At 38.2% G+C, this 57,671-nt stretch carries 47 protein-coding genes and 1 pseudogene (1 of these 48 running past the window's edge); 31 read left to right on the top strand and 17 right to left on the bottom strand.

Annotation, left to right across the window (positions count from 1 at the left end):
• The 5 genes from ACNKW3_RS05270 to ACNKW3_RS05250 all read right to left on the bottom strand — a co-directional run.
• On the bottom strand, positions 1-15 hold the start of the coding sequence (locus ACNKW3_RS05270) for a glycosyltransferase (RefSeq protein ID WP_427398230.1). 1,098 nt of this gene lie to the left of the window's left edge; the window shows 15 of its 1,113 coding nt (coding positions 1-15); its start codon is at positions 13-15; its stop codon lies off the left edge, out of view.
• Positions 16-29: 14 nt separating this feature from the next.
• Positions 30-971, bottom strand: coding sequence for a glycosyltransferase (locus ACNKW3_RS05265; protein WP_427398229.1), 942 nt, complete (start codon positions 969-971; stop codon positions 30-32).
• Positions 971-3,565, bottom strand: a complete 2,595-nt coding sequence (locus ACNKW3_RS05260; protein ID WP_427398228.1) for a hypothetical protein — start codon at positions 3,563-3,565, stop codon at positions 971-973. Before ACNKW3_RS05260 ends, ACNKW3_RS05265 begins: the two co-directional genes overlap by 1 nt.
• A 4-nt stretch (positions 3,566-3,569) precedes the next feature.
• Complete coding sequence (locus ACNKW3_RS05255) at positions 3,570-4,649, bottom strand: GNAT family N-acetyltransferase (RefSeq protein WP_427398227.1); 1,080 nt, start codon at positions 4,647-4,649, stop codon at positions 3,570-3,572.
• A gap of 116 nt (positions 4,650-4,765) precedes the next feature.
• Positions 4,766-5,530: a YdcF family protein gene (locus ACNKW3_RS05250; protein WP_427398226.1), complete on the bottom strand. Its 765-nt coding sequence runs from the start codon at positions 5,528-5,530 to the stop codon at positions 4,766-4,768.
• Between the two features lie 39 nt (positions 5,531-5,569).
• On the opposite strand from ACNKW3_RS05250, the gene ACNKW3_RS05245 reads away from it, so the two are divergent.
• The 6 genes from ACNKW3_RS05245 (at position 5,570) to ACNKW3_RS05220 (ending at position 10,569) form a co-directional block, all read left to right on the top strand.
• The gene (locus tag ACNKW3_RS05245) at positions 5,570-6,385 is read left to right on the top strand and encodes a S1 family peptidase (protein WP_427398225.1); all 816 of its coding nucleotides are present in this window, start codon (positions 5,570-5,572) and stop codon (positions 6,383-6,385) included.
• A 167-nt stretch (positions 6,386-6,552) separates the two neighbouring features.
• Entirely contained in the window at positions 6,553-7,326 is a 774-nt protein-coding gene (locus tag ACNKW3_RS05240) for a hypothetical protein (RefSeq protein ID WP_427398224.1), read from the top strand.
• 36 nt (positions 7,327-7,362) lie between these two features.
• The gene (locus tag ACNKW3_RS05235) at positions 7,363-7,557 is read left to right on the top strand and encodes a hypothetical protein (RefSeq protein WP_427398223.1); all 195 of its coding nucleotides are present in this window, start codon (positions 7,363-7,365) and stop codon (positions 7,555-7,557) included.
• Between the two features lie 5 nt (positions 7,558-7,562).
• Entirely contained in the window at positions 7,563-8,432 is an 870-nt protein-coding gene (locus ACNKW3_RS05230) for an HprK-related kinase A (RefSeq protein ID WP_427398222.1), read from the top strand.
• Positions 8,429-9,544 (top strand): nucleotidyltransferase family protein, encoded by a 1,116-nt coding sequence (locus ACNKW3_RS05225; RefSeq protein ID WP_427398221.1) that lies wholly within the window; start codon positions 8,429-8,431, stop codon positions 9,542-9,544. Before ACNKW3_RS05230 ends, ACNKW3_RS05225 begins: the two co-directional genes overlap by 4 nt.
• 11 nt (positions 9,545-9,555) lie before the next feature.
• A complete protein-coding gene (locus tag ACNKW3_RS05220) occupies positions 9,556-10,569 on the top strand; it encodes an NAD-dependent epimerase (protein WP_427398220.1) in 1,014 nt (337 codons plus the stop codon).
• Positions 10,570-10,577: 8 nt separating this feature from the next.
• Here the strand turns inward: ACNKW3_RS05220 and ACNKW3_RS05215 are convergent, their stop codons facing one another.
• From ACNKW3_RS05215 to mutS, 7 genes are all read right to left on the bottom strand, one after another.
• On the bottom strand, positions 10,578-14,258 hold the full coding sequence (locus ACNKW3_RS05215) for an acyltransferase family protein (RefSeq protein WP_427398219.1): 3,681 nt from the start codon (positions 14,256-14,258) through the stop codon (positions 10,578-10,580).
• 259 nt (positions 14,259-14,517) lie between these two features.
• Entirely contained in the window at positions 14,518-17,076 is a 2,559-nt protein-coding gene (locus ACNKW3_RS05210; RefSeq protein WP_427398218.1) for a zinc-dependent metalloprotease, read from the bottom strand.
• Between the two features lie 138 nt (positions 17,077-17,214).
• A complete protein-coding gene (locus ACNKW3_RS05205; protein WP_427398217.1) occupies positions 17,215-18,957 on the bottom strand; it encodes an ABC transporter transmembrane domain-containing protein in 1,743 nt (580 codons plus the stop codon).
• A 35-nt stretch (positions 18,958-18,992) separates the two neighbouring features.
• Entirely contained in the window at positions 18,993-19,622 is a 630-nt protein-coding gene (locus ACNKW3_RS05200) for a hypothetical protein (protein ID WP_427398216.1), read from the bottom strand.
• A 276-nt stretch (positions 19,623-19,898) separates the two neighbouring features.
• Positions 19,899-21,191, bottom strand: a complete 1,293-nt coding sequence (gene eno, locus ACNKW3_RS05195) for a phosphopyruvate hydratase (protein ID WP_427398215.1) — start codon at positions 21,189-21,191, stop codon at positions 19,899-19,901.
• Positions 21,192-21,224: 33 nt separating this feature from the next.
• Entirely contained in the window at positions 21,225-22,856 is a 1,632-nt protein-coding gene (locus ACNKW3_RS05190) for a CTP synthase (RefSeq protein WP_427398214.1), read from the bottom strand.
• 138 nt (positions 22,857-22,994) lie between these two features.
• Positions 22,995-25,592, bottom strand: a complete 2,598-nt coding sequence (gene mutS / locus ACNKW3_RS05185) for a DNA mismatch repair protein MutS (protein WP_427398213.1) — start codon at positions 25,590-25,592, stop codon at positions 22,995-22,997.
• A gap of 100 nt (positions 25,593-25,692) precedes the next feature.
• On the opposite strand from mutS, the gene ACNKW3_RS05180 reads away from it, so the two are divergent.
• Both ACNKW3_RS05180 and recA read left to right on the top strand, forming a co-directional pair.
• Positions 25,693-26,199: a CinA family protein gene (locus tag ACNKW3_RS05180; RefSeq protein ID WP_427398212.1), complete on the top strand. Its 507-nt coding sequence runs from the start codon at positions 25,693-25,695 to the stop codon at positions 26,197-26,199.
• A 252-nt stretch (positions 26,200-26,451) separates the two neighbouring features.
• The gene (gene recA / locus ACNKW3_RS05175; RefSeq protein WP_427398211.1) at positions 26,452-27,489 is read left to right on the top strand and encodes a recombinase RecA; all 1,038 of its coding nucleotides are present in this window, start codon (positions 26,452-26,454) and stop codon (positions 27,487-27,489) included.
• A 123-nt stretch (positions 27,490-27,612) separates the two neighbouring features.
• Here recA and ACNKW3_RS05170 read toward each other — a convergent pair whose 3' ends face one another.
• Positions 27,613-27,936 (bottom strand): EscU/YscU/HrcU family type III secretion system export apparatus switch protein, encoded by a 324-nt coding sequence (locus ACNKW3_RS05170; RefSeq protein ID WP_427398210.1) that lies wholly within the window; start codon positions 27,934-27,936, stop codon positions 27,613-27,615.
• A 10-nt stretch (positions 27,937-27,946) separates the two neighbouring features.
• Complete coding sequence (locus tag ACNKW3_RS05165) at positions 27,947-30,220, bottom strand: hypothetical protein (RefSeq protein ID WP_427398209.1); 2,274 nt, start codon at positions 30,218-30,220, stop codon at positions 27,947-27,949.
• A gap of 192 nt (positions 30,221-30,412) precedes the next feature.
• On the opposite strand from ACNKW3_RS05165, the gene ccmA reads away from it, so the two are divergent.
• The 11 genes and pseudogenes from ccmA (at position 30,413) to pseI (ending at position 39,537) form a co-directional block, all read left to right on the top strand.
• A complete protein-coding gene (gene ccmA / locus ACNKW3_RS05160; RefSeq protein ID WP_427398208.1) occupies positions 30,413-31,039 on the top strand; it encodes a cytochrome c biogenesis heme-transporting ATPase CcmA in 627 nt (208 codons plus the stop codon).
• Positions 31,039-31,704 (top strand): heme exporter protein CcmB, encoded by a 666-nt coding sequence (gene ccmB, locus ACNKW3_RS05155; protein WP_427398591.1) that lies wholly within the window; start codon positions 31,039-31,041, stop codon positions 31,702-31,704. The genes ccmA and ccmB overlap by 1 nt, the downstream gene beginning before the upstream one ends.
• Positions 31,701-32,450, top strand: a pseudogene (locus ACNKW3_RS05150) (heme ABC transporter permease); the annotation flags it as partial. The gene ccmB and the pseudogene ACNKW3_RS05150, both read left to right, overlap by 4 nt.
• Entirely contained in the window at positions 32,430-32,777 is a 348-nt protein-coding gene (ccmD, locus tag ACNKW3_RS05145) for a heme exporter protein CcmD (protein ID WP_427398590.1), read from the top strand. The pseudogene ACNKW3_RS05150 and the gene ccmD, both read left to right, overlap by 21 nt.
• Positions 32,761-33,231, top strand: coding sequence for a cytochrome c maturation protein CcmE (gene ccmE, locus ACNKW3_RS05140; RefSeq protein ID WP_427398207.1), 471 nt, complete (start codon positions 32,761-32,763; stop codon positions 33,229-33,231). The genes ccmD and ccmE overlap by 17 nt, the downstream gene beginning before the upstream one ends.
• A complete protein-coding gene (locus ACNKW3_RS05135) occupies positions 33,232-35,259 on the top strand; it encodes a heme lyase CcmF/NrfE family subunit (RefSeq protein WP_427398206.1) in 2,028 nt (675 codons plus the stop codon). It begins immediately after the preceding gene.
• Positions 35,256-35,864, top strand: coding sequence for a DsbE family thiol:disulfide interchange protein (locus ACNKW3_RS05130; protein ID WP_427398205.1), 609 nt, complete (start codon positions 35,256-35,258; stop codon positions 35,862-35,864). The genes ACNKW3_RS05135 and ACNKW3_RS05130 overlap by 4 nt, the downstream gene beginning before the upstream one ends.
• On the top strand, positions 35,861-36,370 hold the full coding sequence (locus tag ACNKW3_RS05125) for a cytochrome c-type biogenesis protein (RefSeq protein WP_427398204.1): 510 nt from the start codon (positions 35,861-35,863) through the stop codon (positions 36,368-36,370). The genes ACNKW3_RS05130 and ACNKW3_RS05125 overlap by 4 nt, the downstream gene beginning before the upstream one ends.
• 49 nt (positions 36,371-36,419) lie before the next feature.
• Positions 36,420-37,664, top strand: coding sequence for a c-type cytochrome biogenesis protein CcmI (gene ccmI, locus ACNKW3_RS05120; protein WP_427398203.1), 1,245 nt, complete (start codon positions 36,420-36,422; stop codon positions 37,662-37,664).
• Entirely contained in the window at positions 37,664-38,464 is an 801-nt protein-coding gene (locus ACNKW3_RS05115) for an MlaA family lipoprotein (protein WP_427398202.1), read from the top strand. The genes ccmI and ACNKW3_RS05115 overlap by 1 nt, the downstream gene beginning before the upstream one ends.
• Positions 38,465-38,478: 14 nt before the next feature.
• Complete coding sequence (gene pseI / locus ACNKW3_RS05110) at positions 38,479-39,537, top strand: pseudaminic acid synthase (RefSeq protein WP_427398201.1); 1,059 nt, start codon at positions 38,479-38,481, stop codon at positions 39,535-39,537.
• A gap of 133 nt (positions 39,538-39,670) precedes the next feature.
• Here pseI and galE read toward each other — a convergent pair whose 3' ends face one another.
• The 3 genes from galE to ACNKW3_RS05095 form a co-directional block, all read right to left on the bottom strand.
• Entirely contained in the window at positions 39,671-40,687 is a 1,017-nt protein-coding gene (gene galE / locus ACNKW3_RS05105; protein ID WP_427398200.1) for a UDP-glucose 4-epimerase GalE, read from the bottom strand.
• Positions 40,684-40,986, bottom strand: coding sequence for a DUF6170 family protein (locus ACNKW3_RS05100; protein WP_427398199.1), 303 nt, complete (start codon positions 40,984-40,986; stop codon positions 40,684-40,686). Before ACNKW3_RS05100 ends, galE begins: the two co-directional genes overlap by 4 nt.
• Before the next feature lie 109 nt (positions 40,987-41,095).
• A complete protein-coding gene (locus tag ACNKW3_RS05095; RefSeq protein WP_427398198.1) occupies positions 41,096-42,610 on the bottom strand; it encodes a peptide MFS transporter in 1,515 nt (504 codons plus the stop codon).
• Positions 42,611-43,272: 662 nt separating this feature from the next.
• Here ACNKW3_RS05095 and wecA point away from each other — a divergent pair.
• The 12 genes from wecA to ACNKW3_RS05035 all read left to right on the top strand — a co-directional run bounded on the left by wecA (position 43,273) and on the right by ACNKW3_RS05035 (position 57,570).
• Positions 43,273-44,334 carry a UDP-N-acetylglucosamine--undecaprenyl-phosphate N-acetylglucosaminephosphotransferase gene (wecA, locus tag ACNKW3_RS05090; protein WP_427398197.1) on the top strand — a complete coding sequence of 354 codons (1,062 nt, stop codon included), beginning with the start codon at positions 43,273-43,275 and terminating at the stop codon, positions 44,332-44,334.
• A gap of 95 nt (positions 44,335-44,429) precedes the next feature.
• Positions 44,430-44,756 (top strand): hypothetical protein, encoded by a 327-nt coding sequence (locus tag ACNKW3_RS05085; protein ID WP_427398196.1) that lies wholly within the window; start codon positions 44,430-44,432, stop codon positions 44,754-44,756.
• Positions 44,753-46,516, top strand: coding sequence for a polysaccharide biosynthesis/export family protein (locus tag ACNKW3_RS05080; protein ID WP_427398195.1), 1,764 nt, complete (start codon positions 44,753-44,755; stop codon positions 46,514-46,516). Before ACNKW3_RS05085 ends, ACNKW3_RS05080 begins: the two co-directional genes overlap by 4 nt.
• 15 nt (positions 46,517-46,531) lie before the next feature.
• Positions 46,532-47,329 carry an ABC transporter permease gene (locus ACNKW3_RS05075; protein WP_427398194.1) on the top strand — a complete coding sequence of 266 codons (798 nt, stop codon included), beginning with the start codon at positions 46,532-46,534 and terminating at the stop codon, positions 47,327-47,329.
• Entirely contained in the window at positions 47,326-47,976 is a 651-nt protein-coding gene (locus ACNKW3_RS05070) for an ABC transporter ATP-binding protein (protein WP_427398193.1), read from the top strand. The genes ACNKW3_RS05075 and ACNKW3_RS05070 overlap by 4 nt, the downstream gene beginning before the upstream one ends.
• A complete protein-coding gene (locus ACNKW3_RS05065; RefSeq protein ID WP_427398192.1) occupies positions 47,973-49,160 on the top strand; it encodes a lipopolysaccharide biosynthesis protein in 1,188 nt (395 codons plus the stop codon). The genes ACNKW3_RS05070 and ACNKW3_RS05065 overlap by 4 nt, the downstream gene beginning before the upstream one ends.
• Positions 49,161-49,263: 103 nt before the next feature.
• On the top strand, positions 49,264-50,166 hold the full coding sequence (locus tag ACNKW3_RS05060; RefSeq protein WP_427398191.1) for a glycosyltransferase: 903 nt from the start codon (positions 49,264-49,266) through the stop codon (positions 50,164-50,166).
• Positions 50,163-51,023, top strand: coding sequence for a glycosyltransferase family 2 protein (locus tag ACNKW3_RS05055; protein ID WP_427398190.1), 861 nt, complete (start codon positions 50,163-50,165; stop codon positions 51,021-51,023). The genes ACNKW3_RS05060 and ACNKW3_RS05055 overlap by 4 nt, the downstream gene beginning before the upstream one ends.
• 234 nt (positions 51,024-51,257) lie before the next feature.
• On the top strand, positions 51,258-52,856 hold the full coding sequence (locus ACNKW3_RS05050; RefSeq protein ID WP_427398189.1) for a glycosyltransferase family 2 protein: 1,599 nt from the start codon (positions 51,258-51,260) through the stop codon (positions 52,854-52,856).
• Positions 52,857-52,929: 73 nt separating this feature from the next.
• On the top strand, positions 52,930-54,276 hold the full coding sequence (locus ACNKW3_RS05045; protein ID WP_427398188.1) for a UDP-glucose dehydrogenase family protein: 1,347 nt from the start codon (positions 52,930-52,932) through the stop codon (positions 54,274-54,276).
• A gap of 7 nt (positions 54,277-54,283) precedes the next feature.
• Positions 54,284-55,177, top strand: coding sequence for a UTP--glucose-1-phosphate uridylyltransferase GalU (gene galU / locus ACNKW3_RS05040; protein WP_427398187.1), 894 nt, complete (start codon positions 54,284-54,286; stop codon positions 55,175-55,177).
• A 47-nt stretch (positions 55,178-55,224) separates the two neighbouring features.
• Positions 55,225-57,570: a glycosyltransferase family 61 protein gene (locus tag ACNKW3_RS05035; RefSeq protein ID WP_427398186.1), complete on the top strand. Its 2,346-nt coding sequence runs from the start codon at positions 55,225-55,227 to the stop codon at positions 57,568-57,570.
• The last annotated feature ends 101 nt before the right edge of the window (positions 57,571-57,671 follow it).

Genomic DNA, 57,671 nt, shown 5'->3' with positions numbered 1-57,671 from the left:
GGCTTTTTTATCCATAAATTACCGAAGAATTAATTAAGTATTCCTTTGATCGTTCCCCAAGTCCTAGCAGGGAAATAAAGGGAGTAAAACGTGAGTATGGTTAAAAATCCCGGTTTTCCACCCGTTAATCTCCTCAGTCTGACACAGTAAGACAAAAAGACAACCAATGCTGAAAATACAAAGGTATTTGCAATTATACCTAAGTCTGCAAAATAGAATGGGATGGCGCCTAAAAGGCCAAAAGTTATAATTAATGGCGCAATAAAACTTGGCCATTCAGAAAAGGGAATTCGTCTACCTTTTATTGATTTGAAGTTAGATAAACCGCGCCAGACTTCCTTTTTCGCCATTGGGATAAATTCTTTGTCTTCTCCAAGGTGAACATACCAGGTGGCCGACGAATAATATAAAGTGCCGAGCTCCGCGACTTTTTGGGTAAAGTAATAATCTTCACAGGTAATTAAATGCTCGGGAAAACCTTCGACCTCGTAAAAGGTTTCCTTGAGCATAACTAGGTTTCGGCCGGGTAAAAACTCGACATTTTGATCTAGCACTGCATTACTGAGCTTAACTCTTAATAATTCAAGGGGAGAAGGTTTCTCACTGGCTTTTTGAGAAGCGCTGACAATTTTTCGATTTTTATCTTTGTCCAGCTCGTTTAACATTACCTTGAGCCAATCGGGTGAGAGCCCGATATCAGCATCTAAAAAGCAAAAAATTTCTCCACTTGCGGCTTGAGCCCCCATATTTCTTTGATACGAAATAGTTTTATCACTTTTTGAATGCAAAAATTGAATACTCAGCGTTTTTTCAAAGGCTTTTAGGTTAGAGGAAATTTCCTGGTTTTTTGTAACCACAATCACTTCAATAGCGGTCAAGTCAAAATCAAGCGATGTAATGGAGGCAATTGTCTGATCCAAAAGCTCTTCTCTGCCCATATGTGGAATAATGAAACTTATCTGAGTAGCCATTAAGGTTTACCTATCCATTTCTGTAATTTAGGTATACGTTTTTTCAAATGAGAAAATTCTTTAGATACGCTGTATTCCCGAAGAAATCTGAGACTTCTTTTGAAAAGGCTTTGATTGAGATCTGTATGGGTTGTTAGATGCTTTTTGCAATCCAAGGGCCTGCCGTTAGGATACTTCTCAATGAGGCTTAGACCACCGTAATTTTGCATACATAATGCGAGAATTCGGGTGTAAGATTTTTCTTCACTATGTTGTAATTTCTGTGCAATGAAGCTATTAAAGTACTGCGCTTTTTGTTTATAAACTTCTCGTCGCTCAGGGTTAGAGGTGTATAAGTAACCTATGCATAATAATTGCTCTTTTCGAAGATCTTGTGCAGTCCAGGTGTCGTTGGCAAACTCCAGTTTATCCGCTGAATTTAAATAGGGTTCCTCGTGATCAGCAATATAATCTATGTAGCGTAAAAAGCTCTCTATAATGCTGTAACAAGCGTCTCTTTTTAACGAAAAATGTTCTATGAAGTGCAGATATTTGGCAACTGATTGAAGAAAAACTGTGTAATACCATGTATTTTCAATGTCTTCAAAAGCTTCTGTTGTTGGGGCAGGTCTAAATCCTATGGTATTTAAGATGACAAATTCTGCTTGGCTTAAATAGGAATTTTTTCTGGTCAGTTCAAATGCATCTAGCAGAGCATTGACATAATTACCGGTTCCTCGATCGAGAGGATAAGTGTTAGTAATAGGGTTTCTCACAACACCTGTACCAAAGCCAAAAATTAATTTTTGGGTAAACGGGATGTTTAAATAATTGGCGTTTTTTAGCTGTAAAAATTTACCTAATAGCGTGCCATCACTCTCATAAACCTTGGTTAGCCATTCAGTCAAATTAACCACGGTTTCTAACGCGTCATTGTTCTTGGTGAGTTGATAATACAACGCCAACCCTGAGGTGTAACAATGGTGAGAACCAGGTCCACCACCGCCAGCATGATCAATGTAGATATCTTTTGCTTGATGTTTAGAATAGGTTCTATGGGTAGCTGTTTCTGCTTGGGTATAATGATCAGTGTGCCAGAACAGACCTTGGTTATAGTCAGGTTTGTCTAGTAACGTATGGTATATGTCAATGTCGACTATATGCTGAAAAAGATCCTCAGCTAATTCATACCATTGTGAATTGCTTGACAATATCCACTGTTTTAGAAAACCTAGCAAAGGGTCATATTGGTTATTGTAGTGAGAAACGAAAGGCAATGGGCCTTTGAAATTGTGCGCTTCATGATCAGCATAGAGATCACCAAAATTCCTCCATCCATACTCGTCTAGCAGTTCTCGTTTCATAAAAAAGTTATTTTGGGAAGTGAGTCCTAAATCGACGATTTCTTGGATGGGATCTCGTTGCATGCCAAGTTCATAAAAAGGCAAAATATTGGTGTTTTCAAATAAGGTTGCGTCGGTTGCTAATCTAAGCTTACGTGCTGGTTGAGTTGCTAAGTTAAATACAAGCTTGTGTGATTTCCTTTCCCCAGGCTGCAATTCTTCCAGCTGTTCAGCATCCTTTAACACATATTCCATACTTAAAGATTGATCTTCAAAGTCAATTTTAGCGGGAAATTTTTGCCAGAATTTCAATGGTGATATTTCGACTTTATCGCCGTTGACTTTACATTGAAGGGTAGGTGAAATTCTTGCTTGTTCCCTACGTTTACTGTCAACTTCAATAAGCGAACCTTTATGTTGTAGTTCAACTCTGTTATTGGCAGTTTTATGAACTGGACTTTGCCAATTTTCTCCACCACTGGAATATTGCGTAATACTCAACCCATGATTGGTATTAATCGATTGTCCTGTGATGTCATCGACCACAACCAGCTCGTCAATCGGCGTCATGCATTTAAAGCCAAAGCGAGTTATGTGTAAACTATTTTTATTGCCTAAATCCCATTGGCCGCCATCGTGATCAAGGGGGCTTTTATTTGTCACACTGAGAGACACTTGCGCTTGCTTAATAAATAAATTGTACGTGAAGGTCAGGTCTAGGCTCGCCGTTAAACCATTTGAAGTGGCAAGCTCGACATTTAGGATTTCTTTTATCTCGAACAGTTTTTCAGTGTTGGTGTAACTTAGAAATTGTTGGCGTGACAGTGTTTGAGAGCTAAGTGATTGGGAAAAACTCACGCCGCAGTGTACTTGAGTATGTTGATTAAGCGTTAATTCTAAAGCAGCGTCAAAGGCATTATCCGAAGACGTTGGCAGTAAGCTTACACAACTAGGATTTTCAGTGGCGGTTAAATCAAACGTTAGGGTGCTTTTATCCCGCACGGGTGACTTGCGTAAATATATTGCCGCTGTAGTTTGTTCAATATTCAAAATCTGCAAATGCAACCATCGGATGCTGGTGTCATTCCATCGGGATAAAACGTTCGCGCAATTCTCGTAAACATTTCCTGTATCATCAACAATTTCAATGTGTTCAACATGCGTTACAAAGGACTTAGGAAGTGGCACACTACAAATGCCTAGTTGGCATTCTTGTAAGGATGCTTGAGGTAAAATCAACAACGAATTCTCGCAGATTTGGTTCGCTGACACTTTATTATTTCCCTATATTTGCAATGAGTGCGTGTCTAATCTTATTTGCCGTATACAACATTCTATTCACCAAGGAATTTTTTACTAGTTCAACGGAGTACATTTTATAACTGGCATTAGATAGCGAAGTTTTATATCTGGCTTCCCCACCTAAAAAGTCGTACTTGTCATACCCCTGCGATAAAAAATAGTCAGCGGCTAAATTATGCATCACAAGTCCTGGATTAAATTTATTATCCGAATCAAAATAATCAATGGCAGACAGATAAAAGTTGCATGTAGTGGTAGAATTCAAAAAATATAGATACCCCAAAATAGGGTATTGAGCATTGTCTAATCTAAATTCCAATATTTCAGGTTTTATTTGATCACTAGTTTGAGAACAGATTGACTGATGGAATTTACAGAAAATAGGGTTCGTAAATCCACTTTCTATCCCTTTTGGTTGCCACTGCTTGATATGCATTGGTGCAACTTTGTCTTGTAATATCTGTGCACAGTTTTCTTTATGTCTAATTAGGGTGATAGAGCCAAATTTTTGCTCAATGTATTTCAAAGCGCGACGTATACTTGCTCTTGTGTTCTTACTTAACGCTTGAATGTGAGTGCTACTTTCACTACGAAGTTTTGCCAAATCGATAAAATTCACTGGCTCTTCAATTTTTGACCATTGAAATAGCTGCTCATTATACCAAGCATCAGATGTTGACATAGACACTGTTAGTTTAAAAAAACGCGACTGTTGTAATAGCCAAGCAAGAAAGTGCTGTCTACATTCTACTAAACTGTCTTCTTCAGCAAGAATATCGTTGTTTTCAATCCACATTTGATCGTTTTCAGTTAATCCTTGCTGATTTAAAAAATATGTTGTGCCCCAAAAGCCTTTTTTATTCCCTATAAATGCGATGCCTTTGACTATATCGGCATCTTTAAAAATAACGCACTCAGGCTGATTGCTAATGCAGTTAAGCCAAGATTCAAACCATGATCGAGACAAGAATATATTGTCACTAGATCCTTGTATCGTCTTAATCAAGTTAGCAACTTCAGATGCATTGTAACTTGTTAAGGCAGTGATATTCATGACTTATGAAGATTCCGAGACATAATAAAAAAGATTAAAATTATTAGATAGTTATCGACAGTTTCTGGCTTTTCAAAAGCAAAATTTTTCATTTTTACGCTATCCATGCTTACAACCTAATCGGTTTGTTTAAAAATATGTTGCATTAACATTTTCAATAGTGCCGCGTATTCATACAGAGCTTCAGCACTTTTTTCAAGATTATAATAGGCTGTTAAAAACCAACCTTGATCACCTAATTCCAATGGTGTTTGTCCAACTGAGCTAAAGCTATACTGATAATCTGTATTATGTTTGAGTAAATAGTCAAGACGCTTGATGTGGGAAGCGTTTGAAATAACAGTCAATTTTATAGATGAGTCGATGTGTGTGGTTAGTGAAACAATTTCCTCCAGTGAGTTCGTACCTTCATCAATGCTTATAATTTTTTCTTTAGGGACCCCAAGAGAAATTAAAAATTGTTTGGCAAAGTATGCGTAGCTTTTATCTGTGGTACCTAAAAAATAGCCCCCAGTGACAACAATGGAGCATCCTTTAGCTTTAAAGAGTGAATAAGCATGGACTAAACGTTGCAAAGAATTCGGACTAAAGTTGCTAGCTTGCGGATAATCTGGGTAGTTGGCATAGTATCCCCCAAGCACAAATATCATTTCTTGTTTAGAATTGTGATTGTTAGTTACTTGATGATTTTCACTGTATCTTTGCAAAGGAACCATTAGTATATGGCTAAACCAAGTTTGCGAACAAAGTGATAGCCAAACAAAAGCGATAGTAAAAAGCCAGATAGGTTTTTTACCCACAGGCGTCTTATTTAATTTATTTTTTAAATAGATGATTAGACCCGCAGCAAGTAGCAGTAAGACCTGATTTACAGGATCCATCAATTGAATTATAAGACTTTTAAACATGAGAAAATGAAAATGGGAACATATAACCTGATTCTTCACTATTTATCCCAAACATTCAATAAAGGCTTCAACACAGCAATATTGCTCTTTGTATGTCTTTTTTTTCAAACAGATGCAACGGCATCTTTAGTTGAAAAAGTAAAACAAACCTCATCATCAGTGGTCGCCATAGGGCTATCGACGCCAATTGAAAGTGATAAGCCGGTATTGCTCGGAACTGGCTTCGTCGTTGGAAACGGTAAATATGTCGTCACTAACTATCACGTTGTTTCCAAAGAGCTGGAGACGCAAATTGTACAGCGATATGTCGCCATGAGTGGCAGTGGGCAAATTATTGGCGTTCACCCGCTTGAAATTCTAGGCATCGATCCTGTGCATGATCTCGCTATCTTGAAAATTACTGATAATTCAAAGTTACCCAGTCTGGAACTAAATAATAACGACTTATTGGATGCCGGGACTGATGTTTATTTTACAGGATTTCCAATAGGCGCCGTTCTAGGGCTTTATCCAGCAAGTCACAGAGGCATGATTGCGGCAATTGCTCCTGATGTGAATCCGGCTAGAAATGCTAATGAACTTACATTGAAGATGCTCAAGCGTCTCAAACAGCCCTTTATGATCTATCAGTTAGACGCGACTGCATATCCAGGCAATAGTGGAAGTCCGGTTTTTAATGTCGATACCAATACGGTCATTGGCATCATAAATAAAGTCTTTGTTAGCGGTGGAAAAGAAGCCGCACTTTCGAATCCTTCGGGTATAAGTTATGCTATTCCCGTGAGGCATTTAAGGAAACTAGCACTTGATAACGGTTTACGCTTATAATGTGTCAATAAATTTGTCACTCGTAAATTTTGTATCTAAGAAAACCCATAAAATACAAGGTTTTAGCGTATTGGATCAGAAATTGCATTGTTAATGGAAGAATATTCCGATGGATTGATCTCGTATGTTGTTTCAGCCAAAGTGGGTAATTAAATTGGTAGGTAAAAATGGAAAATAAAAATGTAAGCTCTGACAATCAAAACCAGTCAGCAGAAGGTCGTCGTCGATTCCTGAAAAAAGCAGGTGTGGGTGTAGCCATTGCAAGTTTACCTGCTAAATCAGTTTGGGCCACCAGTGGTTTAAATGGCTCTGTCGTTGCTTCTAATAACGCTTCAGCCAACACTAGTACAGCTGATTATCACCTCAAACACCCTGATCATTGGCTAGGTATGAATAAGCCTGAACTTGATCACAAATATTTTGATTGCACGGGTGGATATGCCAATATAGATTGGTGTAATTATAAAGTGCCTAATGACGCGAAAAAACATATTAAAATTCGTCATGTATTGGGTGATGTGCATTCAATAGTACATGACCTTTCTTATGTCCCTGGTGTAGTAATAAAGTACAAAAAGAATGGCTATTGGCGCGGACTAGATAGAAGCAATTTTTATTTGATTGGCTCTTCTTTAAGCCTTTATAATGTTAAAGCGGTATTCACCAACAGTTACAATGCATCTAGGTTAGTTTCTGATATCGTAAAAGATTTTACTGGCCACGATAACATGAACAAATACATTGCCAGCGCATTTTTGAATGCTTGTTATCATAATACTCATGGTATCGTTTTCCCGATCTGTGGTTACGAAAACGGTAGACAACTGGCCTATGTAAATCCAAAAGCTTTTGCTAAAGATATGCATGACAGACGGAGTTCCAGATTGAAAGCGCAATTGGAAACCTTGCACTTTAATCCTAGCAACTATCACAACGTCTAGTAGTAAGTGAAGCTTAAATTAAAACAAGGGATGCTAATGCATCCCTTTTCTGATAATTCAGGTGTCACATTTTTTAACACTGTGAACATGGATATTACCACTTCTTTTATTGACACTGACGCATTTATGGCTATTTTAGATGGCACTAGGCTTGCCGATGATGATCAAATGCAACATATAGAAACCTTGATCGACAAAGGTATACTCACCAAAGCAAAAGATGACCTATAAGTAAAATGCAGGAGTTCCAACTCAATACGTCCCCCTTTGTTTTTCAAATTTCTACCAATGTTCCCATGGTGGTTGAAAATGCAAAACGTATTTATAAGAGCCACTTTCTAACAGAAAAAGATTTTCGTGCTTCTGTCGATTATCATTTATCTCTTACTTACACTGGTGGTATTCGACGATTAACAAAATCACAAGTTACCTTTAAATGTGATGACAGAGAACCGTTCAAACCCTTGCCAGCCAATCAAGCCTTTGCAATGTTAGAATGGGGAATGAATTGGACGGTGGCTTTACATGAATTTCAGCATGTCATAATTCACTCTGCTGTTTTGGCAAAAGACGGTAAGGCCATTTTGTTTCCCGCGCCTCCTGGTTCAGGTAAAAGTACCCTAACTGCTTATTTGGCAAACCACGGTTGGCGACTACTGTCTGATGAAATGGCGCTTATTACACCATACGAGCTTAATGTAACACCTTTTGTAAGAGCTATATGCTTGAAGAACGCGTCTATCAATCTATGTAAGCAATGGTTTCCCGACCTGGCGTATTCTGATACAGCTTTTGCAACTCACAAAGGTGATGTTGCACATATGGCGCCTTCAGACAATTCTCTAGCATGCGCTCGAGAGCAAGCCAGAGTTGTTGGTGTTGTGTTTCCTAATTATGACAAAAGCCTGTTTTTGGATATTTATGAATTAGATAAAGCGAACGCTTTTATGCAGTTCGCTAACAATGCATTTAATTTCAATTTACTTGGCACTCTTGGGTTTGATACAGCTACTGCTTTAATCGAAAATGCCTTTCTTTATGAAATCCACTACAACAATGTTGAAGAAGTAGAGCGTTTTTTGTCTGAGAGGATAACAAACACATGATAGCGCCGGAATTGATTAAAGATTGTATATTAAGGCCTTCAATTGTAACTAGTTTATCGCAAAAGCAGTTGAGTGACTTAGTGATAGTATTAAGACAGCAAAAATTGCTAGCGACCTTTGCTGTTTTGGCGCAAGAACAGCAAGTATTTGAAGATTTACCAGAACAAACAAAACGGCATTTGTTAAATGCATTAGTCGTGGTTTCTCGGCAAAATGAACAAGTCACCGTTGAAGCTTTGCGAATCAAAGATATTTTATCTGAAACCTCTGAATTTGTCGTTTTCTTAAAAGGTGCAGCTTATAGCTTGGCCAAGCTCCCATTATCAAAAGGACGAATATATTCTGATATTGATGTACTGGTCGAAGAAAAAAACATAAAACAATGTGAGCAAGCGTTAGTTTTGGATGGGTGGGCTTACACTGAGATTAGTGACTATGATGACATGTATTATCGAAAGTGGGCCCACGAAATACCACCAATGCAGCACATCACACGTGGTACTAGTATAGATGTTCATCATAATATTATCCCAGTGGTATCCAAAGACAGCCCAAAGGTCGCAAAATTAGTTCCTTACATTCAAACTCGAGCGGACGGTATTCAGGTATTAAACCCTGAGATGCAGTTTGTTCACAGTGCGGTGCATTTATTCAGAAATGAAGAGTACAAAACAGCTCTTCGCGATCTGTTTGATTTATATTTTATGCTGGTGTCACAAGAACAAAGCTTTATAGAGGATGTTCTTGAAGTGGCTAAAGATGTTGGCTTTTTATATGAAACTGGCTTAGCATTATATTTTATTAATCATACGTTAGGTTTTAATTGCTCAGATGTTTTAATAACCCATGCGCTTGGGGAAAAAAGCAAATTTAGAGTGTGGTTAGATATCAGTATTTTTTCACGAATTTTCGTACCAACTCACCCTCTAATACAACATAGCAAACACGCGACAGCGCACTTTTTCGCTATGTTGAGAGGGCATTTTATTAAAATGCCCATAGGACTATTGATTTACCATATTTCAATGAAGTCTTTTAGGGGCATAGTGACGAAAATTATGGGTGAACACTTTTTTACACCAGAAGATTCAAAGTCACAAGGACTAAAATAAGGGAATTTTACATGAAATTTTTAGTAACAGGTGCGTCTGGATTTATTGGCGCTAGCACAGTCCGAAGGCTTTTATCTGATAATTATCAGGTAGTAGGAATTGATAATAACAATGACTATTATGAAGTTTCGCTAAAACTGGATAGACTAAAATGGGTCAACTCCCATTCAAATGCATCTAACTTCAGTTTTATAGAAATGAACATTGCAGACAGAGCTGCGATGGAAGCACTTTTTGCCGAACATCAGTTTACCCATGTTATTCATTTAGCCGCTCAAGCTGGAGTTCGTTATTCAATAGAAAATCCACATGCTTATATTGAATCGAATATTGTTGGGTTTATGAATATTTTAGAGGGATGCCGACATCATAAGGTTACTCATTTATGTTATGCATCAAGTAGTTCGGTGTATGGCGCAAATGAAAAAATGCCTTTTTCAGTGGAAGACAATGTGGATCATCCATTGTCTTTGTATGCAGCGAGTAAAAAATCAAATGAGCTAATGGCTCACACATATTCGCATTTGTATCAATTGCCGACCACAGGATTAAGATTTTTTACCGTTTACGGTCCGTGGGGCAGACCTGACATGGCACCATTTAAATTCACTAAAGCAATTTCTCAAGATAAGCCCATTGACGTTTATAATTATGGTAATCATAGGCGAGACTTTACTTATATTGACGATATTGTTGAGGGGGTTGTGCAATCGACTTTACATGTTGCACAAGGCAATCCTGAATGGGACGGGTTACAGCCTCAATCTAGTTCAAGCAAGGCACCATGGCGAGTTTACAATATAGGTGCGCAAACGCCGGTTCATTTACTTACTTTTATTGAATCTATTGAAAAAGCCTTGGGCAAACAAGCTATTAAGAATATGCTTCCAATGCAGCCTGGTGACGTTGAAGCAACTTACGCTGATGTGGAAGCCTTGGTACATGATGTAGGTTATCGCCCTTCCACCGATTTAGACACAGGTATCAAAGCCTTTGTCGATTGGTATGTCGACTATTACGGCTAATAAAAAATCTATTCAAACTCGATAAAAATCGGGTTTGAATAGGCGCTTAAGTCATGTTCTTCCGGTGTTTCTCTGACTAATCTGGTTCTTACGTAACATTGTTGCACTTTTTTATTAACAGGTAAGAATAGCAGAGATCTGGATTTTTCAGGTGGCACGTAGTCAGATGATAATGCAACACCTGATGGGCCACAATTAGTAATAATATCGGCGCGCATAAAATCGTCTTTGTATTGCTCATTTCGTACAAAGGATAAGTTGACTGAAAGTAATTCACTTTCTCCCTTTATTTTAATGGTTCCACCGGGGAAGATTTGTTCGTTTGAGTTGGAGGCGGTGATAGAAAAATCATAAGTTTTTAATAGCTTACCATGATCTGCCCAAAAGGTGCCTTTGTCCAAAGCGGTTATTATCCCTTTATAATTAAATTCAGGCGCTCTGATATGAATTCGTGAGAATTCACAAGGGGCATAATCCATATTGAAATCATGAAAATCAGAGGACGCAATAGCCCCCCAAATTCGTTGTCCTTTTTCTAATAATTTGTCCCAAAAACCGCCAACTTCTTCTACTCCAGGATCCCAGCGATCTTTGGTTTTAAAAACACCAAAATAGCTTCCGATATCATCTCTATTTTGATGTCCAGGCGCTCCAGAAATAGAGGAAATTAGCCTTCCATTTTTATTCCAGATACTTAAATCACTCATATTTTCATCTAAAGATTCATCTTTGCGTGTTGGGTGATTATAAATAGCTACTGCTTCTCCCTTTTCCAAATTTACGGCTTCAAGTACAGATACATCCCAATCTTGTTTTGATAGATCGTTTTGTGACAATAAGTTTGCCATTACTTTAGAAAGCACTCTTTCCTCAGAGGCCGGTGTAACAAGTATATTAACGTGTTCTCTACCAAAGTATGACGGCATACCAACTTCAACGCCATTGAAAATGAGCATGCCTTTATATTGTTCTCTTAAATCTCTGATCTGAGCAAATTTATCCAGAGACATAATGCTTTTATTGCCGCCGTGGTCAGTGATGCTCATTGCGTCACAGCCTTTCAAATATCCCTGTTCAACTAATGCATCTACACTAAGACTTCCATCAGAATAAGTGGTGTGGGCATGGTGATCGAATATTATCTCATTCGTTTTATTGCCCGCCCATGAGGGTTGATCTATTTGAATCTTTGTTTCTGGTTCCCTACTAAAATAAAAAAGAGCGACCGCGATTAAGCAGCATAAACATATGGAATAAATAGCGTACTTCTTGGAACTAAACACTAACATATTGCTACCTTTCTTCTTTGTACTAGTAAGCTTGACTGCATTTTCGGCCTTGGGAGGCACTTTTTCCCTGATGCGCGTTGATTTATATTTTCGCATTATTGGGCGTTCTATAAAATAATAAGATATTCCTGCAACAAACAATGTCAAAACAAAAGTTGCCAGACCATAAACTACGGCATAATCACTTAACGATATATTTAACATGTTAAAGGCTAGGAAACCTGCTTTTTGAATCGGGTAATGAAAAATATAAATACCGTACGAAACCACACCGATAAACTTTATCATGGACGATTCTAGTAGGAATTTCGCCGTTTTACTCAATGGTGCAGACAAAAGTACAGTTGCTAAGAGTAGAGGAATATAAGGAAAGTTATATCTTCCATATGTCACTTGCAGACTATCATCAAGAGGTGTTGCTAAAATGATGAAAGATGCAATTAAGGCACTCCAAAAAAGTAAATCAAATAAGATAGTTGAAGATACATTTTTAACTTTAAGAAATATGCTTGCAGTAAAAACACCTAATAAAAAGTGGGGCAGGTGAGCAAGGGTTGAATATTTTAATGCACCTGAAAAATTAGCATGACTTTCAAATCCAAATGGCCAAATTAAAGAAAAAGTAATTGGCCAGTCAGTGTAAGATTCCAGCTTATGCATCAGCCAAATATGAAGCAAGAATAAGCCGATAGCTAATAAAAAGATGCTGGTTTGTTTAAAAATGGTCGATAGAGGCTTTATGGCTAAGAAAAATAAAGGTAAAAGCAGGTAAAACTGGAATTCAACTGCTAGCGTCCAAAATGGAGGGTTTAAACTCATAACTTGATAATCTTTAAGATTATGCAGAAAGAACAAATGAGAGATAATATTGTTGAAATTTGCATCTGCTCCGGAAAAGCCCTTTAAGGCTAACAAAGCAAATAGGCAGATGTAATAAATAGGAATTATTCTAAGTGCTCGATTGGCAAAATACTCTTTAATGTTGGGCAACTGGTTTGATTCAGCCTTGCCCCAAAAGGGCATCGATAATAGAAAACCACTGAGAATAAAAAACAAAGCAACGCCTGTGTTTCCGTTTATCATTAAACGTTCAAAATCAAACATGCCAGCACTGCCAGATACCTTAGTAAATTGCTGAAAATGTACGATAAAAACAGAGACGGCAGCTATTGCTCGTAAACCGTCTAGAGAGGCTATGTAGCCAATGGAAGACTTGCTTAGCACTTTTTCTGACTGAATGGAGTGAGCTTTAACTTCTTCTATTTGTTCTGCTGAGCTCTGCTGGTGAGGCTTGTGTAGATTTACTTGATGCAAAATAAACCCTGCAAATAAGGCAAGCAGGGCATCGGTAGATTCGGGCACTGAATAGATAAAAAAGGTCTGGGTATACTCGAGTAAAAAAATAAAAACTGAGGTAAAAATGCTAGCCACCATTAGTTTGTTAGTGGCTTTATATAAGCTCCAGATGAATAACGTCATGAACAGGAGCTTTTTACTTACCGCTAAAATATTAAGTAAAATATTGCCGCCCATGGCGCCTGTAAAGGGAATCCAATTAAAGGCTGATTGAGTCTCTCTAAATGTGAAAGGGTAAAGACCATTGCCTAAAATTACCAAGAACATCAGGACTGACAGGGTTTTAAAGCCAACTTTCTGTTTTAAAATTGGCCACAAAGAGAGCGCTAACAGCGCCCCCACCATTTTAGATAAATTGATATCGCTGGAAATGATAATGAATTTAAGTCCAAGAACTATGCAGGTTAAGACAATAAATTTACTGTAAATATTGTGTTTTTTAGTCGCAATGGAAAGGCAGAAAAAGACAAAGGTCCAAAGCACAAAGTTCTCAAATACCCAATAAAAATCAACGTCAGGATTTGCGATTAGCTGCTTAATGTTATCTTTTAAAACTTGGAAATCGACAGTAGGTGCAAAAGGAGAAAGTTGAAGTAGAATTATAGCTATGGCAAATACCAGTGCTAATTTATTGTTGACTTGATTACCTTCTAGTAAACGAGTGTTAGAAAAGCTGCTAATTGCATATACACAAGCACCAAAAGCAAACCCCACTAAATTCCAAATGGCATCGCCGCCCCAAGGTGCTCTATCAATAAACCATAGTTGAAATATTTGAATGACATAAGCAAATATGAAGCAAAGTACAGTTGGAATTAGAAAGTGCGGGAATTTATTAAACCTAGGGTAGCTACTACAAAACAGAAACCCGAATGGAACAAAAAGCACTATGTTGGCAATAATATCTGAGAAATTAGTGCGAAATATTGAGAAATTGAGTAAAAGGCTAAGCCGTTCTTGGGAGAAATTACTTAACTCAAAAGTAAACGGATACAACGAACCATATGCAATCAGAAAACAAACTAAATAAAAAATCTTCTTCATAGTATTCTAAAACCGAGCAGCTATTAAATTTCGACGAAAACTAGGTTTTGAGCTATTTAGAACGAAAGCTTCAGACCTACATCTTATTTAATATCCCCTGCTAAACTAGGTACATCCTATTTCCCTCGAGAATATAGTCTAATACTCACTGTATTTGACTTTGAATGCAAGTACTGGCTGATTAGAAAATGCGTAAACAGGCTCGAAATAAAAAAGGAAACCCGAGGGTTTCCTTTGATTAGGTTGCTAGTGTGGCTGTTTAGGCTTCAAAAGCGCGATCTATCTTATCCACAATAAATGCTTTGTGGATTTCAGAGGCGTTGTCACCTCGACTATTGTCCGCCATATCTTTAATACGCTTTAATTCATGAGTGGCAACAGCTTGCATTATATTGTCATAGCTACTTGCTTTTTCTAAACCAGCAGCTGCAATTAAGCGTTCCACATATTCCACTTGCAGATTTTGACGATAGCTATTAACGCTACCTTTAATATCTGAGCTGAAAATGCCATTGGTTAAATCCTGCATCACTTCATTTAAAGGATATTCGTTGCCGAAAGTGGCTGTATCGGTAATGCGTTTTGCAACATTTGGATGCATTAAGTGATCAAGCACTGAGCGTTGAACATTTAACAACATATCATGCACACGCGGAGATTCATCACGTCCCCAACCACTAAAGCCACGACGTTGGCGTTGTAAATAAGCGTAAAGGTTTTCCATCTCCTCAACTGCATCCGGGGCAAATAACTGTTTGCTTAGTAATTGCATAGCGCGTTTCTGATCTTTCTTTGGTACAGGTGTTAAAGGCTGTGTATAACCTTCTTGACCAACAAAAGCACGATTTAAATAAACGCCACCTATATAGCGACTTACAACGCTAGCTTGACGGGCAAATTCATTGAAAATTACATTGGTCCCTACCACCAAATCATTGTGTGAGCGACCATCTACCAATAATTTATCTTTTAACTTGCCTGCTACGTCTTCAACCAGTTCTATCCTATCGCTTGCATACTCGATAGCATCACTGGACATATCAAAAATATTGATTCTTGGATCTACATGACGTCCAGGGGCTCTCATGTCGTCTGCATCGTTACCAAAGGCTAATTCAGGTTCAGCAGAACGGGATAAAATTGCATTTAGACGTGCCTCTTCAGCTTCAGGGTCTTCTAAAGCCACTGAATAACCATATTCAATTACCCAATCATCATAAGGTCCTGGTTTTTCAGTGTAAAAATCACCTTGCTCCATGCCTACAGGCGCATAGTTAACCGCAGGGTAATCCATTACTGAACCAGCCAAAATACCATTAGTTACCTCTATATCATGGGCTTCTTTAGGGCCATGCAGTTGGGTAGCCATCATATTATGATTCAAACCGAGTGTGTGGCCTATTTCATGTAGAATTAAATAATGCATGGATTGACGTAACAAACGATCTTTTTCAATATCGCCTATACCTTGTGACAGACCAGCATAATTACCAAACAATTGGCCCATTTGTAGCTCATGACCAAGGGAACAATAATTTACTTGCTCAGCAGTCAAACCTGACTGAGGAAGGTGTTTTCCGAGCGGGTTAGCGCCATCGGTAAACATTTCACCCGCTATCCAACGGCCTTGTAAGAATGTGTATTCGAGCATTACATCTGCTGCGAGAATTTGTCCCGTGAGTGGGTGAGCAACACTTGGTCCATAACCACCAAACGGAGGTTGTGGTGAAGACGTCCAGCGTAGAACATTGTATCGAACATCATCAGCAGACCAATCAGCGTCGTCAGGCTGCACTTTTACCTGAATTGCGTTACTAAATCCTGCTTTTTCAAAAGATGAGTTCCAAGCTAAAGCAGCTTCGGTAATTGTGTCTCGCCATTCCACTGGCGTGGTGTTTTCAATCCACCAAACAATAGGTTCAACTGGATCAGAAATGGCTGCATTTGGATCTTTCTTTTCTAGGTGCCAGCGATTAATAACATCACGGAAATTTACGGTTTGGTCGGTTGTAAGGTCATCAAATTGTTGAGTGAAATAACCAACACGAGGATCGTCCTTACGGGCCTGGAAGTTATTTTCTGGTACTTTCACAAAAGCATGCTGAATGCTAAGGGTAGTATAACGTTGGTCCGCAATTTCACTGCCCCCAAACACTTTTGGAGTAGAGTTTTCATAAACGTAATCTACAACTATGTGCGTATTTTCAGGGAAATTGTTGATGTCAGTAATACGTGACTTGTCGGCTGAGAATTTGCCTGGATCAAAACGATTTTTATCAATTTCAGGATTGCCTGAAGGCATCGGAGATACTCTATGCAAGTCTTCGTTTTTTACTAAGCTTTGCAATGAAAAGGCTATTTTACCTTCTTCATCATGTTTGATTTCGGTGGAAACTAGAATCGCTTCACTGGTATTAGCATCGGCGGCGCGGCTAATTGCACTTTCTGGATCAAAGTAAAATCTTGGAGTAGTAGAAACCACATCAATTCTGTTAAAACGGCGTCTAAACTCAATCAGTTTAGTTTCACGGTATTGACCTCTGAAAGTACCTGCGGCGACTACACCGTCTGTAGCACTGGCAATATAAAGAAATGGCTTATTTAAATCTGATTCTTCAATCACTATAAGCCCAGCGCCATCTTTGTTATCGCGGTAGATGTCGAGAAAGCCTTCAAAGGCTTCTTGTTTCTCCAAAATTTCAGATAAAGTGGGGTCTTTATCCTCTTCTTCTTTTTTTGCTTCTTCTTCTGCCCAGACACTGGCCTGAAAACTGACCAAAGTAGCTGCAAGCAACAACTTGCTTAAGCTGTTTTTCATGGATGCTTCCTTTTATTTTATTAGCGTAAAATGGATTACATTGTTACTACGGAATATTCTGTCAATATCCATACTACTACTATCAAAAAAAAGTTTGCATCTTAAGTTTCAGAGAAAATGTTTCAGAATGTTACGGCTTTATTCTACGACCATTTGGAGATCTACGAATTCTTTGTATTCGGGGTTAGTTTGATATAAATCTTTATGTACACCAGAAGCAATTATTTTGCCTTTGTCCATTACATAAATTTTATCAGCATTGGCTACGGTCGACAGTCTATGTGCAATAATTAAGGTGGTTTTTTCCTTCATTAATGAGTCTAGGGCCTGTTTGATAACTTTTTCACTTTTAGCGTCGAGGGCGCTTGTGGCTTCATCCAGAAGTAAAATTGGGCGGTTGGCGGCTATGGCTCTGGCGATTGCTATTCGTTGTTTTTGGCCGCCTGAGAGCTTAACCCCTCGTTCACCCAATTGGCTATCGTATTGAAGGGGTAATTCTTGAATAAAATCATCTGCAAAAGCAAGCTTAGCTGCGTTGATAATATCTTCTCGATCTAAGGTTGGATCACCAAAGCTTATATTTTCGGCGACACTTCCAGCAAAAATTACGGGGTCTTGTGATACAAAGGCAAATTGGCTTCTAAGATCGTGCAGGCTATAATCAGAATGAGGTTTCCCATTTAGTTTTATTTGTCCTTGGCTAATATCATAAAACCTTAAGATTAAATCAAATAGGGTTGATTTACCGGCGCCACTTGGTCCTACAAAAGCGACCTTTTGCCCATAATTAATTTCACAGCTTAATTGACGAATAACGTTTTCTTCTTCGTAGGCAAAACTAATATTTTCCAGCGCTAATATGGGGTCAGATATGCTTTCTAGTGTTTTGTTCCCAGAACTTTTAATATGTGATTCTTGAGATAAAAGCTGAATAATTCTTTCGCTTGCTCCTGCTGCTTTTTGTATTTCTCCAATGACTTCACTGATGGTGGCTATTCCGCCGCCTGCCATAACAGCATAAAACATAAAGGCGATTAATTGACCGCTGGATATTTCGTCAGCCAAAACGGCTCGCATACCTATCCAAGCGACAAATACGATAGCGCACATACTGACTATCATAACTGTGGTGATAAGCAATGCTCGGTACTTAATTCGACCACTGGCACTTTGCATAACTAAATTAACTTGATCTGCAAATCTGGTTTTAGCTTGTGATTGAGCGTTAAACGCTTGCACAGTTTTTATTTCATGTAAATTTTCGTCTACCAAACTGCCCATTTCAGCCACTTTATCTTGGCTGTCTTTACTAAATTCTCTTACTTTAGGTCCAATAATTTTAACCGGAATTAAAATTAGCGGAATTGCTAGGAACACATACAAGGTAAGCATTGGGCTAGTAAATAACATTAATACCAGAGCGCCAATAAAGGTTACAGCCGATCGCAAGGCCATAGAGATGCCAGTTCCAACGACAGATTGCAGTAAGGTGGTGTCACTGGTAAAGCGAGATATAATTTCTCCAGTCCTTTCTTGTTCGTAAAAACTGGGAGACAAGGTGATTAGATGATTAAACAAAGATTTGCGAATGTCAGCAGATACTCTTTCACCTAACCAAACCATGTAATAAAAACGTACGAAAGTGGCGAAGCTCCCTATGATGACAATGACCAACACCGCAATAAATGCTTGATTAATAACATTTAAGTCATTATTTGCGAAACCATTGTCGACCACATATTTGATGCCTTGACCTAATACCAACCAGGTTGAAGCACTGATTCCCAAGGCAATCACTGCAAATAGAACTTGTCGTTTGTAAGGTGAAAGAAAACCGGCTAACCAGCGTACAACAGATACGTCTTTTTGTGGTTCACTCAACGCTTAATCCTTGGCTTGTGATGAAAGTTGAATGCTCATTTAAATGTTTTCCAGTCAATGTCTGTGGAAAGTAATAATTCCCTTAAGGACAAGGCTCTGGGAATTGCTTTACCTTTTGGGGTCCAGCGGTGGCCTCCACAAGCTGCCACCATTACAGGTTTACCAGGTTTGAGCAACTTGTATTTGGTTTGCTTAGGAATAATGTCGAAGTATTCACCGGTTTTGGAAAACCAGCCAAATTGATTTAAATGAATGCGATCAGACGCGATTCTATCAATACTGTCTAATTCAATATGTTCTTCACCGAGATGCTCTACATAAACTGCAACCACTTGGCCGTAGCGCGCATGTTCAGAAAACCAACGCAAGACTTTATCTGTGTCCTGAGTGGCAATAGGGCATTTTCCTGCTTGCTTCGCCTGCCATGTGCCGTTGTGAACATCGACATCCATAGGGGAGTTACCGTCCAATAGATGCATAGCTGCGTTTTTTATGTGGAAGGTTAATCCTTTGAGCTTACGTTTCAATAAACGGGGGTCTGAAATATTACTGTTGGCGAGACGGATCAGTTCTCTTTCATACAAGGCATTACTCAATTCGGCAAAATTAGGATATTTAGCCGTTAGATTGAAAATACTGGTTTGTTCAAGTAATTCAGGAGACACAGGTTAGATAGTAGTTATTTTTATTCGGCGGAAATCATATCACAAAAAAATCGCACTGATAATAATGGCACAGAAAAATGGAGCCGTAGTTCATAAATAATGGAGCAGAAAAAATGGAGCCGTAGTTCATAAATAATGGAGCCGTAGTTCATTATCACCTTAAACCTAGTATAAATAACTTACATCTGGTTGGTGGGTGATAATGAACTACGGCTCCATTATTTATGAACTACGGCTCCATTATTAAACTACGGCGCCACTGTTGCGTTATTGTTATTACTGACCTTTTATTTCAGAACGGCCTTTGTATGGTGCTTTTTCGCCTAGCTCGCCTTCAATTCTTAATAATTGATTGTACTTGGCTACACGGTCAGAACGACATAGAGAGCCTGTTTTGATTTGACCTGCAGCTGTTCCAACGGCTAAATCAGCAATGGTTGCATCTTCTGTTTCACCACTGCGATGTGAAATAACAGCAGTAAAACCAGCGTCTTTCGCCATCTTAATAGCATTTAAGGTTTCAGTAAGAGATCCGATTTGGTTGAATTTGATCAAAATCGAATTACCTACACCGTTATCGATACCACGCTTCAAAATCTTGGTATTAGTCACGAATAAATCATCGCCCACTAATTGGATTTTGTTACCTAGTTTTTCAGTCAGATATGCCCAACCATCCCAATCGCTTTCGTCTAAACCATCTTCAATTGAAACAATAGGATATTGATTGGTTAGTTCTGCAAGATAATCACTGAAGCCGTTTGAGTCGAAAGATTTGTCTTCGCCGCTTAATACGTATTGACCGTCTTTATAGAACTCAGAAGATGCACAATCCAGCGCTAGGGTTACGTCATCATTCATTTTGTAACCGGCGTTTTCAACAGCTTCAACGATTACCGCAAGTGCTTCTGCATTTGAACTGAGGTTAGGTGCAAAACCACCTTCGTCACCTACTGCTGTATTTAAGCCTTTTGCAGATAATACTTTTTTCAACGAATGGAATATTTCTGCACCCATTCTTAAGGCTTCATGGAAGTTTTTCGCGCCTACTGGCTGTACCATAAATTCTTGGATATCGACATTATTATCCGCGTGTTCGCCACCGTTGATAATGTTCATCATAGGTACAGGCATGGAATATTGACCTGAAGTGCCGTTTAAGTCAGCAATATGCGCATACAGGGGTTTTCCAGCGCTAATAGCTTGGGCTTTAGCGACTGCTAATGAAACTGCCAATATTGCGTTTGCACCTAATACTTCTTTATTTTCTGTGCCGTCTAAATCGATCATGATTTGGTCGATTTCAGCTTGTTCGTTTGCGTCCTTACCTTCAATTGCGCTGGCAATTTTATCATTAATTGCAGCAACCGCTTTAAGAACACCTTTACCAAGATAGCGACTTTTATCTCCGTCTCTTAACTCTAATGCTTCGCGTGACCCGGTTGAAGCACCAGAGGGAGCTGCCGCTCTTCCCATAGCGCCACATTCTAAGTAAACATCAGCTTCTACTGTTGGGTTACCACGTGAATCTAGAATTTCTCTTCCTACAACTTGGCGAATCTTAGCCATTAATAAGTCCTCTTGTTTAATGCTTAATGCGATTTAATGATGCTTCTTTCTGTACTCGTTGGCGGCGGCAATAAACCCTTTAAATAAAGGATGGCCATCTCTTGGGGTTGAATTAAATTCTGGGTGAAATTGACCCGCAATAAACCAAGGATGATCTTCTAATTCAATTACTTCTACCAAACGCTTGTCTGTCGATAAGCCGCTTATTTTAAGTCCTGCATCTTCTACTTGTTGGCGTAGATTATTGTTTACTTCGTATCTATGGCGATGACGTTCGTAAATTTCGGTGGAGCCATACATATTGGCAACTTTTGTATCTTTGATCAAATGGCAAAGTTGACTACCAAGTCTCATAGTACCACCTAAATCATCTGAAACATCTCTGATCTCTGTAGAGCCCGTTGAATCTAACCACTCTGTTATTAGGCCTACAACAGGGAAGGGGGTTTCTGGATTAAATTCGGTACTATTTGCGTTATCCATGCCGGCAACATTTCGTGCAAATTCGATGTAGGCAACCTGCATACCCAAACAAATACCTAAATAGGGCACATCGTTTTCTCTGGCATATTTAGCGGCAGCAATTTTGCCTTCAATTCCGCGTTCACCAAATCCTCCAGGCACCAGTATGGCATCTAAATCTTTTAATAAAGTAACGCCCTTGCTTTCGATATCTTGCGAGTCAATATAATGAATGTTAACGGTTAGTCTATTTTTAAGACCCGCATGTTTTAATGCTTCGTTTACAGATTTATATGCGTCCGGCAACTCAACATATTTACCCACCATACCCACATTAACTTCACCTACTGGGTTGGACTCCGCATACAATACTTGTTCCCATTCGCTTAAATCAGCTTCTGGACAATCTAAGCCGAAGCGATCAACCACTAGTTGATCCATACCTTGAGCTTTCAACGCTGCTGGGATCTTGTAGATACTATCTGCGTCTCGTAATGAAATTACAGCCTTTTCATTTACGTTAGTAAACAAGGCAATTTTAGATCTTTCATTGGAAGGTAGCGGGCATTCTGAACGACAGACTAAAATGTCAGGTTGAATACCTACTGATCTCAGTTCTTTTACTGAATGCTGCGTTGGTTTTGTCTTGACTTCCCCCGACGCTGCCAAAAATGGTACAAGGGTTAGGTGCATGAACATAGTTCTCTCACGACCTATTTCGGTGCCTAATTGTCTAATTGCTTCAATAAATGGCTGTGATTCAATGTCACCAACAGTGCCACCGATTTCGACGATGGCAATTTCGTTACCTTCTGCGCCAGCAATGACTCGACGTTTAATTTCATTGGTGATGTGCGGAATAACCTGAATAGTTGCCCCTAGGTAATCGCCACGTCGTTCTCTGCGCAGTACTTCTTCATACACAGCACCTGTGGTGAAGTTGTTGCGCTGGGTCATGCGGGTACGAATAAAACGTTCGTAATGGCCTAAATCTAAATCCGTTTCTGCACCATCGTCTGTTACAAAGACTTCGCCGTGTTGAATAGGGCTCATAGTACCGGGATCTACATTAATGTAGGGGTCCAATTTGAGCATAGTTACCTTGAGGCCGCGGGCTTCAAGAATAGCTGCCAATGAGGCTGCAGCAATACCTTTTCCAAGTGATGAAACAACACCACCAGTGACGAAGATATAGTTTGTCATGTTAGGCCTAAAGTTTCCGAATTTTATTGTGAAAGCATAAATTTGAAGAACGAAATTTATACAAATTTAAAGCACAAGAATGCACTCATTCGATGGGCCGATAGTATAACGTTTTTTGTTTAGTTTAGTAAATTATAATTATTGTTTATTGCGTAATTGTTCTCGCCACTGGTATAGCAATGCTTGAGATTCTCTCGGGCTAAGTTCATCTAGATCTACTTGCGAAAGTTTTTGTTCTAGCCAATGCGGCGCTTCGATTTCAATCTGCATTTGCTGCGGCGCATCGACTTGCTCTAACGGGTGATTTTGTTGCTGCGGCGTCGCTGTTTCAAGCAATGCAAGTTTAGCTTTGGCAATGGTTAAAACATGATTTGGAACACCGGCGAGTTTAGCCACTTGAAGACCATAACTTTTATTAGCAGCACCTTGTTGCACTTGATGCATAAACTTAATGTCGTCATTATGTTCAATGGCATTTAAATGTACATTGCTGATATTTGAATATTTCTCAGTAAGCGAAGTAAGCTCAAAGTAATGGGTCGCAAATAAGGTAAAACAGTTAATTTTTTCAGCTAAGTAAGTTGCGCAGGCCCAAGCCAATGATAGTCCATCATAGGTGCTAGTTCCCCGACCAATTTCGTCCATTAGCACTAAACTATTGGCAGTAGCATTATTTAAGATATTGGCAGTATCTGTCATTTCTACCATAAAGGTAGAACGGCCTGACGCTAGATCATCCGATGCACCTATACGTGTAAAAATTCTATCGATAGGTCCGATACGCGCAGCTTCTGCCGGAACACAGCTACCCAAATATGTTAGCAACACAATTAAAGCAGTTTGACGCATATAAGTGGATTTTCCCCCCATGTTAGGGCCAGTTATCATTAGCATCTTGGTGCTGTCATTAATCAACAGAGGATTGGCAATGAAAGGCGACTCCATCACTTCTTCAACTACTGGGTGTCTACCTGCTGAATATTCAATAAGGTTTTCTTCAACAAGTTGTGGCCTAACCCAAGCTAGACTATCGGCTCGTTCTGCAAAATTTGCCATGACGTCTAGTTTTGCCAGATAATGCGCTGACTGCATCAGCGCTTTAAGGTGAGGAATAAATTGATCAAAAAGCTCGTCATACAAGCGTTTTTCTAGAGCCAAAGCACGACTTTGACTGTTTAATACTTTATCTTCATGCTCTTTAAGCTCAGGAATAATGTACCTTTCATTATTCTTTAATGTTTGGCGGCGTATATAGTCCGCAGGCACAAGTTCGCTGTTAGCTCGACTTACTTCAATATAAAAGCCATGTACTTTGTTATAATTTACTTTAAGGGTACTGATACCGGTGCGAATGCGTTCTCGATTTTCTAGTTGAGTTAAGAAATCAGTTGCACCTTGGGCAAGATCTCTAAGTTCATCTAGTTCAGTACTATATTCTGCTTTTATTACCCCGCCGTCTCGAATAACTACTGGCGGGTTTTCTGCAATTGCGCGCTCGAGTAATTCCGACAGTTCAGGATATTGCGTTATATGTTGAATATAGGATGATAGAGATTGACTAGCATTTTCATCTTCAGTATTTTGTATAACCTCTAACACAGAAAGAATATCTGGCAACACAGCCAACGCACTGCTAAGTCTCGAGAAGTCTCTTGGTCTGGCACTTCTAAGGGCAATGCGCGATAGCACGCGTTCCATATCTCCAACTTGTTTTAAAAGTTGTCGTAACTCATTGAAATCAGCGTTTTGAATAGCCTGCACTGATGTTTGACGTGACTTTATTTCTTCTGGCTCTCTCTCAGGCGCATGCATCATGCGTTGCAATAAACGTGATCCCATGGGGGTAACAGTTTTATCCAGCACACTGAGTAAGGTGTTTTCTAGTCCGCCAGATAAATTTCGTGTTAATTCTAAATTTTTCTGAGTTGCGGCATCCATTTGTAAACTGTGTTGAGGATTATCTTGGATTAGTTTATTGACATGTACCAGTTGAGTGCGCTGTGTTTCATTTACATATAATAATAAACAACCCGCACAACCAATTGACAACAAACTTTCATCAACGCCAAATCCGTCAAGGGTATTTGTTCCAAACTGTTGATTTAGCTTGTTGACGGCCGTTTGTTGGTCAAATTCCCATACCGGTCGTCGTCTGGAGCCTTTTAACACAGTCACTAATTGTGGAAACTGAAAATCTTCTGGATAGAGAATTTCTGCCACGTTAATTTTGGATAAATTGGCTAACAGGGCTTCTTCGCTGTGGCAATCAATGACGGTAAAACGTCCGCTGGCTAAATCTAAACTTGCACAGCCAAAACTCCCCTTATATTCATTAACAGCGACCAAAACGGCTTCTTTCTTTTCTTCTAACAAGGCCTCGTCGGTGATAGTGCCGGGCGTTACTATACGCACAACCTTGCGCTCTACTGGCCCTTTACTAGTGGCTGGATCTCCAATTTGCTCACAAATAGCAACGGATTCGCCCATTTTTACCAGTTTAGCGAGATAATTTTCAGCAGCATGATAGGGGACACCTGCCATAGGAATGGGTTCGCCGCCAGATTTTCCCCGAGCCGTTAGGGAAATATTCAATAATTCAGCGGCTTTTTTTGCATCAGAATAAAATAATTCATAAAAATCACCCATACGATAAAACAGCAAAATGTCAGGGTGTTCAGCTTTAATCTTTAAATATTGCGCCATCATAGGCGTGTGTTTTGTCGCAGTGTCAGGCATTGATTTTTATTATTCTTCTGTATTAATGGCGTTTAAATTTTGTGTGATCTAATGTACTTGCTTTATTATATTCTAAAGTAAAAATGCAGTGATGATAACAATGCTAAACAATCAACTAGAAAAAAAATTGCAGTTGTCTGAAGACTTGGGCCGACGTTTGATAGAAAAAAATGCTTTCGTCACTACCATAGAAAGCTGCACGGGTGGTGGTTTAGCCTACGCCATTACTGAAGTTCCTGGGTCAAGTGCTTATATTAAGCAAAGTTGGGTGACTTATTCCAATGAGGCTAAAATGTCACTGGTCGGGGTAAAAGCCAAGACCTTAGATCGTTATGGTGCGGTGTCCAAAGATACAGTAGTTGAAATGGCTAATGGTGGTTTATTGCGCTCAGCTGCCGACTATGCTGTTGCTATTAGTGGTATTGCAGGACCAACAGGCGGAAGCGCTCACAAGCCAGTAGGGTTAGTTTGGTTTGCTATAGCAACTAAATCTACCACAGTCAGTTTTAATCGTAAGTTCAGTGGCGATCGCCATTTAGTGCGCGAGCAAGCCATAGTGTTAGCCATTGAAAAACTGATCGATTGTATAGTTCAAGAACCGAATTAAACCTGTGATAATAAGGTTATTGTATATAGGTGTTAGGCTTTTTCGTGCTTAAATTAGGGCTCAGAAAAATTTAATTTACATGTAAATTCATACAGTTATTAAAAAATTCAAAAAAAGTCATTGAAACTGTATGGCTATACAGTATACTTCCGATATAAATGATTAGATGCTTAGTCGTTTGAATATAATTAAATGGTAATTTTTACCTGTAGTGTTATTGATAAAACACTCAAATTACGCAAGGATAAAATTGTGAAAGATAATAAAAATCAAGCTCTTAATGCGGCGCTAAGTCAAATTGAAAAGCAATTTGGTAAAGGTTCTATTATGCGTCTGGGTGATAATCAGGCGATGGATATAGAGTCAATATCAACAGGTAGCTTAAGTATTGATATTGCATTAGGAATCGGTGGTTTACCTTGCGGTCGAGTGGTTGAAATATATGGACCTGAATCCTCGGGTAAAACTACCTTGACTCTTCAGGTGATCGCCGAAGCTCAGAAAAAAGGGAAAACCTGTGCTTTCGTGGATGCGGAGCATGCATTAGACCCAGTTTATGCTGAGAAGTTAGGCGTAAACATCGAAGATTTACTGGTATCTCAGCCTGACACAGGTGAACAAGCACTTGAAATTTGTGACATGTTAGTCAGGTCTGGTGCTGTAGATGTTGTAATCGTTGACTCAGTAGCAGCACTTACACCTAAAGCAGAAATTGAAGGTGACATGGGAGATTCTCATGTTGGTCTACAAGCGAGATTAATGTCCCAAGCATTACGTAAGTTAACGGCAAACATTAAGCGTTCGAACACTTTATGTATTTTCATTAACCAAATTCGTATGAAAATTGGTGTTATGTTTGGTAACCCTGAGACTACAACGGGTGGTAATGCTCTTAAATTCTATTCCTCTGTTCGTTTGGATATTCGCCGTATAGGTGCAATTAAAGAAGGTGACGAGGTAGTTGGCAACGAAACTCGGGTTAAAGTCGTAAAAAATAAAGTTGCGCCTCCGTTTAAACAAGCTGAATTCCAAATTATGTATGGTTCTGGCATAAGTAAGGAAGCTGAGTTAATTGATCTCGGTGTAAGCCAGAAGTATGTTGAAAAAGCAGGTGCTTGGTACAGTTATAATGGCAACCGAATTGGTCAGGGTAAAGCCAATGTTGTGAAATATCTTAAAGAAAACCCTGAAATTGCCAACGAATTGGAAGGCAGAATTAGAGAAGCGTTATTGATGCCTAAAAAGCCAGCTGAAAAATCAGATACTGAAGTTTTAGCAGAATCAGAGTAATCACAAGTTTCATTGAAAGTTGTTAGCGCACACTTTCCCAACACTTAGCCCGCTTCACGCGGGCTTTTTTTCAATTCAAATTTAATCAGTAGCGAAAGGCCGTAATTGGCAATATTGATGAAGCTAGACGTTGAAATCGACCTTGTTATGCAGGTTACGCCAATTCTCGGGAAACTTACCTTGTAGTAAATAACTAAACGCGATCAATTCAGCTATAACTAGATAAAGAGCTTCAGGAATTTCTTGACCTAGATCCAGCTGTGACAATACCTGCATAAGCTCCTCGTCTTCATGAACCAAAATACCATGAGCTTGAGCGATGGCTAGTATTTCATCAGCAATTTGACCTTCGCCTTTTGCGATGACTTTTGGGCTAGATTTTGCTCCATCGTATTTCAAACCCACTGCTTTGGACTTATGTAATGAATGTTTGTCGTAGGTATCCATTATCGATCTCTTAAGCAAAGGCGTTCATAGTGCTTAGATGAGTTTGCATAATACTTGGAGGTATTTTCGCAGTGTAACAATTAGCGTTATTTATCTGCAATCCAAGTGATTCAAGCCGTTTGCTAAGCAATGGTAAAAATTTTTGAGCTTTTCGGGTTAATTGTTCTGAACTAGCATAGAGTGATAATTCTATCTTGTTTTTGATTACTTTGGTTTTGGCTAAAATTTCACCTTGCTTGCCTATATCCAATTTCATATCAAGCAGCCAGTGTGTTTGTAACCTTTGATTAGAGCTTTCTTCTTTACTTTGTTCTCGACGAATTTTTATTTCTAAATCTTTGTTTTCTGGAGAGATCAAATTAGGCAGAGTAAAGTACAAACTATCTTGACCTTGCAGACTATTCTCTGCGCTACGTAATGCGTTAAATTGTCGTTGATTAATGCTATTTGAAATCGCTCGGAAAAAGGTTGCTGATCCATCTAATTTTTCCAAGTCATGAGCAGCTTTAGTGACCGATTGAGGGGAAGCTTTGTCGTTATTTTTGCTTAACTTGGAAGACAACATATTAGCCAATTGAAAATATCCCTCTGATTGAGGTGATATTTTCCCTAACAAACGAATAGTTAATAAACTCACAAGTCCGTCTATGGCTGAATTTTGTGATTGGTTCATTAGTGCTTTCATGCTTAATAGTTGCGGCGAAAGGGCACTAGACAGCGTTTGCTGAAGAAGTTGTCGACTATTGTGTTCTTGTTCAGTTGTTTGATAGTCAAACTCGCTAAAGACCTCTGACTGGTTCATCAGGTTTTCAACTATTTTTCTAATTCCTTGCTCGGTTATTTGAGAACCCGCTGGGGGCGAGCTTTGCTCCTGTTTTCCTACAGGCATGATTTCAGTAGTCAGTTTTTGATTTTTTGCCATTAGCAATTGAGAGACTAGATCAGAGGATTCTTTTGGTAATTTTGCCAAGATTTGTGCAATGCCAGGATAAATACTAGTTGAATTTCCTCGTTCAGAGGGTAATAAACTTAGATTTTGGGTGATTTGTTTTTGAAACTTGTCGATTAACAAGGATACACCCCCATTCCCTAGTTTATCTAAGAGCGACGTCTTATAGGTTGATTTATTTATACTCTCAGTGTTTTGTGAAGAATTGGGCTCAGGAGGTATACTATACTGCTTTGACGTACCCTCATTTTTGCGAGGCGTAGAATCGGCTGAGCTATTAGCATCCCCTGTGCCATGTAAACTCTCAACAGGAGTCATAACGGTAACAGGACGAGGGACCAAGGTTAGATGAACGGTTTTGCCGTTTGGCGCAGCATACTTGGCAACCGCGAGTAGATTGTCCGTTTTTTGGGTAATATCTAGCGTTTGAATCTGTTTTGGTAAAACTTGCTCTAAAAGAGCCTTGTTGGGCTTTATTATAAGTATATCTGGGCTCGTCACCTGATTACTTGGATTAAATAAATTATCTTTAAGTAAATGATTTAGATTTACTTGGTTGGCGTTTGTCAGTTTTTGATTCAGGGTTTTTAGTTCATTAAAAGCTAACGGGCTAGCATCTATTTTTAACTGGCTAATAACTACATTGTTTGATTGTGTAGGATTAACGGCAAGTTTCATTTGTACCACTTGTTCAGGCTTTATATTCTGCAGCTTGGACAGGTTCACTGGCAAAGTTACTGGGAGCGTTCTCCCATTGTCATGCATCTCTACTTGAATATTATTTATGCCAACTTTATTGACGAGTCCTTGAATACTTACTTGCACGTTATTTAACGCGGAACTAGCCAGTTTAAGCAGTGTTTGCGCTAACTGTTTTTGTTCTAAAGGACTTTTAATTATTTTATCGAGAATTGGATAAGTCACAATTTTTGATATGTCATGAGGTGAAATATTAGGCCATTGTGAAGCTAATTCTCTCATTACTTGAGGAGGGATTGCTTGATTTTGCTTCAGTGACGCATTTTGCAATAGCCCAGAAGTTGAAACGACTAATTTTGCCAGCTCCCCTTTCACGCCTGTCAATACCAAGCGATCGCCTTTATTTAATTGACCATCAGCAATCAACTGTTCAACCGGTATCTGTAATTTTTGTTTACTAGAATCTACCTGTAAGGTTACTTTTCCCTGACCTACATTAAGAATTGTAAGCGACAACGTCATGGATTCTTTTGCCGCGTGGTGTGCATGTTCACTGACCACAAGCTTTTGGCCGCCTTGAATCGCATCTTGCAAGGCGTTTAGAGGGCTGACATGTGATATGGAATTTTGATTCATTCTCTGTTATCGGCATTCTTTAAAAAAATACAAGTTTCACTCGTCGAGGTAGTGAATAAATCATAGACGCGAATTTCATCTTGACATTAATCAATGAATAATTGTTTTGATTGACATTTTTTCTGTTTGAACTTGGCGTTGTCCATGTTGTTTGTGCTATTATTTCGCGGTTTTTTAAATAGCGGATTTAACTTGAAAATTCTTGAATTAAGCGGTGTTAGTTGTGAAAAACAAGACCGTGAATTATTTCACAATATAAACTTGACTCTGACCGGCGGTGAATTGCTTTTTTTGAAAGGTGAAAACGGAGCAGGTAAAACCAGTTTAATTAGGATTATCACAGGGTTATCAAGGCCAACCTCCGGAGATGTATTAATCCAACAAGAAAACATTCACAAATACCCAGATGCGGCAAAAAAACTGGTGTACTGTGGACATAAATTAGGCTTAAACGCCAATCTTTCAGCGCTAGAAAACTTAGGGTTTTGGTGTCAATTACATGGCAAACCTGTAGACAATGCTGAGCTGCAAATTGTATTGGAAAACCTCGGATTAGAAGGGTTAGAAGATTTGCCCGTCAAACATCTTTCTGCAGGACAGCAAAGAAGAGCATCCTTGGCCAAATTATGGCTATCAACCAATGCATCTTTATGGGTTTTAGATGAACCTTTTACGGCATTGGACGTTAATACTGTGAAGTTGTTATGTCATCAAGTTGACTCATTTGTAAACGCCGGCGGAGCAGTTGTCATGACCTCGCACCAACAAGTAGAACTCACTTGTAAAACATCTGAATTTTATCTGGAGTATCATTGGTGATCAGACGTTTAGTCGCAGTATCTAATAGAGAGTTTTCTCTAGCATTTAGACAAGCTTCTGAATTGATGCAGCCATTGATGTTTTTTATTATTGTGATAAGCCTTTTCCCTTTGGCAGTGGGGCCAGGTCCGGATATTTTGCAACGCATATCCGCCGGCGTTGTTTGGGTGGCTGCAATTTTGTCATTGCTGATGGGATTGGAACGCCTGTTCAGGGACGATTTTATCGACGGTAGCATGGAGCAATACATGTTAACCGATCTTCCTTTATATCTAATTGTCTTGATCAAAGTATTGACTCATTGGCTAATTTCCATGATTCCATTGTTGTTGTTGAGTCCAATGCTCGCGTTATTTTTGAATATGACCTTTGAAATGTATTGGGTATTAATCTTAACCCTATTATTAGGTACACCTACAATTAGTTTAATTGGAGCAATAGGTGTTGCATTGACGGTCAGTCTGCAACGCAGTGGCGTTTTGTTGCCCTTGTTGTTATTACCACTTTTTATTCCGTTACTTATTTTTGCCACTTCAGCAGTAGATTCAGTTTCTCTGCAATTACCTTATTCATTTCAACTTGGTATTATGGGCGCAATATTACTGTTTAGTATTGCATTAGCGCCTTGGGCAATCGCATATTCATTAAGGGTGAGTCAGCATTGAACTTTGTTAAATGGTTAAATCAATTTGCAAAACCAGAGCGTACCTATGGACTTTGCAATCAGCTGTTACCTTGGTTTTTTACCTTGGCGGTAATTGTTTTGCCAGTGGGAATTATCTGGGGATTAGGTTTCGCACCTACTGATTACCAACAAAACGAAGTGTACAGAATTATCTATATCCATGTACCTACGGCCTCGTTGTCTATGACAACTTATGTTGCTATGGCAGTAGCCGGTTTTGTAGCGCTTGTTTGGCAATGGCGCACAGCCTTGACGGTCATTATCGCTATAGCACCAGTGGGAGCAGTAATCACGCTTATTTCCCTGTTCACTGGCGCCATTTGGGGAAAACCTACTTGGGGTACTTACTGGATATGGGATGCAAGATTAACCTCTCAGTTGATATTGCTTTTTTTATATATGGGTGTTTTGGCCCTTTACGTATCCTTTGAAGACAAGTTGCAAGGTGGGAAAGCAGCGGCTGTGATGTCAATTGTTGGGGTTATCAACATACCTATCATTAAATATTCAGTAGAATGGTGGAATACGCTGCATCAAACTGCAACCATTAGTAAACTAGACAAACCTTCTATGCCAAATGAAATGCTTTTCCCCTTACTCGTTTGCATTGTAGGAATGGCGGGTTTTATTGGTTGTTGTGTGCTAATGCGATTACGTAATGAATTAATCAAGCGTGAAGCTCACCGCCCTTGGATTGGTGAATTAATGAATGACTCCCAACATCAACTACACAGACTCCCAAATAAAGGTTTGTTAGGGATATTATCTGCAATATTTGTGATTTGGGCTGGTTATATGATGGTGAATCAAGGTTTCCAATTCTCCAGCATCTCTTCTTTTTGGGATATGGCAGGCAGGGGTTATTTTGTTTGGCTATCTTTTGCGCTTAGTTTTTTATGTATGATGCTGTTGTTAAGCCATACCTTGTTTATGAACAAAATGGTTAAAATTCAAGTCAAACAGCAGCAGGCAAGAGCGGAACGTATTTTGGCAGCAAGGGCCAAGCGAAATCAAAAGAATTCAGAGGTTATTAGTAATGAATCCAAGGCGTAAACAGCGACTTTTAGCTGTATCAGGGGCATTGACACTTATTGCAGTAGCTGTGGGCGTTATGCTTTATAGCTTTTCAAATAACATTGATGTGTTTTATACACCTTCAGAAATTCACAACGGCAAAGACCAAACTGGGGTAAAACCTCAAATAGGTCAGCGAATTCGAATTGGTGGCTTAGTGGTACCAGGAAGTGTTTCTCGTGATCAAGATACTTTATCAGTAAAATTTGATTTGGTAGATACAGGCCCAACAATAACGGTCGAATATCAAGGAATATTGCCAGACTTGTTTCGTGAAGGCCAAGGGATAATAGCCACAGGCACTTTACAATCTCCCACCATGATAAGTGCACAAGAGGTGTTAGCGAAACATGACGAGGAGTATATGCCGCCAGATCTCGCTGAAAAGTTGGAAAAAATGGATCATCTAAAAACAAAGTCGGGAGCTTACTAAATGATTGGTGAACTAGGCACTGTCACATTAGTATTAGCGCTGATTTTATCTATTTTGTTGGCAATTTATCCACTTTGGGGCGCTCAGACCAATAACTCTGGCCTGATGGCGCTCGGTAGACCTATTGCAACTGGATTATTCTTATTCACCTTAGCAGCATATGCAGCGCTTACTTATGGATTTATTACGGACGACTTTTCCTTGAGTGTAGTGGCGCAAAATTCCAATAGTCAGTTGCCTATTTATTATAAAGTGACAGCTGTTTGGGGCAATCACGAAGGATCCTTCTTACTCTGGGTGCTTATATTTTCAATTTGGACGCTCGCGGTTGCCTTGTTCTCTAAAGGCATACCTGAAGCTATGTTAGCGCGAGTTTTAGCTGTTCTAGGCATGGTAAGTATTTCATTTTATTTGTTTATGTTAATTACCTCGAATCCATTTGAAAGTATGCTGCCATTCTTTCCTGTAGACGGTAGAGATCTGAATCCGCTTTTACAAGATTTTGGCATGATTATACATCCCCCAATGTTATACATGGGATACGTAGGTTTTTCAGTTGCCTTCGCTTTTGCCATAGCAGCTCTACTTGGCGGTCAATTAGATTCAACGTGGGCACGGTGGTCTCGCCCATGGACCATAGCGGCTTGGAGCTTTTTAACCCTTGGAATGGCTTTAGGTAGTTGGTGGGCATATTATGAATTAGGCTGGGGAGGCTGGTGGTTCTGGGATCCTGTAGAGAACGCTTCTTTTATGCCTTGGTTAGTAGGTACGGCATTGATGCATTCTTTAGCGGTAACTGAAAAACGTAAAGTGTTTAAATCCTGGACAGTGTTACTGGCAATCGCAGCGTTTTCGTTGAGTTTGTTGGGCACATTTTTAGTCAGATCTGGTGTCTTGGTTTCTGTGCATTCATTCGCGTCAGATCCTTCTAGAGGTTTGTTTATTCTTGGATTGTTAATTGTCGTAATTGGTGGTTCCTTATTACTGTATGCAATACGTGCTTCTCAATTAAAATCCGTAGGAAGATATGAGATTTTTTCCCGTGAAATGATGCTAATGGGTAACAATGTTTTGCTTTGCGCCGCGACTATAGTGGTTCTAATAGGTACCTTGTTTCCTCTTATTCACAAACAAATTGGATTAGGGAGCATCTCCGTTGGTGCACCATTCTTTAATCAAATGTTTACCTTATTGGTGGTGCCATTTGTGTTCTTTTTAGGGGTAGGTCCCCTTACTCGTTGGAAACGCCAGAAACCTAGAGATTTACGTAACCAAATGATCCTGGCCTTTGTGCTAGCCATGTGTGGTGGATTGGCGGTTAATTTTAGTTACGACCAACAGTCTTATTTAGGATTTTTGGGGATGGCAATGAGCTTTTGGGTTTTGGTCACAACTATAATGGAAGTAAGACAACGAGTAAGCGCCCAAACGGATGAAGAAAGTACCCTTGCTTCACTGAAAAAGCTCACTCCAAGCCACTGGGGAATGGTGTTGGGCCATGTGGGATTCGCGGTTTCCCTGATTGGTATCACTTTAGTAAGCAATTACGAATTAGAACGAGATTTAAAAGTTGATCCGGGTGATAAGGTCACCATAGCGGATTATGAAATCCATTTTTCTGGTGTAAAAGCAATTCAAGGCCCTAATTATGATGCTGATAGAGGCATATTTGATGTCTATAAAAATGGACAATTCGTCGATCATTTAGAGCCTGAAAAACGCTTATATAGGGTGCAGCAGATGCCCATGACCGAGGCTGGTATTCATACAACGCTGACCCGTGATTTATTCATTGCTATGGGGGAACCTCTAGATAATGGTGCTTGGGCGATTCGCTTATACTACAAGCCTTTTGTCGTGTGGATCTGGGGCGGAGCCTTTATTATGAGTATCGGCGGTGTTTTATCTATGTCTGATAAACGTTATCGCATTAAGAAAATGGCAAAATTTAAACAAACCTTTGCTAAAACAGAGAAAGTGGCGCCAGCATCGGAGATGGACGTAAAACCTCAGGAGTCTGCGCAATGAAAAAGCTAGCATGGTTTTTAGTGCCTTTGGTTTTGTTTCTTATGTTGTCGGTTTTTTTGTTTCTAGGCTTATTCTCTGATCCGACACAAAGAGAATCGGCGATGCTTGAAAATAAGTTTCCTGATTTTCAACTGCCTGATTTGATGCAAGAAAATATAATTTACGACAATAGTGTGTTTCAAGGACAGATGACACTGGTGAATGTATGGGGTGTTTGGTGCGTTACCTGCGCTATTGAATTGCCTTATCTGACAGAATTAAGTCAGCAAGGGTATCGCTTTGTTGGCCTGTATTATGATCAGGATTTAGATCCTGATTTTGGAACGAAAACCGTGAATAGAGTGCGCACTGAGGTAACAGAGACCTTGGGAAGATTTGGCAACCCTTTCGAATTTAATATCTTTGATGTGTATAGAGATACCAGTTTAGATCTTGGGGTAACTGGCGCGCCCGAGACCTTCTTGGTGGATCATAAAGGCGTTATTCGTGTACACCATTTAGGCGATATTAACCCAAGGGTTTGGCGAAATAAATTTATGCCTGAAATCGAAAAAATTAACGTTGAAAGAGGAATTTCTGATACTCAAAAAGGACTTGAGCAATGAATAAGCGCTTATTTTTATGTTTCGGCATCTTACTGGTATTAACCTTTAATGTTCAAGTGCTAGCCCAAGAAGAGACTGTAGTTACAAATGAGCAAGAGGCGCTACGCACTGTGCCTAAAGATTATGCTGAAAATTATGCATTTGACGATCCTGAAAAACGCAAAAGCTTCCTTGAATTAACTAAAAATTTAAGATGTCCCAAGTGTCAAAATCAAAATATTGCCGATTCAAATGCAATGATTGCCCATGATATGCGTAGAAAAGTGTATCAAATGCTTAAAGATGGAAAAAGTGAAGAGCAAGTTATAGCCTTCATGAAAGGGCGGTATAATGATTTTGTGTATTACAAACCACCCGTGAATGCATTCACCATTTGGCTTTGGGTACTTCCCGTACTTTTTGTTGTACTCATGTTAGGTATATTTTTAATGCGTCGAAAAACCGTTGACGATGAAAATTCTGACGAAAAAATTGCCCAGGCTGAAGCATTACTCAAAGACGAATAAGCAGAACGGCAACTATTAGCAACATAAAATATCTCCAAGAGGATTTTGAGTGACCTACTTTTATTTAATAGCAATTTTCTTAATAATGATTGCTGCCCTGTTTGTAATTTTGCCGTATTTCTTCCGGTCTAATTTCAAAAGTTATCAGGTAACCAATTCTAAAATACTCAAGCAAAGGCTAGTTGAATTGGAACAAGAAGTGTCTCAAGGCGTCATTTCGGAAAAAGATAAAGATGCAGCTATTAAAGAGCTTAAATTGGCGCTTTACAATGAGACTTACGAAACAAAAGAAAGCAAAGTTGATGGATTGTCGGTTCCTTTTAGCAAAGTAATGTTGGCGGCAATACCTGCCATTGTTTTAGGTGGATTGGTTTATTTTCTTTCGTCCCATTATTCAGGTTTAAAAGAGTATTCGGACGTCATTAACAGCACTGATGCGCTGTTGGACAAGATACAAACCAATCCGCAGGATGTAACGCCAAATGACTACGCAAAATATGCAGTTATTATTCGCAAACGATTGAGGGAATTTCCCGAAGACGAAAAAGGTTGGCAGTTGTTAGGGCAGGTTTATTTAGCCATTGGGCGAGTGGAAGAGTCTATTGCGGCATACGAGAAAGCGATAGATTTAACCCCAGGGGATGATGAGCTGCGTTTTAAATATGTGAACGCATTAATAACATCGGGCACAGACAATAGCCTAGGCAACGCTATGTCTCAGATTAACTACCTCATCACCCGAGATGCCGGCAACAGAGATTACAGATTAATGAAAACCGTTGTCGCGACTCAACTTGGAGATACGCAAACAGCGGGTGAAAATTTTGCCATGATAAAAGATCAGCTTTCTCCGCAGAGTAATTTTTATCAATCCTTGGTGGCTCAACTGAGAAATATAGGGGTCAGTGAAGAGTTTTTGGGAAGTGCAGTAGCGGTTACGGGCACTAGTATTGCGGTGACTGTCAATTTGTTAGATGAATTGAAATCTAATTTACCAGAGAATGGGTATTTAATAGTGTTTGCCCAAGATGCAAATGGAGAGTCTAGAGCGCCTTTGGCAGTGAAACGCTTGTCATTAAGCGAATTTCCCTTAGAGTTGAACTTATCACTGAGTGACGCAATGATACCTTCGTTAAACTTAGATACAGTTGATCAAGTAAAGCTCACGGCGCGAGTCTCCAAAGATCAAGATGTAATGCCGAGTGAAGGTGAATTAGAAGGTACGGTTAATCCAGTATTGTTAAATAAAGGGGAAAGTGTATCTGTGTCTATTGTAATTAATCAGGAAATATAGTGAAAATTAGTAAAATACTTGTCATTAGTGCTGCAATTTTTCTTACTGCTTGTGCAAGTCAGCAAGAACAACAGATGGAAGAAGCTGCACGAAATACAACTCCAACAGAAGCTTCTCAAGTGTCGGATCCTTTTGAGCCTTTTAACCGAGCAATGTGGGACTTCAATTATGAAGTTTTAGACAAGTATTTGTTAAAACCTGCTACACAAGGTTATATTGCCATCGCGCCTCAACCGGTTCGTACAGGTCTTTTAAATGCCTCTGAAAACTTAGAGGAGCCAGCAAATACCATTAATAACTTATTACAAGGTAAACCTGGAGATTCGGCATCTTCTCTCGGACGTTTTTTAATTAATTCTACTATAGGTGTATTGGGCATTTTTGATGTTGCAGAAAGCATGGGGCTTGAAAAACAAGAGGAAGATTTTGGCCAAGTACTAGGTGTTTGGGGAATTGGAACCGGCCCTTATTTAATGTTACCTGCGTTGGGGCCTAGTGATGTTAGAAGCTTAACCGGTAGAGTAGCAGATAGTTACTACTGGCCGTCAACGGTTTTAGAAGACCCTATTGTGATTGGTGCGGCTGTCATTAGTTTATTAGAGACTCGCGCGTCATTGCTAGAGCAAGAAGAAAACCTGAACCGGTCTTTAGACCAATATTTATTTGTTAGAGACGCCTATTTCCAACGTTTGGCATATGAAGTCAGTGATGGTGCAATTCAGCAACGTTCAGAAGAAGAGTTGCAGCAGGAAGAAGAGGATTTTTCTGACTTTGAAGATATGTTAGAAGGTCTAGAATAAGCGTCGAGGTGCCTGTGGCGAAATCTATTAAAATTGATGGCCGTGTAATTGGTGAAAACTCGCCTCCCTATATTATTGCCGAATTATCAGCGAATCATAATGGCGATATAGAACGGGCATTTAAAATTCTGGAAATGGCAAAAAGAAGTGGTGCTGATGCCATTAAATTGCAGACTTATACTCAAGATACCATTACGATCCAAAGTGACCGCCCCGAATTCCTAATAAAAGGTGGCCTTTGGGACGGAAAAACGCTCTATGACCTATATGCCCAAGCGCATATGCCTTGGGACTGGCATAAACCATTATTCGATAAAGCAAAAGAATTAGATATTACAATTTTCAGTTCGCCATTTGATAATACCGCGGTTGATTTGCTCGAAGATTTAAATGCCCCTGCTTATAAAATTGCTTCTTTTGAAGCCATTGATTTGCCTTTAATTAAATACGTAGCACAAACCCATAAGCCGATGATCATAAGCACGGGAATGGCGGATGCAGAGGAGATTGCAGAAGCTATCGAAACAGCACGCTCAAATGGCTGTGAAGATTTAGTTGTGTTGCATTGTGTTAGTGGATATCCAGCGCCTGCTCAAGACTATAACTTACGCACTTTACAAGATATGGCGCGTAAATATGATGTATTAGTAGGGCTTTCGGATCATACCATTGAGAATGTCACTGCAATATCCGCGGTTAGTTTAGGCGCTTGCCTAGTTGAAAAACATGTCACCCTCGACCGTCAAGGTGGCGGGCCTGATGATTCTTTTTCTTTAGAGGAACCAGAATTAGCTCAATTATGTAGGGACTCGAAGATTGCATGGCAAGCTCTAGGTCAGGTCAATTATGAACGTAAAGAAAGCGAAAAAGGTAATGCGATTTTCAGACGCTCATTGTATGTCGTAAAAGATATCGCCCAAGGTGAGCTTATTAGCAGCTTAAATGTCAAAAGTATCCGCCCTGGATACGGGCTAGCACCGAAGTATCTAGAGCAAGTGATAGGCAAACCAGTTAAACAAGCACTAAAGAAAGGCACTGCTCTAAGCTTCGATCATCTAAAAATGGAGTTGTAAAAAAATGGAGCCGTAGTTCATTATCACCTGCTCACCTGATGAAATGTTAGAAACGTTGGGTAGAGGTGATAATGAACTACGGCTCCATTTTTTCCGCCCATTTTTAGAATGAACTACGGCTCCATTATTGCTTTTAGTTAAACCCTGTAGGGTTATTTGACTGCCAGCGCCAAGAATCTTCGCACATGTCTTGCAAACCTTTCTCCGCTTTCCAATCAAGTTCTTGGGCGGCTAGTGTTGGGTCTGCGTAGCAGGAGGCTACATCCCCGTTACGGCGAGGGGCAATTTTATAATTAATTTTTTGACCGCTAGCGGCTTCAAATGCTTTGATCATATCTAATACACTATAACCTTGACCCGTGCCTAAGTTACAAGTGAATAAACCTGCATTTTGCTCAATTTTTGCTAGCGCTTTTAAATGGCCATTTGCTAAGTCTTCAACATGGATATAATCGCGTACACCAGTGCCGTCCGGAGTGTCGTAATCGTCTCCAAAAACACTCAAACATTCCAATTTTCCTGTTGCAACTTGGGTAATATAAGGCATTAGGTTGTTTGGTATTCCATTTGGATCTTCCCCAATTTTTCCTGACGGATGCGCGCCAACCGGATTGAAATAACGTAATAACACGATATTCCATTCGCTATCAGCCTTATACACATCTTCTAGAATCAATTCGACCATTAATTTAGATTGTCCATAAGGATTTGTCGGCTTACCTGTAGGCAATTTTTCATGTAATGGCAATTCAATTGGATCGCCATAAACCGTTGCGGAAGAACTAAATACTATGTTTTTGCATCCATGAGATTGCATGACCTTACATAGATTCAATGTTCCATAAACGTTGTTTTCGTAATATAAGATTGGCTTAGCAACCGACTCTCCAACTGCTTTAAGGCCAGCAAAATGAATGACAGCATCAATTGAGTGTTGTTTAAAAATGGCACTCAACGCACCTTCATCGCGAATATCACCCTCGATGAATTCAGGTTTTTTACCCGTTATTTCTTCTACTCGACGTAAACTTTCCAGTGATGAATTAGATAAATTATCTAAAACAATCACATTGTAGTTTTCTTCCAACAACTGCAAAACCGTGTGACTACCAATATAGCCGCTTCCTCCGGTCACTAAAATTGATTTCATTCATCGTCCTTTTTGATTTGTTTAGGGAGATATTTTACGCTCAGTGAGTATTGTAACGGTTTCACAAATAATGGATAGAGTAATAGTATTAACGCTGCCCATACCAAACTCCACCAATTTTGTGCTGTCTGTAATACCAAATAAAACACTGGCACAATAACAAAGAGCTTCAGGATATTTAATAAGGTTTTTTCTGGAATTGGCATTCTTCTAGAGGCTGCTTCTAACAATGCCATGCGTTCGGTTAATGACAAGTCTTCTAGTCCAGGAATGTTTTTTGTAGAGGTGTAAATCTTCACCTAAGTGCTCCAGTTCACCGTGGATGCTACCACATAGAAATGTCTGTTTTGTTACGTGACTAATTTAAAAAAGTGGGAATATAAAGAGATATTCCCACTAAAAAAACTACTACTCTCTACCTGCGGTTTCTTCCCACTTGCGAGATTTAAAGGATATTAAGTATAAAATTATACCTGCTGTAGTACCAAATAGACCAACTTGTAAATAAATAGAAGGTTCAACTTTGCCTTCTCCGGCATTGACCAATCCTGCTAATAGGCCCGCGGCTAAACTACCAATAGAATAAGTTAAGATAAATACGCCCATTAATTGCCCAGCGAAACGGCGTGGGGATAGTTTACTTACCGCACTCAATGCTACAGGGCTTAAGCAAAGTTCGCCAACTGTATGTAAAAAGTAGGTGGTTACCAACCACATAGGTGCAACTTTCATCGAATCAGCCGCTAACATCGCAGCGAAGAACATGACGAAGAAGCCAGATGCCATTATGATTAAGCCGATAGCGCATTTTACACTATAACTTGGCTGAATCATGCGCTTTCCTAAATTAACCCATAGGGCAGCAAAGAATGGAGATAACACGATAATAAAAATAGGGTTTAACGATTGAAACCACTGCGTTGGGATTTCAAAATCGCCTAACATACGGTCTGTATTATTCTCTGCAAAGAAATTGAATGATGAACCTGCTTGCTCAAAGCCGGCCCAAAAGCAAATAGAGGCAATACAAATTAGAAATAATGCGCCAACGTTGCGCTTCTCTGTTGGATTTAACTTACCTTTAAGAAAGATAACAACGAAATAAATTAAGAAGATTGAAAATACTATAGTCGCAATTGAACCAGTAATTGCTAGGGGATCAATCACTAAAGAGCCCATCATTGCCATGACAGTAACAATAGCAAGTACTAATAAAAGAGAAAAAATAACGGACCAGCTTAAAGTAACGGCTTTGCTAGACATCTTCACGGTAGGTTTATCGAAAACGGCTTCAATATTTTTACTTGTAAGACGGTATTGAATAAGACCTAACCCCATACCCACAGCTGCAGCACCAAAAGCAGCGTGGTAACCATATTTTACCTGCATAAGACCACAAACAAATCCACCGATGGCTGAACCTATATTAATTCCCAAATAATAGATGGTGTAACCACTGTCACGACGTTGATCTTCATCTTTGTATAACTGACCAACCATGGCGCCAATGTTTGGTTTTAATAAACCTGTGCCCAGTACAACTAAAATAAGCCCTAAGAAAAAGGTATTTGTACCTGGAATAGCAAGGGATATATGACCGAACATGATGATAATGCCGCCATACCAAACCGCTTTTTGTCCACCGATAAGTCTGTCGGCAATCCAGCCACCTAATAAGCCGGTAAAGTAAACCGAGCCAGTGTAAAGGCCATATATTGCGTTGGCAGACTGTTCAGTTAAACCAAATCCACCTTCTTGTACTGCAAGTACCATGAATACCACAAGTAAGCCGCGCATACCGTAATAACTCATGCGCTCCCACATTTCGGTGAAGGCTAGGGTAGATAAACCAAGTGGATGACCAAAGAACCGTCTGTCGTTTGTCCGGTCAATATGACCGCTATTAAGTTGTTCAGAATTCATTTTACAACCTTGTTGTTATTGTTATTTTAAAAAGTCATTATGCCCTTTAAATGTTAAAAGTTGCAAGGGTGGATGAAATTGTAGCGTTAATCTAAATATGGATATCAAAATAGATTATGAACGATAAACATAACTTGTTGTATTATTTTGAAACACATAAAGTCTTTATAGCTATTTAAACCTAATTACTACTGTTAACTTACAACTTATAATTCAATTTGTTAGAAGTAATTCAAGATTTAAGTTGCTCTATGACATGTATGAACTAAAATAAAAGGTGTATATATAGCCTTTAAGTGCTTAAGAAGTGGTAATTGCTATGGAGTTACATTTTTTTACAATTTGCTAGATTAATTTTGCTAGTATTGATGAAGAATTACTTTAAAATTCATAAGAATTTTTGCAATTTAGGGGACAAATATACACATTTTGGTCATAATGATGTACTTAATACTTTTTGCTAGTATTTGTTACTAAATTACTGCTAAAATTAGGCTAGAAACTCGCGCCACATTTTGAAATTTCACTATCTCGAAAAATTAAAATAAAACAATAATTATAATAATATACAGACTAAAGCATATTGCAGTTTCTTCACAGGATTTAGGTTTGAATCAAAAAATCGACATTTTAGTTACATTATTCCAAGGATTAAGGAATTTATGATGCCGTATCTCCAAGTTGCACCTCTTGTAACAACCTTTGTTTTGGCGTTAGGTTTATTAATCTTGATGAGTCCATTTGCCCATCAACTTGGGTTAGTTGACACTCCTTCTTCAAAAAGAGGGCACAAGGAGAAAGTGCCTTTGACCGGAGGATTGGCAATATTTATATCTGTACTAGTTGCAAGTATTCTCAATGGTGTTTGGTATGAGAGCAGTGCCGTGTTTTTCTTTGCTTCCTCTATAATTGTATTGTTAGGGACTCTTGACGATAAGTTTGATTTGAGTGCTAAGGGACGAATGGTATGTCAATTTGGCGTAGCGGGCATTATGGTAATAGTGGCGCAAAATACCATAACGGATTTAGGTGATATTGTTTCTATTGGTAATATTAAACTAGATTTATCAAGCGCATTTTTTACTATGATTTGTGTGGTTGGGGTAGTAAATGCCTTTAATATGATTGATGGAATAGATGGGTTAGCCGGCGGAATGTCTTTAATAGTGCTGATTTCCGTAGTATTTTTATTGGTTGTTTCAAATAACGGACACCTTATTATGACGCCGTTAATGCTGGTGGCAGCGTTAGTCCCGTTTTTAGCCTTTAATTTGAGCATGAAAGGGTTTAAAGGTAATAAGATTTTCATGGGCGACAGTGGAAGCATGTTTGTCGGACTTACAATCGTTTGGTTATTAGTCGATTATACGCAAGGCGAAACTAGTGCTATTAGACCTATTACGGCAGTCTGGATAATCGGTCTTCCTTTGCTTGACATGGCTGCAATAATGTATCGAAGAGCAAAAAAAGGTCAATCGGTTTTAAAATCTGATCGCCAGCATTTACATAACATTTTTATGCGAGCTGGATTATCCGCTAGGCGTTCGTTATCCGCCATCTTATTGATTGGTCTCAGTTTCGCCATTGTTGGAATTCTTGGTGAAATTTATCAAGTTCCAGAGACATTCATGTTTTCATTATTCATTATTGTACTGCTAATATATAGTTACATCTTGCAAAATATCTGGAAGATTTTACGAACAATAAGAAGTATTTTGAGATAACTCCTTCAAAACTGTGGTAGATTCCCTCTACAGTTATGTAAAGTATGCTAAAATTTCTAATTTTAATATCTATGAAAATAATAAAAATCATCATTTTGATTCAAATATTGTATTTGTCTGCTTGTTCTAACATTACCCAACCAGTTGCTGCGGGGCCCTTGGTAAATTCATTGAACTCATCTAAAGAACAGAAGACAGATGCGCGTAATATAGAGATTTTAAATACAGCTCAACTAGGAGATGATGTTAAGTTACATGATGATAATTATAGAGTAACTCAAAAGTACTTCTCAGCTGCCGGTTCAAACTGTTTATTACTCATATCGTCTACTAAAACTGCTGTTTATTGCTACAAAGAACCTGAGCAATGGTACAAAGTTGGTGAAAGTGTGGTTGATAGATTGGAGATGTTAGGGATATGAGGTTTTCAATCTTTTTAGTGAAAATTACACTTTTTTATTTTGTTTTTATCGCTAATTCAAGTCATTCTCAAGAAGTGAATCGCCAGCAAGTGGAACAGAATTCTAGTTCTCAAGTACAGAATGCTCAGAACGAAAATGAGCAGAATATTGACTTGTCGCAATTTGTGCAAGGGGGAGCTCCAAGCATTGGAAGAGATCAAAATAATGGATTTTCTCTTTCTCAAGGTCAACCTCAAGTAGGAATAAATTCATTATTTGGGCATAAACTATTTGCAACTGGACAAGCAGCTACTAGAAATGATGGACTTAATGAAAATTACCTTGTCGCACCGGGTGATAAAATTGCAATTCAATTGTGGGGAGCTGTAGCACGTTCTCAAGTGTTTACAGTTGATAACGCTGGTAATATATTCATACCCGAAGTTGGGCCAGTTTTGGTTAAAGATGTTCCGGCTGGTCGGCTTAACACATACGTCACTTCACAGATAAAATCGATTTATCCTAATAATGTTAATGTTTACGTAAATTTACTTACTGCTACACCCGTAAGTGTGTATGTAACTGGTTCTGTAACAAAACCAGGCCAGTACGCGGGGTTGGCATCAGATTCAATTTTATTCTTCTTGAGTTCAGCAGAAGGCGTGGATCCACAAAGTGGAAGTTTTAGAGATATTCGAATACTCAGGAATAATGAAGTTATTCAAAAATATGATCTATATGCTTTCCTTATTAACGGAACCTTAGATTCGTTCTCTTTCCAAGATGATGACGTGATTATCGTTGGTGAACAAAAGTCCATTGTAAAAACTGAAGGTGAAGCTCGGCTTCCCTTGTTTTTTGAGTTAACAAATCAAGAACTCAATGGACAATCATTAATCAAATATGCTCGTCCTTTACCCAATGCTAGCCATGTTGCGGTAACAGGAACTAGAGAAAATGGACCTATATCGATCTATGTAACATTGGAGGAATTTTTAACCTTCGAATTGCAAGATGGAGATGTAGTTCTGTTCAATGAAGATATCCGTAATGATGTTATTAGTGTTCAAGTTGTAGGAAGTCATGAAGGACCTTCCTTTTTTACGCTTAAAAGAGGTAGTCGGCTTATAGATTTCTTACATAGAGTCAAAATTGATCCCGAAGACTCAAACTATGGCAACGTATATATTCAACGCGAAAGTGTAAGATTAAAGCAGAAGCAACTGTTAGAGGAATCTTTGCAGCGTTTGGAACGTAGTGTCTTTACAGCACCAGCTTCTAGTAATGGAGAAGCGACGATTAGGACCCAGGAAGCTAGCCTTGTCGCTCAATTTATTGAGAGGGCTCGGGCCGTTGAGCCGCTCGGAAAAGTTATTGTATCTGAGGACGGAAAAGTGGCAAACATTCGTTTAGAACAAAGTGATGTAATTGTTCTGCCGAAAAATACTGATTTAATACAAATATCAGGAGAAGTACTAATTCCTCAAGCAATTGTATACAACCAAAATGCATCTATAGGTGATTATGTAGCTTGGGCAGGAGGGTTTACTGAAAGAGCTGATGATGAACGGATTGTCATTGTTCAAGCCAATGGATTAAGTACTGTTGCAGGATTATCTAATACAAGCCAATGGTTTTCAGAACAGCAGGCTTATCGAATTCAACCAGGTGATCAAATCTTAATCTTACCGCGTGTAGATGACAAAATTATTCAATCCATTAAAGATATTACCCAAATATTATATCAAATAGCTATCACTGCTAATGTGGCTGTTAATTAATATTGGAGGAACTTGATGTCTTCAGTAATTGTCATTAAAAGGAATAACCTTCGAGTTTGGGGAGATGTAATATTTGCCTTATTTCTTCGCGAAGTGAGGGTTGGGTTCAATGATAAGTTAGGCATCAGTTGGGCTTTGATTGAACCTATTGTATTTATATTTTTCTTGTCCTATTTTAGAAGTACAGTAGCTGGTTCAGGTTCAAATACACATACGCTTCCGACATTTTTGTTTATGGCTGTTGGCGTATTGTACGTTCAATCATTTTTAAAAGTTGTTCAAGGTGCGTCATTATCTATTAAGAAAAACAAGGCCTTATTTGCTTTTAGACAAGTTCAGCCAATAAGTGCAGTTATTGCTGCTTCCTTATTTGAATTAATCGTTAAAGTTTTTACTGTTATAGGCGTTTCAATCTTAATGTTCTACATGGCAATTGAACTAAGAGTTGACAATCCTATCTTATTTATAATGTGTTTTTTCAGTTTAGTTATATTTGGTACCACGGTAGGGTTACTTTTTGGTATAGCCGAACTTTTTATTCCTGAAGTTGAAAAAATTAGAACTTTGTTAACTAGACCGTTATTTTTTATATCAGGTATCTTTTTTTCCCTTCAAGATATACCTAAAGAATATTGGTATTTGTTGGACTGGAATCCAATTTTACATGCAATTGAGTTATCAAGATATTCGTTGTACGAATCTTATGGTAGTCATGGGGTAAATCTGAACTATTTATTGTTTATTACTTTTACTATGTTATTTTTCTCAATAGCTACCTATTTTGTTTCTTGGAAACAGGCAATTAGTCGATGATAGAGTTAAAAAACTTAACTAAATATTATCCAAATCGGCATGGGAATAACTATATCTTTAAGAATGTCAACTTTTCGATACCAACAGAAAGTAACGTTGGGTTACTTGGAGCAAATGGTGCAGGGAAGTCTACTTTATTTCGATTACTGGCTGGCAGTGAATACCCAAATAAAGGAAGAATAGCAACAACTAAATCTTTGTCATGGCCTGTTGCATTAGGCACAGGTATTCATCCTAGAATGACAGGTAGAGAAAATACTCGTTTTATTGGTAGAATCAACGGAGTAAAGGATTTAAGACTTTATGAAAAGCGAGTACTAGAGTTTTCTGAGCTTGGTAAACAGTTTGATTCGCCCGTTCAGAACTATTCTACAGGTATGAGGCCAAGATTAGCTTTTGCATGCTCAATTGGAATAGATTTTGACGTTTATCTCATAGATGAAGTCACTACAGTTGGTGATGCCTCTTTTAAACAAAAGGCAAAAGATACATTGATTGAGAAAAGTAAACAATCTAGCGTAATTATGGTGAGCCATGATATGGATGATATACGTTTATTCTGTAACAGCGTCATCGTTATTGAAAGAGGAAAACTTAGTTTCTATGAAAATATTGAAGAAGGTATAGAGAAGTATCAAAATTTATGAGTACACTACCAAAAAAAGAAAATTCCAACTCAAATAAGATCCTCATTGCCTTTTCGCGTTTTAGAGCTTTTTTAGGAAAGCATACATTTTTAGCGTTAGTTGTTTTCCCTTTTGTCATGTATTCTTTTTATCAAATAGCTATCTCGTCAGATAGGTATGAAAGTATTGCATTAGTTTTTGTAAAAGAACCTGATTCTTCTAGCACTTTAGATCCTGCTATGGCGGTTTTAACAGGCTTCGGTGGCTCAGCACCGAGTTTAGACACCGAATTAATAGCAAAATTTATTCATTCTAATGACATGTTGACGTATTTAGAGTCAGAGACGAAGTTATCTGAACATTATTCAAATTCTGAGTATGATTTTTTCAGTCGTTTAGAAAATAATAGTACTGTTGAAACCCTATTAGATTATTACAGAAATCATGTAAGTGTTGAAATCGATGAAAAATCCCAAGTGATAACCTTAAGTGTTCAAGCTTTTACAGCTGAATTTGCTCGCTTGTTGGCAGCCAAAATAGTAGAGCGTTCCGAATGGTATATTAATGAGATAAGTCATAGACTTGCTGAAAATCAGTTGAAATTCATTCGAGAAGAAAATGAGAAGATTGATAAAAGGCTGAAGTTAGCTAAGGCAAACCTACTCAATTTTCAGCAACAGTACGGGTTATTAGATCCTGAGGCAGAAGGTATGGCAATCCAACAAATTGCCTACGGAATTGAATCTCAAATTGCTGAAAAAAGAACACAACTAAGACTTTTGAAAACCAGTATGAGTGAAAATGCTCCTTCGGTAATTCAAGCTCAGTCAGAGCTTGATAGCTTATTAGAGCAATTAGAAACGGAGAGATCTAGACTCAGTGAATATGAGTCAAACAATGATGTAAGTATTTATCAAAAGAATGGGTCTAGTGTAAGTGAAGTTATGGCAAAATTTACGGATTTTAAGATTGATCTTGAGCTAGCTTTAGCTGCCTATACTTCATCTCAAGTATCGTTAGAAAAAGCTAGAATAGAAGCTTATAGACAAATTAAATTTTTAATGACAGTACAACAAGCAACCTATCCAGAAAAATCTAGTTATCCAAAAGTATTTTATAATGTTAGCCTCTTTTTATTACTCAATATAATGTTTTACTTTTTAGGTAAAATTGTAATTGCAACTATTAAGGAATTGCACCAATAAACAAGAATCTATGAAGAGAATTAATTATATAAATACTTTTTTTATGGATTTTGTTATTCTTCGGCGCTTTGTATTTGAGTAAAATAATTGGAAATAAAACAACTTGAGAACTGGTTTTAAGACATTAAAAGAATATACATTTGAAGAGGATAGTAAGCCAGAGGCTTTAATAGGGATGGCTATCCATAACAGGGATAACTTCCTTTGGATTTTACAAGCTATTGACAGCATTGTAGAGCAAAGTTACACAAAGTTTGTATTTGTAATCATCTTCGATGGCCCAATTGATGAAACATTAAGACAAAGTTTAATTGAAAAAATTGATTTACATTCTAAAATTCAACTAATTGAAAATGAAAATAATTCGGGTTTAAGCACTTGCATGAACTATATATTTGACCAAGTTTTTCATTTATATCCATGGGTAAAATATTTTTTTAGAATGGATGCAGATGACATTTCTATGGGGGATAGAATTGAGAAACAAGTTAGATTTTTTGAACAACACCCAAATATAGACATACTTGGTACATCTTTAGTTGAAATAAACGAATCAGGGAAAATTGTTGGCAAGAGGATTATGCCAAAGTCTCACTTGAAAATTGTCTCTATTTTGCCCAGACGCTGCCCTATTAATCATCCAACCGTTGGATTTCGTGCCTCAATAATCAGAGCAGGCTTTCGTTATAAAGAAAACTATATGAATACGCAAGATTATTTTTTTTGGGTAGATCTGTGCGCTGCAGGTTATAAATTCGCAAATTTAAAAGAAGTTTTATTACAGTTCAGAAGAGTTAATGATTTCTATAAAAGACGCGGATTTTCTAAATCAATTAATGAGTTCTCGGCACGTCGGTATGCCATGAAAAGGTTGAAAAAACTGAATTTTGTTAATTTGACTCACGCATTGATCATATTATTTATTCGTATGTTGCCTTCGAAAATAATCAAAATCATGTATAAATTAGATAGGTTTATCATTAAAAAACGGTCGAAACGGTTTTGATTGGAGCTGTTATAGTCTTATACAACCCCGAACTGAGCGAAACTTGCAAACTAGTTGAAACAATCCAGAGGCAAGTTGATGGGCTTGTTATTGTTGATAATTCGAAAGAAAATCATGAAAGTGCTTTTGACTTATCAAAAGCTTCATACCTACATTATGCTGATAATATAGGTGTCGCTTGCGCCCATAATCGTGGACTTAGTAAATTACTACAAGATGGGTTCACATTTGCTGTTCTATTAGACCAAGATAGTACAATTCCAGAAGATTTCGTGTTTCGAATTTCTTCGTTATTGATAGCTTCTGAAAAACAAAAAATACCACTAGTGGCAATTGGTCCAAGAGTGGTCTGCTCTTTTACGAATAAGCAATTACGTCCAAAATTGCAACGCGAAGTTTATTCTCTTGATGAATTATTAGTGGTAACTCAAATTATATCTTCAGGAATGATGATAAGACTTGATAAGCTTGAAATAATAGGCATGAAAGACGAATCACTTTTCATTGATGGGGTTGATCATGAATGGTGTTGGCGGGCGAAACAACACGGGTATAATGTTGGCATTGCTGAGCGAGTGTTGATGCAACACAAGTTAGGTGATGCCAGAAAGAAATTTGTAGGTATAACCTATAAGGTTGGATCTCCTGTAAGACTTTATTATCAATTTAGAAATATTCTATTATTGTGTAGAAGAGACTATGTGCCCTTATATTGGAAATTACGCAATTTAGGTTTTATGCCGCTTAGGTTTTTTATTAATGTGTTTTTTGAAGATCAAAAAATTAAACGTTTCAAATTCATGGTAAAAGGTGTATTTGATGGTGTTTTAAACAACAGCAGTTCAAAAAAAGAGTAATCTTTGCTGTAAAATGAATAAAAATATGTTCACTAACTCTAAAACTCAACAAGTACGCACCCTATGCTAAGACGATGTAAAAAGGTCATAGTAATTGCTTTAAAATATTTTATTGGAATTCTACCTCAATCTACACGAAACTGGTTAAAACAGAACGAAGCACTAACACACTTCTACACTCGAACCCTGCAAAAAGCTGGCCTATTTTATGGGTTTCCGTCAAAAGAAAAGTTAATGCAATATTATCAAAATATTCTATATCATCAGAGTGTTGAAATTGAAACCATGCTTGATGTTAACGAACAAAAATTTGATCAATTGGATATCTTGATATTTCCAAGTTCTGCAACTGATATTAATAATACCCTAGCATCAATAATTGAGTTTCAAAATTCTTCAATTGTTCGAAGAGTCTATTTTATTGACCAAAATGAGAATAATTTTGGTTTATCAAACGTCTACACTATTAAAAATTTTCAAAGCTACTTCTCGGAAAATTCTAAAGACTTAAAACGTCCTTTATTATTGATAAATGCAGGAGATCAATTGTACGAAAAAAGTGTGCAAGTTTTTCTTCGCACTGAACAGTCAATAGATATTGCCTACTGCGATACAGATCAAGTAGAAAAACATACTCGTTCAAATCCTAGTTTGTTTCCAGATTGGAACCCAGATCTTCAACTAACAACAGCCTATATAAACAGCGGAGTATTGCTAAATAAAGTCGAGATATTTAAGGATTTGATAGTAGAAAAAAGCATAGAATCAATTGCCGAGTTAATGGCAATTGCTTGGTTAAAAATGCCAAATATTAAAGTTCAGCATATTAGCTATGTCCTGGTTAACCATAAGCAAGAAAATAAATTACTTAAACAAATACTATCTAAGATTGGAAGGTATTTAACTGAAATCGGTGCAAATGTAAGTTACGAAAAAGATGCAGCAGTAAATAACATTTCTTGGCCGGTTAATGGGCAAAAACTTGTCAGCATTATTATACCAACTAAGAACCATCATGAATTAGTTGAAAATTGTATAAACTCTATCTTAACTAAAACATCATACAAAAATTACGAAATTTTATTAGTCGATAATAATTCTGATGATCCTCAGAGTATAAAAAGCTTTGAACGATTAGCACAAAATGAAAGTGTCACATTATTACAGTATCCTTATCCCTTTAATTTTTCAGCAATTAATAATTTTGCCGTTAATCATGCTAGAGGTGACGTAATTGCTTTTATTAATAATGATGTAGAGATCATTCAGTCGAATTGGTTAGATTTGATGCTAGGGCAATCATTGAGATCTGATATCGGTTGTGTTGGTGCTAAATTATTATATGGTGATGGTCGTGTTCAACATGCTGGGGTTGTTCTTGGTTATGGCGGAGGTGCAGGGCATGCCCACAAATATTTTCCCCGATATCATGCGGGCTATCTCAAAAGACTAGTTGCATCCCATAACTTTTTAGCAGTGACAGCCGCCTGCTTATTAGTTGAAAAGTCGATTTTTAATGAAGCGGGTGGATTTAATGAAAAAGACTTGGCGATTGCATTCAACGACGTTGATTTTTGCCTCAAAGTGAACCAACTTGGATTTAGGAATCTGTATTGTGCTGATGTTGAGTTTTATCATCATGAGTCAGTGTCAAGAGGATTGGATGTAACAAAGGAAAAGAGGGCTCGTTTTTTGCATGAATTAGCATTTTTGCAAGAACAGTGGAAAGACCATATTCAACATGATTTAAGTTATCATAGGTTTTTGACGTTAAAACGTGAAAACTTTTCTTTGAAATCAACAGAAGAGTTGAACACCCCACAAATTAATTGAAATTTAAATTATTATTATCATGCATTTGCAACTGCTGATATAGAATAAACACAGGTTTTAGTAAGGATATTTGATGAAAGTAACTGTATTTGGAATAGGGTATGTAGGGCTTGTGCAAGCTGCAGTTTTGGCTGAAGTAGGACACGAAGTTTATTGTGTAGATGTAGATGAGAAAAAAGTAGAAAATCTTAAGAAAGGTCAAATTCCTATTTATGAGCCCGGATTAACGCCTTTAGTTACTTCCAACTTTGAAGCAGGACGCATTGTTTACACGACAAATGCAGAAGAGGCAATTCAGCATGGGGAACTTATATTTATCGCTGTAGGGACGCCTCCAGATGAAGATGGTTCAGCTGATTTAAAATATGTTTTAGCTGTTGCTAGCTCAATAGCTGAACATATGCAAAGTAAGAAAATTATTATCAATAAATCAACAGTCCCAGTTGGTACTGCGGATAAAGTAAAAGCGAAAGTTGAAGAAGTTCAAAGTAAGTTAGGGAAAAGTGTAGAATTCGACGTTGTTTCAAATCCAGAGTTTTTGAAAGAAGGAGCTGCGGTTAATGATTGTATGCGACCTGATCGAATTATTTTAGGAACCGTAAGTAAGAGTTCGGAAAAGAAACTTAGAGAACTCTACGCACCTTTTAATCGAAATCACGACAAGATTATTGTGATGGATGTTAAAAGTGCGGAACTTACAAAATATGCGGCAAACTGTATGTTAGCCACAAAAATTAGCTTTATGAATGAGATTGCGAATTTAGCCGAACAATTTGGTGCAGATGTAGAAAATGTGCGTCGAGGAATAGGGTCAGATCCGAGAATAGGGTATCAATTTATCTATCCAGGATGTGGTTATGGTGGATCTTGTTTCCCTAAAGATGTGCAAGCGCTCATTCGTAGTGCAAATGGAGTTGGTTATCAAGCAAAACTTCTAGAGTCTGTTGAATCGGTAAACTATAGTCAAAAAGAAAAGCTATTTGGGTACATGAGCAATCACTACTGTGGGAGTCTACAAGGAAAAACGGTTGCTCTTTGGGGGTTATCTTTTAAACCTAATACAGACGATATGCGAGAAGCTTCTAGCCGCGTCTTAATGGAAAAACTCTGGGCTGCTGGCGCTAAGGTACAGGCTTATGATCCTGAAGCAATGGAAGAAACACAGCGAATCTATGGGAATAGGGATGACCTTGCATTAATGGGGACAAAAGAAGCAACGCTGAAAGGAGCCGATTGCTTAGCTATATGTACCGAGTGGCAAGCGTTTCGAGCGCCAGATTTTGAATATTTAAAAGATAATTTGAACGACTCTGTGATTTTTGATGGACGAAATTTATATGAGCCTGAGCGAATGTTGGAATATGGATTGCAATACTACGCAATAGGTCGAGGATTATCAGTAAAAAGAAACGAAGGATGAAAAAAAAATGAGTCAAGTAAAAAAAGCCGTTATACCCGTAGCGGGCTTGGGGACGAGAATGTTACCTGCGACTAAAGCTATTCCAAAGGAAATGCTTCCGGTTGTTGATAGGCCTTTAATTCAATATGTTGTTCAAGAGTGTGTTGAAGCGGGGCTTAAAGAGATTATATTGGTGACTCATGCTAGTAAAAATAGTATAGAAAACCATTTTGATACGTCGTTTGAGTTGGAAGCTACTCTAGAGAAGCGGGTAAAACGTCAATTATTAGAAGAAGTCCAGCAAATTTGTCCAAAAGATGTGACAATCATGCATGTTAGACAAGGGGTGGCAAGTGGTCTAGGGCATGCCATCTTGTGTGCGTTGCCGCTTGTAGGTGATAGTCCATTTGCCGTAGTGTTACCTGACGTTATTATCGACAGTTTTAAATCTAACCCAAAAAAGGATAACTTAGCTGATATGGTTGCTAGATTTAACACTACTCGTGTTAGTCAAGTAATGGTTGAACAAGTACCTCAAGAAGATATAACCAAATTTGGTGTTGTAGATTTGGAAGGGAAGGCTCTTGTACCGGGCGAATCAGCAAAAATTTATAAAATGGTTGAAAAGCCCGCGCTAGAAGAAGCTCCATCTGATTTAGCCGTTGTTGGTCGTTATGTGCTTTCAGAAAAAATTTGGGATTTATTGAAAAAGACGCCTCCTGGCGCTGGCGGAGAAATTCAGCTCACCGACGCAATTGACACTCTTATGGAACATGAGCAAGTTGATGCTTATTATATGAAAGGTAAAAGTCATGATTGCGGTTCCAAATTGGGCTATATGCTAGCCAACGTGGAGTACGCGTTAAGACATCCTGACCTTGGTAAAGAATTTAAACAGCACGTGAAAGAACTTCTTAAATAGTTTTTTAACAAGGCTAAATCTAAAAAAGGCATGTTAATTCAGTTAACATGCCTTTTATAATATTGAGTGTTGATGAATTGAACAAAAGAATTGTGATACATGTAGGGCCTCCTAAGACAGGTAGTTCTGCTATTCAGTTTTTCTTTAATGAGAATAGAAATTTATTGGAAAAAAATGGTGTTTTATATCCCAAACACCCATTTGATAAAAATAAAATTAGTTCGGGAAATGCTAGAGCCATTTGTAAAAACGATTCAAATGGCAGATTAGAATTAGACATTAGAAAATTAAACAAAGTAGTTAAAAACTTCCGAACAAATGATGCATTTCATACTCTGTTTCTGAGTTCTGAATCCTTTTTTAGAATCATGGATTCAATAATTGAATTTATTCCCGAAGTGGAAATTATCGGATTTATACGAAATCCTGTAGAGTTCCAGCTTTCTATTTATAATCAATCTGTTAAGCGGCATTCCAATACTGAAAAACTTAACGTTAGGAAAATTTTAGACTTTTCACAATGGGACAAATTTTTACAACTCAAAGAGAGGAAAGGGAACTTTAAATTATTTACTTTTTTATACAAAAGTTATAATGAGCCTGGCAATATAGTAGAAGATGTCTTATCAGTATTGAAATTAAATGGCAAAATTAAGCTTGAGAAACAACAAATAAATATTTCTTATTCGTTTGAATCCCTAGAAATAAAACGTTATTTAAATGGATTTGATATTACGGCAATACAGCAAGAACTTGATCAATTTTTACAGCGAAAAAGTGAACATTCTACTGATTATAGACTTTTATCGGACGAAGATTTGGCCTCATATACAGACCAGATACAACGAGGTTATACCAAATACGACTGCCTTTTAAGTGAAACAGAATGGAAGTTGATTAGCAAAATGGGGGAATCTCTATATTCTAAGACCTACAAAAAACAAGGATTAAAAGAAGGCCAAGTTAAATCAATATTAGAGTCTATTTATAATGAGAAACCTTTTCTTTTTTTTAGAATAGTGAATATCATTCGGCAAAATTCTAGCTATAGCCCCTTGTATTCTCAACTAACAGAACTACAGAAAATGCTATTGCCCGTAATTTATTTTGGGGACTGGTGTAGAGCTATGGTGGTAAACTTCAAGAGACGGAATAAGCTCGATAAAAGGCCTGCATCAATAGACGGAGCGGTTAAACTTTTTAATATTACGCTGGTGCCCCAAGCGAAAGGTTCAAATCCCGGACGGGTAGTTGGTGGATTAAAAGGAAAGAATATACCTGATTTTGCCTATCAATTAAGGTGTGAAAATACGCGTTCTAAAAGTTTAACGCCCCAAATTGTATCTGATATTGAATTTATTAATTCTTTTCCTGAATGTCAGAATGCAAAAGAAGGTGTATTTTTTTACGGTGGTCCGATCTTTAATAATTTCGGACACTATTTAGCCGAATCTATTCATCGCTTATCTTCGTTTCATGAGTTAAAAGAACAAGTCCCGAATGCCAAAGTTATTTTTCAACCACAGCGATATATTCAATTTTTAAAAATAAGAAAGCACACTTTGCCTCCTCATTTCTACGAGACACTCGACTATTTGGGGATTAAGAAAAAGGATGTGTTAATACAAAAGCATCCATTTAAGGTAAAGCAACTCTATGTAAGTAGGCAACAAAGTTTTTTTAGGTCGCGTCAGCCAATATCTAAAGAGTATAAAGACTTTCTTCTGTCATGTGAGCGACGCGCAAATTTAAACAATATACCAAAAAGCGATGAAAAAATTTATGTGAGTAGAGTTAATTACTTACTTAGAGGTGCGTATGCAGGAGAGCTCTATTTGGAGCAAATGTTCAAACGCTTAGGATTCAAAATAGTTTACCCTGAAAATTTAGCGTTAATAGAGCAGCTTGCTATATATAAACAAGCAAAAGAAATTGTTTTTGCGGAAGGTGCAGCGCTAAATGTATTAGAGTTATTGGGCAATATTTCAGCTAAAATCTCAGTATTTCAAAGGAGAGTGTATACAAAAGACGTCTTTTTCTCGATCTTGCAAGCCAGATGCAATGAATTTGATTTCCTTTCAGATGTGCATGAATTACCGTCACTATTTGTGCCTAAGAAGCAAGTCCGAGCAGCCCATGGTTCGGCAATTTCAATTTTAGACGGCGATAAGTTAAGTGAACTATTTAAATCCCGTTATAATTTTGAGAGTTTTGATGTTACCAGCTATCACAAAGCCGTTGTAACCGATTTAGTAAAATACCATAGGGCGTATTCTGAAAATTTAAAAAATAATAATTTGAAAGGTATAGAGGAAGCGTTTATTGCAAAGCTAAAACTTTATTTGAAAGAAGGGGTTATAGTAGATGCCGATAAAGGTTTGAGCTTCAACTAGCATCTTATAGCTTAATTAATTACATGTAGTAGCTCAGACTTGATCTGACAGTTACCCGAATTTTAGGGTGCCAGTGTCAGTTTATATTTGAGCTAAATTCT

This window comes from Glaciecola sp. 1036 (assembly GCF_050306235.1).
Taxonomy (GTDB): domain Bacteria; phylum Pseudomonadota; class Gammaproteobacteria; order Enterobacterales; family Alteromonadaceae; genus Glaciecola.
This window is presented reverse-complemented; position numbering and strand designations above follow the sequence as displayed.

Excerpts from the sequence above, each read along its gene's own strand:
- ccmD (WP_427398590.1), top strand. The coding sequence starts at position 32,430 with ATGAATGACTCCCAACATCAACTACACAGACTCCCAAATAAAGGTTTG.
- ACNKW3_RS05035 (WP_427398186.1), top strand. The coding sequence starts at position 55,225 with ATGCCTTTTATAATATTGAGTGTTGATGAATTGAACAAAAGAATTGTG.
- mutS (WP_427398213.1), bottom strand. The coding sequence starts at position 25,592 with ATGCCTGACACTGCGACAAAACACACGCCTATGATGGCGCAATATTTA.
- ACNKW3_RS05240 (WP_427398224.1), top strand. The coding sequence starts at position 6,553 with ATGGAAAATAAAAATGTAAGCTCTGACAATCAAAACCAGTCAGCAGAA.
- ACNKW3_RS05125 (WP_427398204.1), top strand. The coding sequence starts at position 35,861 with ATGAATAAGCGCTTATTTTTATGTTTCGGCATCTTACTGGTATTAACC.
- ccmE (WP_427398207.1), top strand. The coding sequence starts at position 32,761 with ATGAATCCAAGGCGTAAACAGCGACTTTTAGCTGTATCAGGGGCATTG.
- ACNKW3_RS05220 (WP_427398220.1), top strand. The coding sequence starts at position 9,556 with ATGAAATTTTTAGTAACAGGTGCGTCTGGATTTATTGGCGCTAGCACA.
- ACNKW3_RS05190 (WP_427398214.1), bottom strand. The coding sequence starts at position 22,856 with ATGACAAACTATATCTTCGTCACTGGTGGTGTTGTTTCATCACTTGGA.
- ACNKW3_RS05255 (WP_427398227.1), bottom strand. The coding sequence starts at position 4,649 with ATGAATATCACTGCCTTAACAAGTTACAATGCATCTGAAGTTGCTAAC.
- ACNKW3_RS05095 (WP_427398198.1), bottom strand. The coding sequence starts at position 42,610 with ATGAATTCTGAACAACTTAATAGCGGTCATATTGACCGGACAAACGAC.
- ACNKW3_RS05065 (WP_427398192.1), top strand. The coding sequence starts at position 47,973 with ATGAGTACACTACCAAAAAAAGAAAATTCCAACTCAAATAAGATCCTC.
- ACNKW3_RS05050 (WP_427398189.1), top strand. The coding sequence starts at position 51,258 with ATGCAATATTATCAAAATATTCTATATCATCAGAGTGTTGAAATTGAA.
- ACNKW3_RS05210 (WP_427398218.1), bottom strand. The coding sequence starts at position 17,076 with ATGAAAAACAGCTTAAGCAAGTTGTTGCTTGCAGCTACTTTGGTCAGT.
- ACNKW3_RS05245 (WP_427398225.1), top strand. The coding sequence starts at position 5,570 with ATGGGAACATATAACCTGATTCTTCACTATTTATCCCAAACATTCAAT.
- ACNKW3_RS05235 (WP_427398223.1), top strand. The coding sequence starts at position 7,363 with ATGCATCCCTTTTCTGATAATTCAGGTGTCACATTTTTTAACACTGTG.
- galU (WP_427398187.1), top strand. The coding sequence starts at position 54,284 with ATGAGTCAAGTAAAAAAAGCCGTTATACCCGTAGCGGGCTTGGGGACG.
- ACNKW3_RS05130 (WP_427398205.1), top strand. The coding sequence starts at position 35,256 with ATGAAAAAGCTAGCATGGTTTTTAGTGCCTTTGGTTTTGTTTCTTATG.
- ACNKW3_RS05250 (WP_427398226.1), bottom strand. The coding sequence starts at position 5,530 with ATGGATCCTGTAAATCAGGTCTTACTGCTACTTGCTGCGGGTCTAATC.
- wecA (WP_427398197.1), top strand. The coding sequence starts at position 43,273 with ATGATGCCGTATCTCCAAGTTGCACCTCTTGTAACAACCTTTGTTTTG.
- ACNKW3_RS05265 (WP_427398229.1), bottom strand. The coding sequence starts at position 971 with ATGGCTACTCAGATAAGTTTCATTATTCCACATATGGGCAGAGAAGAG.
- eno (WP_427398215.1), bottom strand. The coding sequence starts at position 21,191 with ATGGCTAAGATTCGCCAAGTTGTAGGAAGAGAAATTCTAGATTCACGT.
- ACNKW3_RS05180 (WP_427398212.1), top strand. The coding sequence starts at position 25,693 with ATGCTAAACAATCAACTAGAAAAAAAATTGCAGTTGTCTGAAGACTTG.
- ACNKW3_RS05045 (WP_427398188.1), top strand. The coding sequence starts at position 52,930 with ATGAAAGTAACTGTATTTGGAATAGGGTATGTAGGGCTTGTGCAAGCT.
- ACNKW3_RS05080 (WP_427398195.1), top strand. The coding sequence starts at position 44,753 with ATGAGGTTTTCAATCTTTTTAGTGAAAATTACACTTTTTTATTTTGTT.
- ACNKW3_RS05070 (WP_427398193.1), top strand. The coding sequence starts at position 47,326 with ATGATAGAGTTAAAAAACTTAACTAAATATTATCCAAATCGGCATGGG.
- ACNKW3_RS05230 (WP_427398222.1), top strand. The coding sequence starts at position 7,563 with ATGCAGGAGTTCCAACTCAATACGTCCCCCTTTGTTTTTCAAATTTCT.
- ACNKW3_RS05135 (WP_427398206.1), top strand. The coding sequence starts at position 33,232 with ATGATTGGTGAACTAGGCACTGTCACATTAGTATTAGCGCTGATTTTA.
- galE (WP_427398200.1), bottom strand. The coding sequence starts at position 40,687 with ATGAAATCAATTTTAGTGACCGGAGGAAGCGGCTATATTGGTAGTCAC.
- ACNKW3_RS05170 (WP_427398210.1), bottom strand. The coding sequence starts at position 27,936 with ATGGATACCTACGACAAACATTCATTACATAAGTCCAAAGCAGTGGGT.
- ACNKW3_RS05225 (WP_427398221.1), top strand. The coding sequence starts at position 8,429 with ATGATAGCGCCGGAATTGATTAAAGATTGTATATTAAGGCCTTCAATT.
- ACNKW3_RS05165 (WP_427398209.1), bottom strand. The coding sequence starts at position 30,220 with ATGAATCAAAATTCCATATCACATGTCAGCCCTCTAAACGCCTTGCAA.
- ACNKW3_RS05215 (WP_427398219.1), bottom strand. The coding sequence starts at position 14,258 with ATGAAGAAGATTTTTTATTTAGTTTGTTTTCTGATTGCATATGGTTCG.
- ACNKW3_RS05075 (WP_427398194.1), top strand. The coding sequence starts at position 46,532 with ATGTCTTCAGTAATTGTCATTAAAAGGAATAACCTTCGAGTTTGGGGA.